The organism is Achromobacter sp. 1014246743 (genome assembly GCF_059760725.1).
Genome location: NZ_JCBANA010000005.1, coordinates 1 through 56,362, shown reverse-complemented (window position 1 = coordinate 56,362; position 56,362 = coordinate 1). Strand labels below are relative to the sequence as shown.

Genomic DNA, 56,362 nt, shown 5'->3' with positions numbered 1-56,362 from the left:
ATCAGCCTGCTGCTGGACGAAGCGGGCTTTTTCGAATGGGCCGCGCTGCACGTGGCCCGCTGGGGCCGGGGCCGGGGACACGCGCTGTTCGCCTTGATCGTGCTGCTGGGCGCGGCGGTGGCGGCGCTGTTCGCCAACGATGGCGCGGCGCTGATCCTGACGCCCATCGTCATGGCGATGCTGGTGGCGCTGGGCTTCAGCCCCGCGGCCACGCTGGCTTTCGTGATGGCCGCCGGCTTCATTGCCGATACGGCCAGCCTGCCGCTGATCGTGTCGAACCTGGTCAACATCGTGTCGGCCGATTTCTTCGGCATCGGTTTTGGCCGCTATGCGGCGGTGATGGTGCCGGTGAACGTCGTGGCGGTCGCGGCCACGTTGGCGGTGTTGTGGCTGTATTTCCGCCGGGACATCCCGGCGCGGTATGACGCCGCCTCGCTCAAGGCGCCGGCCGCCGCCATTCGCGACGCCGCCACGTTCCGCGCAGGTTGGGTCGTGCTGGCGCTGCTGCTGGTGGGGTTTTTCGGGCTGGAGCCGCTGGGCGTGCCGGTCAGCGCGGTGGCGGCCGCAGGCGCGGCCATTTTGCTGGCGGTGGCGGGCCGCGGGCACGTCATCAGCACCCGCAAGGTGCTGCGCGAGGCGCCCTGGCAGATCGTGGTGTTTTCGCTGGGGATGTACCTGGTCGTGTACGGCCTGCGCAATGCCGGGCTGACGCAGCTGTTGGCCGACGTGCTGAACGCGCTGGCGGGGCAGGGCCTGTGGGCGGCCACGTTCGGCACCGGCCTGATATCGGCTTTCCTGTCGTCGGTGATGAACAATATGCCGACGGTGCTGGTGGGCGCGCTGTCGATCGATGCCAGCCAGGCCAGCGGCGTGGTCAAGGAAGCCATGGTCTACGCCAACGTCATCGGCAGCGACCTGGGCCCGAAGATCACGCCCATCGGCAGCCTGGCCACGCTGCTGTGGCTGCACGTGCTGGCCCGCAAGGGCACGACGATTTCCTGGGGGTATTACTTCAAGGTGGGCATCGTGCTGACGCTGCCGGTGCTGGCGGCGACGCTGGCGGCGCTGGCGCTGCGGCTGGGGTAGGCGGCTGCCGCACGCGCATCGCTCGGCGCGCAGGATCGGTATCATCGGGGTTGGATCATCCGACGGGCTTCCCGATTGAAGACCAGAAACTACCTCTTCGGCATCATCGTTTCCTTTGCATTGGCGGGCTTCCTGGCCTTCCTGGGCATCGTGGCCGTCACCGCCGACAACCTGGGCTGGGGCGTGGTGGCCCTGTTGAGCTACGCGGTGATGTTCGGCGGGCCGGCGGCCATCGTGCTGGTCGTGACCTGGGTCGTGTACCTGGTGCGGGATCGGGGCAATGTGCCGGCACGCGTCCATGGCCTGATGTTCTTGCCGACGCTGTTGGCCGTGTTGATCGTGCCCGTTGATGATTCCATCCGCCAGGGGCGGGCGGACCGCTTCCGCCAAGGCAATCCGGCCATCGCCGAGACGCACGTCAATCTTGCCGGCCACCCGTTGGGGCTGGATTTCCGCCAGGCCTCGTCGTCATCGGGCGGCTCGCAATGGCTGGAACCGGCTTCAGGCGCCCAGACCGGCTTTACCAGCCTGCGGCGCTATCCCGGCCCGGACGTCGTGGCCGCCGGCACGTTTCCGTACGACGGCGATCGCCTGAAGGCCGGCGCCACCCGCTACGCGTACTTCAACTTCGACGGCACCCCCACCGGGGTCGATCTGCCGTTGCAGCGCCTGCCGTACCCGGACCTGTCCAGGCTGGTTGCCGCGTTCGCCTATGGCGAGGCGGCGCTGCTGATGCACCAGTATTTTCACTATGCCGACCACGTCGAGGTGGCGCCCGGCCTGGCGCGATTTGCCGGCACGACCGAAGACGCGATGATGTCGGCCGCCATCCCCGGGCTGACGCTCTTCAGCCTGGAAAACTACACGCCGCAGACGCTGATGCGCGTGGAAATCAATGGCCAGACGCTGGATCTTCAGGGGCCGGCCCGCAGCCTGGCCGGCATGCGTTGCGATCCGCCCCGCGGGAGCAGCCCCGCGGTGGCGGACCTGGACGCGCCGCTGACGGTGCGGTGGCAGACGCGCGAGGACGCCCCGGCCTGGCACGAGGCGAAGGTGGCGGTGCCGCCGTTCGGCGCGGCCAGCAAGGCGGACGGCGGCAGGCCGTCGTTGCCGCAGGTGCGTCTGTATGTGCTGCCGGACGGTTCCGTTGCCGCCGAGCGCTACCGGGAAATCCGCGCGCGCGGCGGCGATCTGGCGCTGCGCACCACCGGCGTGCCGCAGGCGGCCAAGGCGCATACGATGTGCGGCGGCGCGTACGCCAACTACAACCCGCAGACGGTGAAGCTGCTGGCGGATTAGGCGGGGCCGTGGCGGTCCATGCATACGCCTGAAGGCGGCGGGTGCAAGCCTTGACGACCAACCTTGGCGCATCGGCGTGGCGGCCAAATAGGTGGCCAACCCTAGCGCACCGGCGTGGCGGCCAGATACGCGGCCAGCGTGTCGCGCGTATCCGGCAGGCCCACCGTCATCCGGGCCAGTCCGGCATTGCCGTCGCGGGGATTCCAGAGATCCGGGTTCGCATGCAGGGCCAGCAAGACGGCATGCTGCGCGGGCGACAACTGCGCCGGCAACGGCGGGCGCTGGCCCGGCCGAAAGGCGGCTGCCTGGTCGGGAAAGGCCAAGGTCAGGATGCGGCCCCATTCGCTGTTGGCGAGCAGGCCGCCCTGTGTCCGGGCGATCAGGGCCAGCGCCGCGGGCAGCAGTTGCGCAAGGGGCACCTGGCGTTCGATCAGCGCGCCCAGCAAGGTCAAGCGGGTATGCATGGGAAAGTATGGCGGCCGCTGCGTGAACCAGGCGTCGACCTGGTCCGGGCGGGTCAGGGCCGTGACCAGGATCGCCGTGCCGCGCGCATCGGGCACGAACAAGGCGGCGCAGGCGCGGATGGCGTCGTCGGCATCGTCCAGCCAGCGGGATACGTCGCGACCCAGCTGGCCCAAGGCCAGGACCAGGCCGGCGCGGTCGTCCCGTGCATCACGCGCGGCGCCATCGTCCAACCGTGCCTGCAGGCGCGCGGCGACAGCTTGGGCCGCGGCGCTGTCCCGGGCCATCACGCCCCATTGCGCGGCGGCGTTGACGGCTTCGCGGCGAGTCTCGTTGTCGTCGTCCGACAGACATGGCGCCAGCGCAGACAGCACATCGCCTGTCATCGCATGCAACGCCAGGAAGGCGTGGCACATCAAGGTCGAGATCAGCGGCGAGCCCCAACCTTGTTCGTCTTCGCCGTCTTCATCGTCGCGCAGATGCAGAATCAGCGTGTCGAGATCCGCGTCGCTGGGGTAGGGGTCGGCCTGCGGCGGTTCGATCGCGTTCAGGCTGCTGCCGACCTGGCCCAGGAAGGCGGCCAGCGCGGCCATCGTGTCCGCGTCTAGGGCGGCGCGCGCGGTGGCATCGCGCAGCAGCGTCGTGATGACACCGACCGCGGCGGGCGTGGCGGAATAGATCGTGCCCTGGTGCAGGATCGCGCTGTACAGATGCGTCAGCGCCGCCTGGCGCTGGGCGAGTTGCGGGCTGGCCAGGTTGCGCAGGTGGCCGGGCGTGTCGTCGGCCACGCCATAGGCGTGAAACAGGCGACCCCAATCGGTGTCGTGCAGCACCGTCTTCCAATCTGACAAAACTGTTCTCCCGGGTCTTGCGTCAGCGCAGCATCATAGCCGCCCCGCGTCGTGCCGATGGGGCACGCGGGGACCCCATGCGCGGGGCAAGGCAAGTCCCGCATCCGGCATAGTTGCAGCAGCCCGGCGCCCGCGGCCATGGCCGGGCGCGTGCCGTGCACACGGAAGGCGCGGCCCGCCCAGGGTGCGGCCAGGCCCATCGCCACATACATGACCGAGGTGCCCAGGAAGACCGACGCCGCCGAGGCGTCCAGATCCGCCGCGACCGGCGCGGCAATCACGGGCAGCACGCCCACCACGCCCCAGCCGTTGACCTGTGTCACGGCCAGCAGGATCAAGACCGTCAGGTGGCGTGGCATGGTCGGGATTCAGGCCGAGGCGGGCGCCGTGGGAGAGGCGTCGGCCACCCGCGTTTCGCGCAGCGCCAGCAACGCGGCGCAGGCCAGGCCGGCGATGCCCGCCAGCGCCATGAACGCCGCGCGGTAGCCGGCGTGTTGCACGATCAGGCCCGCCAGCCCGTTGCTGAGCGAGGCGCCGATGCCGAACACGGTGGTCACGGCGCCCAGGCTGGCATTGAAGCGGCCGGTGCCCTGGGTCAGGTCCAGCACCATCAAGGGCAGCACGGCGCCGAAGATGCCAGCGCCGATACCGTCGAGCAGTTGCACGGCGACCAGCCAGGCCATGTCGTCCGACAGCGTGTACAGCAGGCCGCGCACGGGCAGGATCGCGAACCCGATCAGCAAGAGCGGCTTGCGGCCCACGTGGTCGGCATAACGGCCCACGGCCATGGCGGCGGGAATCATCACGAACTGCGCTGCCACGATGCAGGCAGACGTCAGGGGCGTGGCCAGCGCCGGATTGGCCAGCGCCAGTTTCTGGCTGACCAGCGGCAGCATGGCGGCATTGGCCAGGTGGAACAGCGCGCAGCTGACGGCCAGCAGCACCAGCGGGCGATTATCAAGCAGCTGGCGCAGCGGGACGGGTTGCGGCGCGGCCGCCGGGTCGTCGTGCGCGAGGCCGCGCGCCCGGTCCAGGTCGATGTCTGCGGGAATGCGCAAGGCGGCGGCGACGCTGGCCAGGGCCATCGCGGCCATCAGGTAGAACACGGCCACCGGGCCCCAGAAATACGCCAGCACGCCCGCCAGAATCGCGGCCACGGCGTTGCCGGCGTGGTTATAGGACTCGTTGCGCGCGATGCGCGCGGTGAAGGCGCCGCGGGCGCTGAGCCCCAGCGTGATGGCGGCGATCAGCGGCGCAAAGACCGATGACGCTACGCCGGCCAGTGACTGCGTGAACGTGACCCAGGCAAAGCTGGCATTGACCAGCACGGCCATGCAGGCCAGCGTCACCAGGATGGCGGCGGCCATCAGCAAGGCGCGCTTGTTCGGCGTGCGGTCGACCAGCGCGCCGGCCGGGGTCTGCGCGGCCAGCGCCGCCAGGCCGGACAGGGTCATGACCAGGCCGATGCTGTCCGGCCGCCAATGGTGCACGGCCAGCAGATAGATGGCCAGGTAGGGGCCCAGGCCGTCGCGCACGTCGGCGACGAAGAAATTCAACCAGTCCAGCGGACGCGAAGCAGGCGAGGGGGCAGACACGGGAGGGGCCGTCAGGACGGAGCAGGGCGATGCGTGATTGTCACTCATCTGGCGGGCGGGGCGGTGGCAAAAGGGTAAGCATCCGCATATTCATAGTTGGAATCCTTCGTTGGCGGCACCGGCGGCCGCGCGTAGTCTGCCCTCTGTATAAATAGAGGGCGCTCGACACTTCCGTGGGGTCGGGCCGGCGCATACCGGCGCCGGGCGCCCGCGGCTTCGTGGAGTGTGCGGTGTGAAGGTCTCTCGTTTCTGGACCCGGGTGCAAGGCCTGGTTGTCGTTTTCCTGCTGGGCGCGATGGCGCCGGCCAGCGCGGCGTTTCCCGACAAGCCGGTGCGCCTGATCCTGCCGCTGGCGCCGGGCGGCGCCATGGATGTGCTGGGGCGCGGCCTGGCCGAACGCCTTGGGGCCCTGTGGAATGTGCCGATCATCGTCGAGAACCGGGCAGGGGCAGGCGGCAACATCGCCGCCGACCAGGTGGCCCGCGCAGCGCCCGACGGCTACACGCTGCTGTTGACGGGCGACATGCTGGTGGCCAACCAGACCCTGTTCCAGGGCACTCTCAACTACGACCCGGTCAAGAGCTTTGCGCCGATCAGCATCGTGGCGGCCACCCCGCCGGTGATCGTGGTGCGTGCGCAGTCGCCCATCCAGGACCTGGCCGGCCTGCGCCGCGCGGCCAGCCAGCACGTCCTCAATATCGGCACGCCGGGCTACGGCAACAGCAACCACCGGGCGCTGACGCGGCTGCAGCAACAGGTGCCGGGCACCGTGCAGCACGTGCCGTACAAGGGCGCCGGGCCGGCCGTGGTGGCGCTGCTGGGCGGCGAGATCGACGCCGCCGTCGTGGCCTTGCCGGCGGTGTCCAGCCTGATCGCCAATGGCCAGGTCCGCGCGTTGGCGGTGTTGCAGGACAACCGCAGCGATACCGTGCCGCAGGTGCCGACGGCGGCGCAGGTCGGCCTGAAAATGGAGGGCGACACGGGCTGGTTCGGGCTGCTGGCGCCCGCCGGCACCTCGCCGGAGGTGGTCCACGACGTCTGGCGCGCGGTGCACCAGGCGGTCACCGAGCCGGACTTCCGCGCCCGGCTGCTGGCCATCGGCTTCGAACCCATCGCGGACTCGCCGCAGTCCTTTGCCGACCGCATTGCCAGCGATGCCGACAAGTTTCCGGCCCTGCTGCGCGCAAGCGGCGTGGCCCTGCAATAAGCCAAGCGAAGCCGCCATGCCCATCCTGCACATCGGCAATGCCGAACTTCACGTCGACATCCAGGGCCACGGCGATGCCGTGCTGGCGCTGGCCCCGGGCGGCATGCTGTCGCATCGCGAACTGTGGCGCGTCACCCGTGACGGCCGGCCGCGCGAGTATCCGGACCCGGTCGCGGCGCTGGCCAGCCAGTACCGGGTCATCGCCCCGGACCAGCGCAATGCCGGGCGCTCGCGCGCGCCGGTGCTGGCCAGCGACGGCTGGACGACCTACGCATTGGATCACCTGGGCCTGCTGGATGCGCTGGGCGTGCAGCGCTTTCATGTGCTGGGCTCGTGCATCGGCTCATCGTTCGCGTTGAAACTGTGCGAACTGGCGCCGGATCGGGTCGTATCCGCCATCCTGCAACAGCCCATCGGCATTGCCGGGGCGCAGGGCAAGCGCGGCGAGTCCTTCGACCAATGGGCCGATGCCCTGCGGGCGCGCGACCCCGCGGTCGACGATCGCGCGCTGGAAGGCTTGCGCCACAACCTGTTCGGCGGCGAATTCGTCTTCAGCGTCAGCCGCGACTTCGTGCGGCGCAATCCGATTCCGCTGTTGATCCTGGGCGGCAACGACGCGCTGCATCCGCGCGCCGTCTCGCTGGAATTGGCGCAACTGGCACCGTCCGCCACGCTGGTCGAAGACTGGAAGGGCCAGCCGCAGCGCTACCTGGACGCCATCCAGGGCTTTCTCGCACGCCATCCGGCCTGACGTCGGCAGCCGCTACGACGCCGTCAAGGCGTGGCGCGCCTGGCGGACATGGCGTTCGAGCAGGCCGCTGGCCAGGCATCCGGCCAAGGCAAATGCCACCGCCGCCCACAGGGCCCAGGTGGCGCCGGCCTTGGCGTCGAACACAAAGCACGCCGCCACGAACGCCGCGCCCGTCGTCTGCCCCAGCAGGCGGGCCAGGCCCGACAGGCCGCTGGCCACGCTGGCCCGATGCGCGGGCACGCTGAACATGATGCCGCGCTGGTTGGGCGACAGGAACAGGCCGAAGCCCGTGCCGCACAGCGCCATCGGCAGCATCACCGCCCACATCGGCGCGCCGGCCGGCAGTTCGCTCGCCGCCAGCAGGCCGGTGGCGAGCAGCGCCAGGCCGATCACCCCCAGCAGACCCGCGGAAATCCGGTCCGACCACTTGCCCGAGAACGGCGCCAGGCAGGCGCCCATCACCGGCCACGGTGCGATCAGCATGCCGATCTCGGCAATATCGCGTCCCAGCGTCTGGCTGAGCAGGAACGGCAGCGCCACCATCGCCGCGCCTTGGGCGGCGAACGCCAGCACGCACACCCACACCGCCAGAGAGAAGGAGGGCAGGCGCAGCAGGTCCAGCGGCACGATGGCGTGCGCGCTGCGGCGTTCGCGGCGCAACAGCAGCGCCCAGCACACGACGCCCAGCAGCCAGATCAGGGCCGTGCCCCAGTCCGGCTGCGCCACGCGTTCCAGGCCCATCACCGCCAGCCCGAAGGCCAGCGCGCACAACACCGCCGCGCCCGCATCCAGCGCCTTGCCGTCGCCGGGCGCCCGGGGCAGATAGCCGCCGGCCAGGGCCAGCGCCACCAGGCAAAATGGCACGTTCACATAGAACAGCCAATGCCAGCTCAGCACCGTCAGCATGGCGGACGCCAGCACCGGTCCGCCCGCCAGCGAGGCCGCCGCGATCATGGCGTTCAGGCCCATGCCGCGACCGAGCTGTTCCTTGGGATAGATGGCGCTGACCAGCGCCATGTTGCAGCCCATCAGCGCCGCGGCGGCCAGGCCCTGCAAGGCCCGCGCCGCTTCCAGCGCCCACAGCGACGGCGCCGCGCCACACCACACCGACGCCAGCAGGAACAGCCACAGCGCCGGCAGGAACACCCGCCGATGGCCGATCTTGCCGGCCAGCGCCGCCAGCGGCAGCATCGTCGCCACCATCACCAACTGGTAGATCGTGACCACGCCAATGACGTTCGCCGCGCCGACGTCCAATTGCGTGGCGATCGACGGCAGCGCCGTGTTCGTCATGGATGTATCCAGCGTCGCCATCGAGATCGACAGCGACACCGCCAGCATCGCGTAGCGGCGTTTGGCAGGCGTCAACGGGGTGGGGAAGGGGGCAGGGAAGGCAGACATCACTCACACGCAGGCAGAAAAAGATGGGCCCAAGTATGAAAGTGGCCACCCTTGCAGGGAATAGCAAAATCTGTAAAGCAGCCTTGCAGATATGAAATACTGAGCGCCTGTGACAGGGCGGCGGACCGCGGCAGCGGCTAGCGGTTGCAGATGGCCGCGGCAGATATCGGCGAAGGTGCAGGCATGGTGAACCGAACAGAAGGCATGGCATTGCTGGTGGCGGCCGTCGACCAGGGCAGTCTCAGCGGCGCCGCGCGCGTCAGCGGGATTTCGCTGGCGTCTGTCAGCCGGCATCTCAGCGCCCTGGAAGAACGCCTGGGCACGCGGCTGCTGGTGCGCTCGACCCGCATCCTGCGCCTGACCGAGGCGGGCCAGCGCTACTACGCCGAAGCCAAGCGATTGCTGGCCGAGATGGACGAACTGGAAAGCAGCATGCAGATCGAAGCGGCCGAACCGTCCGGCCGCCTGCGCGTCACGGCGCCCACGCTGTACGGCCGCGTGCATCTGCAACCCTTGCTGGCCAGGTTCCTGGTGCAGCACCCCAACGTCACGCTGGACCTGCATTTGCTCGACCGGCCGGTGAATCTGCTGGAAGAAGGCATCGACCTGGCCGTGCTGGTGGGCGACCAGCCCAGTTCCAGCCTGGTCGCCCGGCGCCTGGGATCCATCCGCTGGGTCCTGAGCGCATCGCCCGACTACCTGGCGCGTCGCGGCACGCCCGCCAGCCTGCAGGATCTGGCGCAGCACCACGACGGCCTGGTCTACAGCCACCTGGCCACGGAAGAAATGTGGACGCTGATGGACGCCGGCAAGCCGGTGACCGTCCGGATGCGCACGCGCATGCGGTCCAACACGGTAGACGGCGTCGTCACCGCGGCGGCGGCCGGGGCCGGCATCGTCTACGCCCCGGCCTGGGCCATCGCCGACCACGTCGCGGCCGGCCGGCTGGTGCCATTGCTGCCGCAATCGGAAACGCCGCCCAGGCCGGTGTTCGCGTTGATGACGCACCAACGGTTGATGGCGGGCAAGGTGCGGTCGCTGCTGGAGTTCCTGGCCAGGCACCTGCGTGAGAAATCGCTGAACGCGCTGTGAGGGGCGGGGTGCGGCTCGACCCGCGTCAAGGCAGGTCGCGGCGGAGAAGGGCCGATGATCGATGCGCCATCCGCGGCGTGCATACGATACAATAGGAATGTTATTACATTCCAACAATAGGTTCGGCCGGCTGGGCATCGCCCCGGGGCCGGTGCTGCTTCTCAGCCTTTATCGATGTCTTCCGCGTTTGACCTTCCCTCTCCGGCCAGCAGTACGCGCTTGCGTTCCATCGACGCCTTGCGCGGCCTGGTCATCGTCATCATGTTGCTGGACCACGTGCGCGAAACCTTCTTCCTGCACCATCAGGTCAGCGATCCCATGGACGTGGCCGCCACGACGCCAGACCTGTTTTTCTCGCGCCTGCTGGCGCACTTGTGTGCGCCGGTGTTCGTGTTCCTGACGGGGTTGTCGGCCTGGCTGTACGGTGCCAAGGCCGGCAGCCGCGGCGCGGCAGCGGCGTTCCTGGCCAAGCGGGGCGCCTTCCTGGTTGCGCTTGAGATCACCGTCGTGAACTTCGCGTGGACGTTTCAGTTTCCTCCCTCGGTGGTGTATCTGCAGGTGATCTGGGTGATCGGCCTGTCGATGCTGGCGTTGGCCGCGTTGCTGTGGCTGCCCCGCGCCGCGCTGACCGTCGTCGGGGTTGTGCTGATCGCCGGCCACAACGCGCTGGACGGGCTGCATTTTGCGGTGGGCGAGGCCATGCACGTGCCGTGGGCGGTGCTGCATGACCGTGGCTGGATCGGGCTGGGCGACAGCTTGCGCCTGCGCACGTCGTATCCCTTGCTGCCGTGGATCGGCGTGATCGCCCTGGGCTTCGCGGCGGGGCCCTGGTTCCAGGCGGACGTGCCGGCGCTCAAGCGGCAGCGGCGCCTGTTGGGCGTGGGACTTGCCGCCGTGCTGGGCTTTCTGGTGTTGCGGGCCTTCAATGGCTACGGGCAGGCCCAGCCCTGGGTCGCGCAGGATGACGCACTGCATACCGCGATGAGCTTTCTCAACATCACCAAGTACCCGCCTTCATTGATGTTCCTGTTGCTGACGCTTGGCCTGGGCGCGTGCCTGCTGGCGCTGGTCGAACGGGCTGCGTCCGCCGCGTGGGTACGCGTCTTGTGCGTGTTTGGCGCCGCGCCGATGTTCTTCTATCTGTTGCACCTGTATGTGCTGAAAGGCTTGTATCTGGCAGGGGAGAGCCTCTGGGGGCTGAATCAGGGCAAGTATTTCGGCGTGCCGGACATGGCCGGCGTGTGGTTGATCGCGGCGTTGCTGGCGCTGGCGCTGTACTGGCCGGTGCGCGGGTTCGGTCGCCTGAAGGCGCGGCGCCGCGACATCGCCTGGCTCAAGTATCTGTGAGGCGGTGATGGCATTACGTCGCGTTGCCTTGGGCCTGTGCGCCCTGACGACATCGTGGGGCGCCGACGCGCAGCAAGGGCCTGTCACCTTGTATGGCGTGATGGACCTGAGCTTGGCGGGATTTTCCACGCAAGAGCGCGGGACGGCGTTGAACATGCAATCGGGCGTGCAGTCCGGATCGCGCTGGGGCCTGCGCGGCAGCGAGGATCTGGGCGGCGGCCTGCACGCCAATTTCCAATTGGAAAGCGGCATCCTCGCCAACAATGGCAGGTCCGCGCAGGGCGGCCGCCTGTTTGGCCGCGCGGCATGGGTGGGCGTGTCGGGAGGCTTCGGCGAGCTTCGCCTGGGCCGTCAGACCTCGGTATCGTCCGCCACGCTGGCCAACTACGATGCGTTTCAGGCGTCGTACCTGATCACGGGCGCGCAAACGACGCTGTTGCCCTACAACGCCAATCGCGCCGACCATACCGTCGCCTACTGGAGCCCGTCCTGGTCCGGTCTGCGGGCGGGCGTGGACGTCAGCCTGGACTACGACGGCGCGGGCGGATTCCGGACATCGGCCACCAATAAGCTGTACAGCGCAGCGCTCATCTACGAACAAGCGGACTTTGCGGTGACCGCCACCTACGAAGGCGTGCGCTGGGCCGATGGCACCGCGCCATTCGCCGCCATGGCGCGGGCAGGGGGCACACGGCAACCTGACGCCTATACCTTGGCGGGGCGTGCCTCGCTGCAGGCCTTTACGTTCTATGCCGGGTGGTCCGTGATGCGCAACGGGTCGACCATTCCCGCCGTGCCGTCGCCGGGTCAGCGCGTCTATTTTCCGGGTAGCACCGTGCATGGCCTGATGGTGGGTACGGCCTGGCAGGCAGGCGTGGGTACCGTGATGGCTTCCTGGCAGGCCAGCCTGCCGACTGGCGGCGTGCTCAAGAATGAGGGCGCCACGCATGCCCAGCAGGTGTATTCGCTGGGCTACGTGCATGATCTTTCCAAGCGGACCAATCTGTACGTTGTCTATGGCCACATGCGGGGGGCCTGGAACAGCGCCTCCTGGCAGCAATCGCAGTATGCGGTGGGGATGCGGCATCGGTATTGAGGGCGGGCGCGTCCTCTTTCGACACTATTCTTACTTTACATAATATACATTATGCGAATTACGGAGCGCTTTGCGGGGGGCTACAACCGGCATCCAAGTCCCTCGATCCCATCGGGTCAAAAACTGACCGCCAACCCCACCGAAAACCCCGACACCCCCGTGCCGAACACATACCGGCCCACCAGCCGGGTCCGCGTCACGATGACGTTGTAGGCGCTGGAATCCAGTTCCAGCCCGGCGCCCACCGACGTCAGGCGGTCAAAGCCCAGCACGCCCCGCTGGTCACCCAGGAACTCGGAGTGCGTCAGTTCCAGCACGTAGCGCAGCGGCCGCTGAAGCATCGTCAGCCCTGTGGGCGCCCGGTAGCGCGCCCACAGGTTGGCCGACTGGGCGATGGCGTTGCCCTGCACGGCGGCCGAACTGGCGAAGCTCTTCAAGCGGATGTCCGAATAGCGCAGTTCCACATCCACTTCGTAGCCCGGCCGGTAATGCTCGTAGTCCAGCATCAGCGAGCCACCCAGGCCGTAGGCGTTCAGCGACCCCTTGTCCAGGAAGTTGACGTCCTGTCCGGTCTTTTGCCCCACGTACCAGCTGGCCGCGCGCAGGTCGCTGGTGACGTTGCCCAGGGCAACGTTGAAAATCGGCCGCAGCTTCAGTTCGTCGGCCAGCTTGAAATCCCAGCCGATGCCGCCCGTGGCCGATACGCTGTTCCATTTGGTCGGTATCTTGCGGGTTTCGGCGCCCTGCGACGCAATGAAGGTCGGGTCGTAGCGGCTGGCGGCCAGCACGCCTTCCAGGTAGATGGGCACCGTCTTCGAAATCGTGTCGCCGCCGCCCAGCTGGGTCATGAAGAATTCGGTCGACCCGGACGTGCTGCCGCCGCCCGCCCCGATCGACAGCGAACTGGTGGTGATGTCCGGCACGATGGACAGCGACATGATCGCCAGCACGCCGTTGGCGCGCTTTTGCAGATCGTCGTGGTTCAACCTGACGGTGGGTTGCGCGGCGGCGTCCGCGCCCAGGGCGAAAACGTGCGCCGCAATCAGCCAGGCCTGCAAACGTCTGATCATGATGGCCTCGGGCGGAGTCACGGCGTGGCGGGCATGGCGCCGCCCATCGCCTGGCGCTGAGCCAGCAGCAAGGCATCGCTCTGGTCGATGCGGATGGCGCCGATCCGCGGAAACTCGAAGTCGATGATGATGTACAGCGCAACGGTCATCACCAGTGCATAGATCATCTGGTGAAACAAGGTGGCGCGCCTGGCCTGCGCCAGATTCAGGCCGATCAGGCAGGCGCAGATCAGGGCCAGGAAACCCAGGAACAGATACGTCATGATCGGCGGATGGACCTTCTGGGCGACGGTCTGGGCGGTCGATACGTCGAACATGTCGTTCACGGCGGCAATGTAGGACGCGGCAAACGGCGGCGCGGTGTTGCGGGTGGCGGCAATGGAACGGGCCCAGATGTCCTGTTGCAGCGCGCCCGCCCGGGCGGCAATCTGCTCGCGGCGTTCCAGGTCGGCCACATGCCGGTAGTAGTTGACGCGTTCGTCGACGTAGCGCCGGAATTGATCGCGCAACTGGGGCTGGTCCACGGTGTCGAGCAGGTCGATGCGCAACCAGGCGGTGCCGATGGCGTTGACCTCGGTCACCAGCAGGTTGCGCCGGTCCGCCATGCGCTGCGCGGCGCCGGAAAAGGTGAACGCGATCAACAGGCCCAGCAAGGCAAACACCGAGGCCTCGATGGCGGCGGATCCCGCCTTGCCGTGGTCATCCGGATCGCCGTGGCGGCCCAGGGCCTGCCCCAGGCGGATGGCGGCGAGCAGCAGAAAGAAAAAGACGACGGCGCCGGCCGCGAGCACAAGGGAATAGTTCAAGATGCCACTCCTACGCGGGGTCGATGTTGAGGGATGCGTCTGCCTGCCATAGCGTGACCCGGTCACGCCCGGCCCGCTTGGATTGATACAGCGCCTGGTCGGCGCGCTGGATGATGGCCTGGGGCGATGCGCCCTGCTGCGGCCACAGCGCCACGCCGACCGACACGGTGACCGGGCCGACACCCTCTGGCATCGCCCTGCCCGCCACGTTCCTGCGCAGGCGCTCGGCCGCCTGCCGCGCCGCCTGCGCCGACGCCACGGGAACGAGCGCCACGAATTCCTCGCCGCCCACCCGGAACGGGCTGTCCGGCTGCCGCACGCTGTCTGCCAAGGCCTTGGCCACTGCGATCAGCACCTGGTCGCCGGCCGGATGCCCGTGGGTGTCGTTGATCTGCTTGAAATGGTCCAGGTCCAGCGCGATGACTGCAAAGGGCTCGCCGGCCGCGACCAGCGCGTCGATCCGCTCGCGCATGGCGCGGCGGTTCAAGAGCCCGGTCATGGGGTCGGTCATCGATTGGGTGTTCAGCCGGCCGACCTCGTGCCGATGCTGGGCAACGGTGGCCGCCAAGGCCTGGCGCAGGCGGTCGGCCTCGAAGTACCAGGTCTTCATGGACAAGGCGCGGGCGCCGTCTTCGCCCACGGCGCCCGCGCTGTCCAGGGCGCGCGCCAGGCGGGACAGCGGTCGGGCAATGGCGTAGGCCAGGACGCACACCAGCAGCAGGGTCAGCGCCACGGCAGGAATGGCGAACCGCAGGGATTCGCCGAGCAGGGTCTTGACGGGAGACAGCGCCAGGTCGAGCGGCCGTTGCACCACCACGGCCCATTTGCCGCGGGTCATGGCCGCATAGCCCACCAGCATCCGGCCGTCCGACGCCGTCTGAACGTCGACGGCGCCCGACGGTGCGTTGGGCGCCAACCGCGCCCGCAGCGAAGCGATCAGGCGGGTGTCGGGGCCGCTGTCGCCATGGTGATACAACACCTGGCCCGCGACGTTGACCAGGTACACCGACGTGCCGTCGGCATACGCATGGCGGCCGATCAATCCGTCCAATCGGCTGCCGCGGTCCAGGATCACCACCGCCGCCAAGAATCCTTTCGGGGTGCCGGCGGGCCCGATGATCGGCTCCACCAAGGTCAGCGCGCCGAACCCGGTGTCCGCCAAGCAGCAAGGCATCACCCAATCCCCTGCCCGCAGTTGGCTCACGCCTAGCGCGGCCAGGGTGTCGACGCCGGCCAGGGGCTTGGGGGTCGGCTCGGACCGGGCCGTGATGGCGCCGGCGGCGTCCGCCAGCAACACGGCGGAAACGCCTTGGGCGGACCCGGCCAACTGCGACAGGTCGACCGCGGACGGCGCCGCCGCAGTGGCCGCCAGCCTCGGCACGCCGGCCTGAAGCTGCCGGTGCAGCGCGTCCACGTACAGGTCAATGACCTCGGCCAGCTTTTCGGCGTAGGCCCGGTTCGAATCCAGCGCATTCTTGATGACCTGCGCCTTCTGCACCTGGTAGCCGGCAAAGAGCGCGTTGGAAAACCCGATGACCACGCTGGCGACGGCCAGCGCGATCAGGACGGTCAGCAAGCTTGTTTTGCGTCGTGTGGCCATCGGGTCCCCTGCCCTCACCGTCCGTGATTGCCTTACCGGGCCGCCCCGCCCATGAACCAGCGCAGATAGGAGTTGTCGCGGCTGGCGGCCGCCAGCCGGCCTGCAGTGCGCGCCCAGGCCTCGCGGTTGCCGTCGTAGGCAGCCAGGGCGCTTTGGTAGAACAGGTCCAGCGTGTCGCGCTCGCGCTCGATGCCCTGCGCCAGGGCGGGGTCTGCACCCGCCAGCGGGGCCGGACCCCGCAGCGCCAGCAGCGCCGGCAGCGTGCGTGAAATCTCGCGCGGACGCACCCAGCTTGCGTATTCGATGGCCGGCCTGTCGTCGGTCACGGCGGGCGTCGCGCCGGCGAAGCGGGCCAAGCCGTCACGGTCGGTGACCCAGGTGGCCAACAGGGCCGCGGGCGAGGCCACGCCCACCTCGGCAAGCGCCGCGGCCACGGGCGGCGCGGCAAAACGGCTGGCGATACGCGCCGCATCCAGGGGCAGCGGATCCATCGACCCTACCAGCAGCATTTCATGCAGTTCGGTCGTCCACAAAGACGCATGCGGGAACACGTTGATGAAACTGGCCACCAGCGCGCGGGTGTCGTCCAGGTTCTGCGTGGGCAGCGGCAGCCACTGCGCGACGATGCCCTGCGGTTGCAGGCGCGAGGCCGCCAGCGCATAGAAATCCTGCGAGTACAGGTTGACCACGCCGGCCGCCGATGGCGGCGGCGGTTCGAGCGTGATGAGGTCGTAACGTTGCGCGTTGCCCAGCAATTCACGGCGACCATCGCTGATACGCCGTTCCAGGCCCGGATCTTGCACGGCGTCATAGCTGCCCTGGAACACGGGCGCCGCATGCAGCACCGCGGGCAGCAATTCCGCCACGACGCGATGCTCCAGCCCCGGATAGCGCGACAAGGCGCCCGCCGTGATGCCGGTACCGTAGCCGATCACGAGGGCCGAGCGCGGTTCGCCCGCATGCACGATCAGCGGCAGCAGCGCCTGCAAGCGCATATAGCGCAGCGACGGCATGGCGTCGCCGGAATTGGAGACGCCCTGTATGTAAAGGCGGCGAAAGCGCTGTTCGCCCTGCCCTTGTTCCACCACGGCCACGGTGCCGCCATGGTTTTCTTCGTAGAACACCAGATCGGCGTCCTGCGCGCCCGGCAGCAGGCGAGCCAGGTGGTTGACCGGCAGCGATACGCCCAGGATCACGGCCGCGCCGGCCAGGGCGACGCCCAGGCCCTGGGCCATCGACGACGCCGGGCGCGCCTGCCAGATCGCGACCGCGCCCACGATGCAGGCGGTGACCGTCAGCAGCGCCAGGCTGCGCACCGTGCCCAGCTGGGGCAGCAGGACAAACCCGGTCAATGCGGTGCCGGCAATGCCGCCTAGCGTGTTGCAGGCCAGCACCGCGCCTGCGCCCTGCCCGCGGCGCTGCGGCGGCACGGCAATGCGCAGCACGGCGGGGAACGCCGCGCCCAGCAGCAGCGTGGGTAGCAGCACCACGGCGCCTGCGGCCACCGCAAAGCGGGCGCTCATGCCGGCCAGGGGGCTGCCCGTCCAGCCCAGGATGGCCGCTTCGGCCAGCCCCTGGGCACCGATCAGCCAGCGCCCCAACAACGCGGTTTCGACCAGCGCCAGCAGGCCGGCGCCGGCAACCAGGAACCCAAAGACGCGCCACGGGTCGCCCAGCGCGCGTTCCCGGCGGACGTACAGCGCGGCGCCGAGTGTCAGCCCGGCCAGGTACACCGCCAGCACGATCGAAAACGCGAAGGCGCGGGTGCTCATGAACGGCACCACCATTTGCGACCAGAGCACCTCGTACCCCATCGCCACGGCGCCGGCGACGGCGTACAGGCCCAGCGCCAGCCTGGCCTGGCCAGACATCGCTTCCCGCGGGTCGTGCACGCGGGGTGGCGCCGGCTCGTGGACCGCGTCGGCATGGCGTCGGTCCAACGCCCAGGCTCCCGCGGCCGCCGCCAGATTCAGGCAGGCCGCCGCCCAGGCGCTGCCGCGCACGCCCAGGGCCGGAATCAGGAAAAAGGCCGGCAACAGCGCGCCGATGATCGCGCCACCGGTGTTGGCGGCATAGAGCGTGGCGCCCGCTCGGCCGATGCGCGCGGCACCCGTGGCGCGCAACAGCACGGGCAAGGTGCCGCCCATGAAAAACGGTGCGATGCCCACGATCACGACAATGGCCAGCCACGCCAGGGCGGGGCTGACCGCCTCGCCTTGGGCAAAGGCAGCGGCGCCCTGCCCCAGCGCCAGCGTGACGCCGATGCCCAGCACGGCGATCGTCACTTCAATGGCCGCGTACAACCGGAACGGACGCGCACTGGCATCCGCGCGGCGGCCCAGCACCCAGCTGCCCGCAGCCAGGCCCAGGAAAAAAGCCCCGACCGCTACCGCGATGGCATGCACTTCCACGCCGACAATCAGCGACAGCTGCTTGATCCACAGAATCTGGAAGACCAGCGCCGCGACGCCCGACAGGGCCAGCAAGGCGACGGCCGGCCACAAGGCCGTGCCGGCGTGCGACGTCTCGCCCACGTTGTGTAGCGCCGCCATCGGGCGCACGGATGTTGTCATCGTCGGGTCCTTGTCCTTAAAGGGGGGGCAATGCGCGGATGCGGCCGCAAGCCGCATCCGCCGGTCACACCCTACTTGCCTTGCTTCTTGGCCTGCTCTTCGAAGTACGCGTCGATCTGCTTGTCCACCGCCTTCTGCACCTGGTCGGTGCTGAAGCTGGGCGGATTCTGGCTGGGCGGCCATTCAATGAAGGTCTGCAGGAATTCGCCCGCCTTGGCCGAGCCGACGAAGGCCAGATAGGCGTTCTTGGTCAGCCAGTCGTTGTACTGATCGGACACGATATCGGCGCGTTCATAGGGGTCCATGCGCAGGTTGAACACCTTGGGCACCCGCAAACACACGAACGGTTCCTTCCATACCGCGAACCCGCCCGGCGCTTTCTGCTCGCAGAACACCACCTTCCAGTTCTCGTAGCGCATCGCGACCAGCAAGCCGTCGTCGTTGAAGTAGTAGAAGTCTTCACGGGCGCTCTTGGGGTCCTTGCCGGTCAGGTACGCCAGCTGGTTGTAGCCGTCCAGGTGCACCTTGTAGTCGCGATTGGCGCCGTTGGGCCGCCAGCCCTTGAGCAGCCGTTCCTTTACGCCGTCGTCCCCCGCCGCGGCCAGCAGGGTCGGAAACCAGTCCATGCCGGAGACGATGTCGTTCTTGACCGTGCCAGGTTCGATGTGGCCCGGCCAGCGGATCATCGCCGGCACGCGGAAGGCGCCTTCCCAGTTGGTGTCCTTTTCGCTGCGGAACGGGGTGGTGGCGGCGTCCGGCCAACTGAACTGGTTGGGGCCGTTGTCCGTCGTGTAGATCACGATGGTGTCCTTGGCGATGCCCAGGTCGTCCAGCTTTTTCAACAGCTTGCCGACGTCCTGGTCATGCTCCCACATGCCGTCGGCGTAGTCGTTGCCGGGCATGCCGCTCTTGCCCTGGTGTTCCGGCCGGATGTGGGTGAACAGGTGCATACGGGTGGTGTTCATCCACACGAAGAACGGCTTGTCTTCCTTGCCGTGCTTGTCCAGGTAGTCCAGCGCGGCGCCGACGGTTTCGTCGTCGATGGTCTCCATGCGCTTGGTGGTCAGTGCGCCGGTGTCCTCGACCTTGCCGTCGGCCGACGCCTTGATCACGCCACGGGGCTTGTAGGCCTGGACCACGGGGTCTTTCGAGTTCTTCGGGAAATAAGGGCGCTCGGGTTCTTCCTCGGCATTCAGGTGGTACAGATTGCCGAAGAACACGTCAAAGCCATGCTTGGTGGGCAGGTACTCGTCGCGGTCTCCCAGGTGGTTCTTGCCGAATTGTGCGGTGTTGTAGCCCTGCGCCTTCAAGGCGGTGGCAATGGTGATGTCGCGGTCCTGCAAGCCGACCGGAGCACCCGGTACGCCGACCTTGGACAGGCCGGTGCGGCGGGCGGACTGCCCGGTGATGAAGGTGGACCGCCCCGCCGTGCAGCTGTTCTCGGCGTAGTAGTCGGTGAAGATCGCGCCCTCGTTGGCGATGCGGTCGATGTTCGGCGTGCGGTAGCCGACCACGCCGCGTGTGTAGGCACTGATATTGGCCTGGCCCACGTCATCGCCGAAGATGACGAGAATGTTTGGTTTCTTTCCAGACGTCTGCCCTGATGCGCCGGACTGCGCACTCTGGGCCTGCGCGTACGCACCGCCCATTGCCGCAAGCCCGCTGGCGGCCACCAGCGCCGCTCCCAACCATCGTCTTGCATTCATGACTGCTCTCCTCGCCCACAGGGGCCGTATGTACTCCCGGGTCATGCTCCTTCAAGGCTTTTCGAACGCGTATACCCGACGCCATTCCGTTTTCATGTCCACGACCGTCCAGCCGCTGCGGCGCGCTTCGTCCAGCGCGCGGTCCAGCCGGCCGATGTCGGAATCGCGGTCGTAGGCCCATTCACGCTCGGCATCGGTGTGGTGGACGATGCCGGCAAAGCGCTTGCCGGGGCCAGCGGCGGTCCACTGCAGCATCTGCAGGTCGCCGTCGGAATTGCCGAACGCCAGCAGCGGGCGCCGGCCGATGTAGCGCTGGATAGCCACCGGCTTGCCGGGGCCGTCGTCGTTGAATTCCAGCTTGCCCTGGCGCCACAGCACGGGCTGGCCGCCGCGCTGCTCGAACGTGGTGACGAAGCTGCTGCCGATGACCTGTTCGGGCGGTATGCCGTAGGCGGCCTGGGCCCAGGGGCGCATGAATTCCGTTTCGCCGCCGGACACGATGTAGGTCTTGAAACCCTTCGCGCGCAGGTAATCCAGCAATTCACGCATCGGCGCATAGGTCATCGCGGTGTAGGGCTGGTTGAAGCGCGGGTGCCGGGCGGTGGCCGTCCATTGGGTGACGCTTTGGGTGAAGTCGTCCACGCTCATCTGCGTGTGGGTGGCGCCGATGATCTTGAACAGGCCCGCCTGGCCCGACTTGGCCAGGGCGGCCTTGTCGTCATTGAGGGCCGCCTTGAATGGCTGGCGCGTCGTCCATTCGGGATGCCGCGGCGCCATGGCCTTGATGCGGTCCAGGGCGAACAGCACCTGGAAGTACAAGGGCTGTTCGGACCACAGCGTGCCGTCGTTGTCGAACACGGCAATGCGCGCGTCGGTCGCCACGAAGTCCGGGCTGCCCGGTTGCGTCACGGCCTGCACGAAGTCGAGGATGGCGGTGCGCGATGGCCCCTCGTTCCAGGAAGGCAATGTCGCCGCGGGCGTAACCGCCTTCTGGGGCGAGGCACAGGCGGCCAGCAGCAACATCGCCGCGATGCCGGCCCATCGTGCCGCCCAGCGCCGAGCCCGCCGTTCAAGGGTCGCTTGCATCATGCACTCCCATGCGCCTCGGGGCGCGGTTGCGGTTCGCCGGGCGTTTGCGGATTCAACGCGTCGGGCAAGGAATAAGGGGCAATCGGCCTGCGCCGCGTTCGCCAGGTGTGCCGCCAGGCCCGCGACGCGCGGGACAGCGCGTGGCGCCATGCTGCGTTCCTGGACGGTTCGGCATAGGCGCCCCGCAACGCATCTGCCGCCGTGCGGCGGGCGTCAGCCCCCAAGGGCGCCACGCCCGAGCGCACGTCGTGCGCGCCGGCCGCCAGGCGCAGCCAGCGATAGAAGGCGCTCAACGAGGCGGTCTGGCCGCGGGCCTCGCGCTGCCAGGCGCGCCAATGCCAGGCTTCGCTCGCGCGTCTTGCCGCCCGCGCGTGTTCGGCACGCTGGCGCAATCGGCTGCCCAGCCGCCGCCAGCGCGGCCAGATCAGCCACACCAGGGCAATGGCCGCCAGCAGCGCCGCGCCCCATTGCACCCAGGCCGCCGGAATCACCCAACGCAAGCCGTGGCGCAACCGGGCCAGATCGTCGGCCAGCGAAAATGGCGGCGTCGCCTTCGGCGCGGCGGCCACCAACACGTCGCGCCCGGGCAGTTGCGCCTGCGCCGGCAGGCCGGTGGCGTCATCGCGCCATCGCACCGTGATGGGCGGCAGGCCGAAGGAACCTGCCGCTTGCGCCACGTAATCGGCGCGGTCGATGCGCTGCCCACCCACGAATTGGCCCCGGCCGTCGTCCAGCGGCGTCACCTCGGGTTCTCGCGGGTAGCGCTTGAAGCCGGGCACGTCCGGCAGGCTGACGGCAGGCAGCATCAGCGCCTGCACGCCGGGCGCCCGTTGGGTGATGGCCCGTGTGATGCTGCCGCCGACCACGAGCGGATCGGGCGCCAGGGAGAAATCCTGCGATACCGTCAGCTTGCCCGATACCAGGCCCGGCTCGTCTGTCGCGGCCGGCGCGGCCACCGGCAATGACAAGGGCTGGCTCGATCCGGATGCGATGTCGTTGTGCGGTCCAACCTGCGCGGTCACCGCCAGCGCCGGCACCTGCACGGTGCCGGCCGCCGTCGGGCTGAGCAGGTAGGTGTATCGCAGCCCGCTGTAGGCCACGCCATCGATGGTGTCGCGCCGCAGTTCGCCCTGCCCCGTCGGCGGCGTGACCGCGATGCCAGGCAGGTTCAGCGCGGGCAGCTGCGGCGGCTGCGTGAACCAGGTGGGCGTCATGACGTCCAGGTGCAGCTGCAACGTCGTGCCGATGCGCACCTGGGCCGGCGCTTGCAGGCTGGCGGTCACGCGCAAGGCAGGCGCGGGCTGGGGTTGGGGTTGCGCGAACGCGGTTTGGGCGAACGCCACGCCGGATAGCGTCAGCGCCAGCAAGCACGCCAGGTTGCGCCATGGCGAGGGTCTGCGCCAGGTCGTCACGGGCGCACCCCTGCTGCGTTTGTCGGGGCCTTGGTGGCCGAATTCGCGGCGGAATGCGTTGCGGCCTCTTCCACCGCGAACCGGCCGCGCAGGAACCGGGCCGGCGACAGCGTCAGGTTGCTCAGCCATTGTTCTTCCGACGCCGCCTGCGCCACGGGTGCAGCGGTCTTCTGGCCCTGCTTGGCAGACTTGTCGGCGATGGTCTGGTCGGGCCGCTCGGCCTGGTCACCCTGAGCCTCCTGAGTCATCGACGCCAGCATTCGCTCGACGATGCCGCGGTTGACCAGGGCGGCGTCCCAGCCTGGCGCCAGCGCCAATGCCCGGTCGTAAGCGGCCAACGCCGCATCGTATTGCCGCAGACGCGTCTGCGTGTTGCCGACGTAGAACTGGCCTTCGGCGGTGTCCAGCTTGGAAAACGCGGCGAGCGCGGCGGTGTAGTCCCCCGCCTGGTACGCCGCCCGGCCCTTCCAATACGGGTCCTGGAAGCGTTGCGCGGCCGCGTCGTAATGGCCTTGATCAAATGCCAGGCGGCCTTGCTGGTCCGCGGTCAGGAAGGCATCGGCCAGCGGATTGGCGCGCGTGTCCGTGGGCGCGGCCAACGAGACGGCCAGCACAACGGCGGCCGTCCAGCCGACATTCCAGCCGCGCCGCACGGCCAGCAACGCCAGCAAGGCCAGCGGCCAGCACAGCCAATAGCCCGCGTCGCGCCAGTGAATGGCGCCCGACCGGGCATCCTGCACTGCCTGGAAATGCTGTTGGGCGTGCAGCGTAATCCAGTCCAGGTCGTCCGGCCCGAGCGTCAGGCTGCCCAGCGGCGCGCCCGCGGCGTTGGCCAGGCCCCGCAGCGCTGCCTGGTTCAGGCCGGTCTGCCCCACGGCCATCACCAGCACCTGCAGATCCTCCGCTTTCTGCGCGCCCTGGCGCACGGCGTCGAACTGGCTGGCATCTGCCCCATCGGTGAGCAGCAGCAAGGTACCGCCGGCACGTTCGGCGACCAGCACTTGCGCCGCCAGCGCGATGGCACCGGCCGCATCCCTGCCCTGCGGCCCGATCAGGTCGGATGCCAGCGCCTGGGCAAACAGGTCCAGCAATGCGGCGTCGTCGGTGGGCGGCAAGACCAGGTGGCTGCTGCCGGCATAGGCGATCAGGCCGGTCTTGGCGCCCGCGCGCCGGGCGGCCAGGTCGCGCACCAGGTGCTTGGCGGCTTCCAGCCGCGACGGCGGCACGTCGGGGGCGTCCATGGACGCCCCCAGGGCCACGGCGACGATCAGCGGCGCCACGTTGTCCAGGAAATCGGGCTGGTCGCGCTGCCACGTCGGGCCGGCCGCGGCCAGCGAACCGAAGGCCAGGATGGCGGCCAGCGCATCGATCGGACGCGGCCCGCGGCTGCCCGGCGTGCGCACGAGCAGGTACGGCAGGAGCGCGGGCGCGATCCGGCTGCCCCGGCCGGCGGCGTCCCGGTCGCCTCGGCAGGACCCCCATGCCAGGGCGGTCGCCAGCAGGCCCAGCAGCCACCACGGGCGCAGGAAATGAAAGGCGCTCAGGTCGACGTCCATGAGGCCTCCTCGTTGCGTACGTGGCGGTCGGCGCGCAGGCGTCGGCCCGCCAGCGCGGCAATGCCGTGCCAGGCGATCAACAGGGCCAGCGCCAGGCCGAGCGGCAACCAGAAATAGTCGCGCTTGGGCTGGTGCCGCAGCGTGTTCACTTCCTGAGGGGTGATGCGGTCCAGCGTGGCGTACACCGCTTGCAGGCTGGCCAGGTCCTGTGCCTTGAAGAATTGCCCGCCGGTCGTCCGGGCAATGCCTTGCAGCACGTTGAAATCCACCCGGTCTTCGCCGGTGGCGGCCGGGTCGCCGATGCCGATGGTGTGCACCGTGATGTGGTGCGTCTTGGCCAGGGCGGCGGCGCGCGCGGGCGGCACGGCGCTGCCCGTGTCGTTGCCGTCGGTCAGCAGGATCAGCACCTTGTCCCGTTCCTTGGCCGCGTCCAGCATGCGGATGCCCAGCCCGATGGCATCGCCCAGCGCCGTGTTGGGCCCGGCCATGCCGACCTCGGTGCGGTCCAGCAGCAGGCGCAGCGCAACGTGGTCTTCGGTCAGGGGCGCTTGCGGATAGGCGCCCGTGCCGAACACGATCAGCCCCAGCCGGTCGTTCGCCCGCTTGTCGATGAAGTCGGCCACCACCGCCTTTACGGCCTGCCAACGGCTTTGCGCCCGTCCCTGCGGGTCGCGGAAATCGGCGGTGTCCATCGACTGCGAGATATCGACGGCCAACAGCACGTCGCGCACCGCCTGCGTATGCGTCAGCGGCGGCTCGACCCACTGCGGCCGCGCCAGCGCCAGCACCAGCAGCAGCCACACCGCCACATTGAGCCAGAGCTGGCCGCGCCGGGTGCGCACGCCGGGGCGGGACGGCGTCTGCCCCGTGAGCGCGGCGACGGTATCGAAGAACGGCACGCGCAGCGCGCTGCGGGGCTGCACGTACGCCGGCAGCCAGCGATAAGCGGCCAGCGCCAGGGGCGCCGCGGCGAGCAGCCAGGGATACTCAAGGCGCCACATGGTGATTCACCATCCAGGTGCGACAGGACTGGATCAACTGCGCCAGCGAGGCGCTGTCCAGCTGGCGCACGGCGTCGTCCGACGCATAGGCCAGTTGGGTCAGCAACTGCGGTGCATCGCCTGGAAAGCCCTGCCCCGCGCCGCGTTCCAGGTACGCAAGCCAGGCGTCGCCGCTCAGCGGCGCCACCTGGGCGCGCGCCGAGGCAGGTTGCGCCGCCAGCGCCGTCCGCTTGAGCAAGGCCGGCAGGCCACGCGCCGCCAACGGGTCGCTGGCCGCAATCCGCGCCAACTGGTTCAATGCCGCCAGGCCTTGGCGTCGATAGCGGTTGCGACGATGGCGGCGCCAGCCGACCCATGCCGCCCAGGCGCTGCCGGCCAACAGCAGCAGCGCCGCCACGGCCCACCCCCACGTTTGCGGCCAATAGGACACGGCGGCCGGCAACGGCAGCTCGCGCAACTGATCCAGGCCGGGCAATGCGTCGCTCATGCGTGCGCTCCGGTGGTCGGCGTCACGGCCTGCCTGCCGAGTTCGCGGCGCAATTGCAGGCTTTCATCGTCCGCCGTGTCGATGGACAGCAGCGGCACGCGGCTGCGGCGCAGCAGTTGCGCCACCTGCCGCAGGCGGCCACTGAAGAAGTCGGCCAGCGGCTGCCTTTCCCGCCGGCGGCCCACGGCAATTTCCAGCTGCACTTCCCCCTGCGTGACCACCATGCGGCCGGCGCTGGGCAGCTGCTGCGCCATGGGATCGAACACCAGCATCGCCAGCACGTCATTGTGGGCCGCCAACAGGCGCAGCGCGCGCAGCGTGGCCTCGTCGGCGCCCGCGAAGTCGCTGATGACGCAGACCAGGCAATCATGCGGCGCGGTGGCCAGCGCACCGCGCAGCGCGGCATTCAAGCCCTGCGCGGCGGGCACGTCGGGGCCGTCGGCCGACAACGCCGCGTTGGCGCGCGCCACCTCGGCCAGCAGCGCCCGTACCCGGTCGCGGCTGCGCAGCGGCTTGAAAGCCCTGATGCCACGGTCGTCGAACACCAGTCCGCCGACGCGGTCCCCGCCCCGATAGGCGATCCAGGCGGCCAGCGCCGCCAGCCGGGCCGCGACGGCGCACTTGAAGGCGCGCACGGAGCCGAAGTACATGCTCATGCGCTGGTCCACGACGATCAGGGCCGGCCGGTCCCGTTCTTCGGTATAGGCGCGCACCAGCGGCTTGCCATAGCGCAAGGACGCGCGCAAATCCAGGCGCCGCAGGTCGTCGCCCGCCACATAGCGGCGCAGTTCCGCGAAATCCAGCCCCCGGCCGCGCAGGCGCGATCCGTGCGGCCCGGCCAACACGCTGCTCAAGGGCTGCCGGGCGGTGAACGACAGGCCGACCGCCGCCGCTTCCAGGGCGATCAGTTCGGCCAGCGGCGGATGGACGGGATGCGGCGCGGGGCTCATGGCGCTTCCTAGGCCGGGACGGCCACGACGTCCAGCATCCGGTCGATGACCTGTTCGGCGGTGACGCCATCGGCCACGGCGTCATAGGACAGGTGCAGGCGATGCCGCAACACCGCATGGGCCACGGCGCGCACATCGTCCGGCGTACTGAAGTCCGCGTCCGCCAGCCAGGCATGGGCCCGGGCGGCCCGATCCAGCGCAATCGCGCCGCGCGGGCTGGCCCCCACCTGTATCCAGCGCGCCAGGTCGGCGTCGTAGTCGCCCGGCCGCCGCGTGGCGTTGACCAGATCCACGGTGTAGCGGTCCACGGCCGGCGCCACGTGTACCGCGGCGGCGGCCTGGCGACAGGCCAGCAGGGCGTCCTGGGTCAGCGGCGCGTCGTCGTCACCGCCCTGCTCCGGCATGCTTCGCAGCAATGCCAGCATGGCCATTTCGTCCTCGGCGCTGGGATAGTCCAGCCGGATCTTCATCAGGAAGCGGTCCATCTGCGCTTCGGGCAGCGGATACGTGCCCTCTTGCTCGATCGGGTTCTGCGTGGCCAGCACCATGAACAGCGCGGGCATCTTGCGGGTGTGGCCGCCCACGGTGATCTGCCGTTCTTCCATGGCCTCGAGCAGCGCGGACTGCACCTTGGCGGGTGCGCGATTGATCTCGTCGGCCAGGATCAGGTTGCCGAACAGCGGGCCAGGCTCGAACGCAATCTGGTTGCGCCCCTGCGCGTCCTGGCGCAGCACGTCGGCGCCGGTGATGTCCGACGGCAGCAGGTCGGGGGTGAACTGAATGCGGCTCATGTCCGCCGCCAGGTGTGCGGCCATGGCCTTGACCATGCGGGTCTTGGCCAGCCCGGGCAGGCTTTCGAGCAGCACGTGCCCGTCGGCCACCAAGGCGATCAGCAGGTGGCGCACCACCTGCGCCTGGCCCAGCACGTCTCGGGAAATTGCCGCTTCCAACGCCAGAATGCCATTGCGCAACGCCATGGGTATCCCTTCGTCAAACGCACACCTGTACGGGTCGCCCGGGCTGCGGGCGAGGCATCAACGGCTGGCCACGTGCCCTGGACGGGTCTGGGCCTGCTTCCATTGGTCGGGCGTCATCACCGTGCGAAAGCCCAGGTGCGACATGCCGTTCAACGGATCCGTGCCGCGCCGGGCGCTGGCCCGGTAGCTGATGCAGTACGTGTCGCTGCACAGGAACGAACCGCCGCGCGTCACCCGTTTGGGGGCCGACACGGGGACGTTGGCGTCGTCGGGATCAAAGCTGTCGGCCGGGCCGGCGGGGTCCTGCGGCGGCTGACGGTATTGCGCCTGGATGCGGAACGCATCCGCGCGATACCAGTCGGCGGTCCATTGCCACACATTGCCGGCCATGTCGTACAGGCCATACGCGTTGGGCGGAAAACTGCCGACGGGCGTCGTGCCCACCTGGATCTTCTCGTCCTTGACCACCGGGAACGGCTGCTGCTGTTGCGTGTCCCAGATATTGGCCATGGGCTTGCCTTGCGGGCTCAGTTCATTGCCCCAGGCATAGGTGGCCTGTTCCAGCCCGCCGCGCGCGGCGAATTCCCATTCCGCCTCGGTCGGCAGGCGCTTGCCGGCCCATTTGGCGTAGGCCTGCGCGTCTTCGTACGACACCTGCACGACCGGGTGGTCGTCCTTGCCGTCGATGGAACTGCCCGGGCCTTGCGGATGGCGCCAGCTGGCGCCCGGAATGAAGCGCCACCAGCGGCTGTAGTCGCGCAGCGAGACCTCGGACGCCGTACCGACGAAAACCATGGCGCCAGGCACGAGCAGCCGGTCGTCGGGGCGCGGGGTGCCCGGCGGCAGCTGGACCTTCAGGTCTTCCCAGCGGGGTTTCTGTTCGGCCGTCGTGACATACCCGGTGGCGTCGACGAAACGGCGGAATTCCGCGTTCGTCACATCGTGGGTGTCCATCCAGAAGCCGCTGACCCGCACGCGATGCGGCGGCAATTCATTGGGCTGCGACAGTTTATGGTCGTTGCCCATGCGGAATTCGGCGCCCGGAATCCAGGCCATGCCCGCCGGCCCCTGCTTGCCGTCACCGAGCGTGACGGTCGGCGCACCGGGCTTCGAGGGGGTGCCGGTGCTGGCCACGTAAGCGCCCAGGGCGCTTGCGCCAAGCAGTATGCCAACCACCGTTAAACCGACTTTCAGTTGTTGCTTCACGTGCCCCTCCGTACTTCCGTGGAAACGAAACGGTGCGCTCTGGCCGAGCGCTTTTGGGTATCACGAATGGCTTATCGCTTTGAAGCTGAAACAGGACTGCGTCTGGCGGGTCTGGGTTGCGTCGCATTAATGCCGAAATGGCTGCCCACATTATCTGAACGGCAAATGGCGAGGCTGACTTTTGTTAGCGCTCGCAACGCAGGACATTGTCGGGAATACCCGAATTTTCATAGGGAACGCATCGAAAAACAGGCTTGGGCCTGAATATTATTGTTACGCAAATATTGCGAATATCGCACGAATCCTCGCATTCCGTTCGCGGCGAGAAATGGCAACGACAAACTGGAAAATCGTTTGGGAGTCGATTATTGCGTAGCGCCCGAGATAATCGGCGCCAGCCGCCGGACGATTATCTCGGACCGCACGAGCGGCCCGGCAAGATTGCCGCGCCGTCCTCACCCGCAGGCTTGCGCCCGCCTGCCCGATCAGTAGTCGTCGCTTTCGCCGCGGCGATTGCCGCCGGTGATCGGCCCGGTGCCCAGGATGTGCAAGGCCACGGCCTCGGCGACCTTCATGCCGTCGATGGCGGCCGACATGATGCCGCCCGCGTAGCCGGCGCCTTCACCGGCCGGGAACAGGCCATTGGTGTTCATGCTCTGGAAGTCGTCGCGGCGCGTGATGCGCAGCGGCGACGAGGTGCGCGTTTCCACGCCGGTCAGCACGGCGTCGCGCATGGCGAAGCCCTTGATCTGGCGTTCGAACGCGGGCAAGGCTTCGCGGATGGCGGCAATGGCGTAGTCCGGCAGGCTGGTCGACAGGTCGGTCAGCTTGATGCCGGGTTTGTACGACGGCGTCACGCTGCCCAGCGCGGTCGACGGGCGGCCGTCCAGGAAGTCGCCCACCAGTTGCGCCGGGGCGCAGTAGTCGCGGCCGCCCAGTTCATAGGCACGGGCTTCCCAGTGGCGCTGGAAGTCGATGCCGGCCAGGGGCGACGCATCGATGCCGGGATAGTCCTTGGGCTGGATGCCCACCACGATGCCGGCGTTGGCGTTGCGTTCGTTGCGCGAATACTGGCTCATGCCGTTGGTGACCACGCCGCCGGGTTCGGATGCCGCCGCCACCACGGTGCCGCCCGGGCACATGCAGAAGCTGTACACCGACCGGCCGTTGGCCGCGTGGTGCACCAGCTTGTAGTCGGCCGCGCCCAGCACCGGGTGGCCAGCGCTGGGGCCGAAGCGCGCGCGGTCGATGAGCGACTGCGGATGCTCGATGCGGAACCCCAGCGAAAACGGCTTGGGCTCGATGAACACGCCGCGCGCATGCAGCATGCGGAAGGTGTCGCGGGCACTGTGGCCCACGGCCAGCACCACATGGCGGGCCGCGATGAACTCGCCATCGGCCAGGCGCACGCCGCGCACCTGGCCGTCCTCGATCTCGATGTCGTCGACGCGGCTTTCAAAGCGGAACTCGCCGCCCAGCGATTCGATCTGGGCGCGCATCTGCTCGATCATCTTGACCAGGCGGAAGGTGCCGATGTGCGGCTTGCTGACGTACAGGATTTCGGGCGGCGCGTCGGCCGCCACGAATTCCTGCAACACCTTGCGGCCGTAGTGCTTCGGGTCCTTGACCTGGGTCGACAGCTTGCCGTCGGAAAACGTGCCCGCCCCGCCCTCGCCGAACTGCACGTTCGATTCGGGCTGCAGTTCATGCTTGCGCCACAGGCCCCAGGTGTCCTTGGTGCGCTCGCGCACCACGCGGCCGCGTTCCAGGATCAGCGGCTTGAAGCCCATCTGCGCCAGGATCAGCGCCACGAACAGGCCGCAGGGGCCAAAGCCGATGACCACCGGCCGGCTGCCTTGCGGCAGGTCCGCCGGGGCGTGGCCCACGTATTGGTATTCCAGCGGCGGCGTCGGCATCACGGTACGCACGCCGGCCATGCGTTTGAGCACGGCGGCCTCGTCGGCCACGTCGATGTCGATGGAATACGTCAGCGTGATCGCGCTGCGCTTGCGCGCGTCGTAGCTGCGGCGAAAGATGGTGAGCGACCGCAGGGCCTCGGGGGCGATGCCCAGGCGGGCACAGGCGGCGGTACGCAGGGTGTCGTCGATGTCGTCTTGCGAGGTCGACAGGGGCAGGATGATTTCGGTCAGGCGCAACATGAGGCAAGGGAACCGTGTCAGGGTTCAAGGGCTCGGCAAAGGCGTATTAGACCATGGCCGCCGTGGGGTGTTACATCTTTTACGCCGAAGAAACCGCCGTCATTTTGGCCGGGAATAGAATGCGGCCTTTCGGACTAGCCTCAAAGAAGCGCCACAATGTTCCGCCACCTCCCCCGCCCCACTTCAGTCTCGGCTTTCCGCTCGGTTTCCCGCCCCGCTTTGCACCCCATCTCCCTCGGTTCCGCCGCCCTGGGCCTGGCCTTGCTGGGCGGTTGCGTCTACCACCCGCCCGCCAACCAGCTGGATCGCTACGCCCGCAGCATGATCGGCCAGAACCTGGAGTCGGTCACTGCCCAGTTCGGTCCCGAAGACGCGCAAGGCGGCTCGGCCGCCTACCCCAATATCGGCACCCCTCAGAACCCGCGCTACGTGCACACGTGGAGCCGCTTCGGGTCCACCCAGCACCGCCGCTTCGTGCAGACCGGGACCGCCTCGGCCGGTAGCACGCTGGTCACGGTGCTGCCGGCTGGCGGCGGCCAGGGCGCCATTCCGATCTACCAGCAGAACACCGCGCCCACCGGCTACTACACCGAGGAAGGCGAGTCCTGCTACATGTCGTTCACCACCGATGCCAACAAGCGCATCCTCAGCTACGACCTGCTGGGCGGTTATTGCGACAACCTGTTCCTGGGCGGTCGCTGACGACGGCGGATCGGGCCGCGTCACCGCGCACGAATCACGCCACGGCGTCGTCCCTCGGCGCCGTGCATGGCGCCGCTACACCGCCGGCTGCTGGTGCGTGACGCAGTGAATCCCGCCGCCGCCCGAGGCGATCGCATCGATGTCCAGCTGCACCACGGTGCGGTCCGGATACAGCGCCTGCAACACCTCGCGCGCCTTGGCGTCGGCCTCGCGGTCGCCGAATTCCGGGGCAATCACCGCGCCGTTGATGACGAAGTAGTTGATGTAGCCGGCGGCGAAGTCCGGGTTGTCGTCCTGGAACACGCTGGGCCGCGGGTTCAGCGGCGGCGATACGGTGTGCAATTGCAGCCGGTTGCCGTCGGCATCGGTGGCGGTTTTCAGAATGTCCAGGTGCCGGCGCGTCAGGTCGTAGTCGTACGAATCCGGGTCCATGTCCAGGTTGGCCAGCACCACGCCGGGCCGCACGAAGCGGGCGTAGAAATCCACGTGGGCATCGGTGATGTCGCGGCCCTTGATGCCCGGCAACCAGATGATCTTGCGCAGGCCCAGGCATAGCTTCAGTTCGGCCTCCACGTCGGCGCGCGACCAGTCCGGGTTGCGGTTGCGGTTGATCCAGCTGCTTTCGGTCATGATGCCGGTGCCGCGGCCGTCGACTTCGATGCCGCCGCCCTCGCCCACCAGTTCGCTGCGCACGTGGCGGGCCCGCGCTTCCTTGGCCATGCGCGCGGCCACCAGCGCGTCGGCGTCGTGGTCCTGCTTTTCGCCCCAGCCGTTGAAGTTGAAATCCATGCCGGTCAGGCCGCCCTGCCCGTCCACCAGGAAGTTGGCGCCGATGTCGCGCATCCAGATGTCGTCCAGCTCGGCCGCGAGGAAGGTGGTGTTGTCGGTGCCGCAATGGCGGCGGGCCAGCGCCATTTCATGGGCGCGGCAGAACACGGTGACCGGCTGGTAGGCGGCGATGGCGCGGGTGATGCGGCCCAGCGCGGCCTGCACGGCGGGGGTGAAGTCCTTCCAGATGGCCGGCTGCGCGCCGAACGCAATGAACGCCCGCACCTGCTTGTCGCCTTCGTCGGGCATGCGCCAATGCACCCCGGCACCGGCTTGGGCGCGCGTGGCCAACAGGCCGGCTCCCGAGGCGGCGACTATCCGGGTGGCGGCCAGTGCAGACAGTTGTTTGACGAAATGGCGACGCGTAAACATAAGTAAATCCAATCAGTGGTGAAAATCGCTGAAATCCGGCTCTACGGCCTGGAAAGCATCGTAGAGCCACCCATGTCGCCCGAACAAGCGATATATTTAGCGGACTTCTGATTAGATTTTCTTATCGATCATGCTCAAACAATGGCCGCCGCTGAATGTGCTGCGAGGCTTCGAAGCCGCCGCCCGGCTGGGCAGTTTCCACAAAGCTGCCGACGAACTGCACCTGACCCAGTCCGCCATCAGCCAGCAGATCCGCAGCCTGGAAACCTATCTGGAACAACCGCTGTTCCATCGCCAGGGCCGCAGCGTCGTGCTGACCGATGCCGGCGTCGATCTGCTGGGCACCACCCAGGCCATGCTGCTGCAACTGGCCACCGGCATCCGCCGGCTGGACCAATACCGCAAGCCCAACCAGCTGATCGTCAACACCAGCCCGTCGTTTGCGCGCCACTGGCTGGTGCCGCGCCTGGCGGTGTTCCACGAACGGCATCCCGAGGTCGACCTGTGGCTCTACACCAGCGATGCCGCGCCGGACATGACGACCGAGACCATCGACATTGCGGTGCGCGATGACCTGGTGCCGCAGGCCGATTGCGAATTCCGCGTGCTGCGTGAAGACCGCCTGTACCCGGCCTGCCACCCTGACCTGCTGGCCCGTGATGCCGCGCAACGCACCACGCTGCACGGCGAACGCGAAATGGACTGGAGCTACTGGCGCATGCAGGGCGGCGCCGACGTCGGCGAGCGCGCCAGCGGCCTGAATTTCTCGGACCCGGGCCAGGTGCTGGATGCCGCGCGCCAGGGCCTGGGCATCGCCCTGGTGGCCGAGCTGCTGGCGCAGGATGCCTGCGCCGATGGCGCGCTGATCGCGATGACGCCCCAGACCGTGCGAGGCCCCAAGTGGAGCTGGCTGGTGCATCGCGACAGCCGCAACGACCTGGCCGCAGGGTTTTGTGCCTGGCTATGCGAGGCGTTGGGAGTGGACTGGAAACGCTGGGATTGAAGGCGGCGGGGCCCAGCCGGCGCGCGGAATGCTGGGCCCGGCCCGACTTGCCTGTCAATGCAGGATCCGCTCCAGGAACGCCCGCGTCCGCTCGTGCCGGGGGTGATCGAAGAATTCCCCCGGCGCGCCCGTCTCGATGATGCGCCCGCCGTCCATGAACACCACGCGGTCCGCGACGTTGCGTGCAAAGCCCATTTCATGGGTCACGCACAGCATGGTCATGCCGTCGTCGGCCAGCGACGTCATCACATCCAGCACCTCTTTGACCATTTCCGGGTCCAGCGCCGACGTGGGCTCGTCGAACAGCATGATGCGCGGCTGCATGCACAGCGACCGTGCGATCGCCACGCGCTGCTGTTGGCCGCCCGACAGTTGGCCGGGATACTTGCCGGCCTGGTCGGGAATGCGCACCCGTTCCAGGTAGCGCATCGCCAGGTCCACGGCCTGGGCACGCGGCATGCGCCGCACCTGGGTCGGCGCCAGGATGCAGTTTTCCAGCACCGTCAGGTGCGGGAACAGATTGAAGTGCTGGAACACCATGCCGGCATCCGTGCGCACGCCGTCCACGGCGCGCAGGTCGTCGGTCAGTTCCACGCCGTTGACGACGATGGCACCCTGCTGGTGCCGTTCCAGCCGGTTGATGCAGCGGATCAGGGTCGACTTGCCCGAGCCCGACGGCCCGCAGATCACCAGGCGTTCGCCCGGTTGCACTTGCAGGTCGATGTCCTGCAGCACATGAAAGTCGCCATACCACTTGTTCATGCCCGCGATGGTGATCGCGGGCGGCGCCGCGCCATTGGCGTGCGGTTTGGTCATCGGAGTTCCCCTTTTTTGTAGCGGTGTTCCAGCCACATCGAATAGCGCGACAGGCCGAAGCAAATGCAGAAATAGATCGATGCGATGAAGAGATAGGTCTCGACGTACGGCGTGGGCCAGGCCGGATCGGTCAAGGCGGCGCGGCCGGCGCTGAGCAGGTCGAACAGGCCCACGATCAGCACCAGGCTGGTGTTCTTGATCATCACGATGGCGGTGTTGGTCAGGGGCGCGATGACCTTGCGCAACGCCTGCGGCAGCACCACCAGCCGCGTCATCTGCCACCACGACAGGCCCAGCGCCCGCGACGCCTCGGCCTGGCCCGGCGGTATCGCCTGCAAGCCGCCGCGGATCACTTCGGCCAGGTAGGCCGCCGAAAACACCGTCAAGGCGATGCCGGCGCGCAGCAGGCTGTCGATCGTCATGCCGGCGGGCAGCATGATGGGCAGCACGATGGACGCCATGAACAGCAGGCTCACCAGCGGCAGGCCCCGGATCAATTCGATGATGCCCACGCTGATGAGACGCGCGGTGGGCAGGCTGCCGCGGCGCCCCAGCGCCAGCAGCACGCCCAGCGGCAGGCCGGCGCCCAGCGAGCACACCGCCAGCAGCAGCGTCACCGGCAGGCCGCCCCACGAGGCCGTCGGCACCCGCGCCAGGCCGAACACGCCGCCCTGCATCAGCGCCAGGCCCGCGGCCATGCCGACGATCCACCACACCGCCGTGCGCAGGCGCCAGTGCCGCGGGCTCAGCGAGTACACCGTCATGGCCAGGATGAAGCCGCACACGACCGTGGGCCGCCACTGCTCGCCCGGCGGATAGATGCCGAACAGGATCTGGCGCATCTTCTCGCCCAGGAAGGCCCAGCAGGCGCCGCTGGCCTGGCGGCAGACATCGCCGGTGGCGCCGGGCCAGACGGCGTCGATCACGGCCCAGTCGATCAGGCGGCCGGCCGCGGCCAGCACCAGCGCCAGGGTGGCCACGGTGGCCAGCGCGCTGAACAGGCTGCCGAACAGCCGGTGCCACACGGTATCGCGGCGGTCGCGCGGCGCCTGGCGCGCCGGCTGCGGCGCGGCGGTGGAAAGGGTCAGGCTCATGCGCGTTGCGTCCTCAGAAGGCGGCGGTTGTACAGGTTCATGAACAGCGACACGGACAGGCTGATGCTCAGGTACACCGCCATCAGCACCGCCACGCCCTCGATGGCCTGGCCGGTCTGGTTGATGGTGGTGGTGATGACGAACGACAGGTCGGGGTAACCCACCGCCAGCGCCAGCGTGGTGTTCTTGATGATGGACAGGTACTGGCTGGTCATCGGCGGGATGATCACCCGCAGCGCCTGCGGCACCACGATCCAGCGCAGCGCGGCCCCGGGTTTCAGGCCCAGCGAATGCGCCGCTTCCCATTGGCCGGCCGGCACCGCATCGATGCCGCCGCGGATGATCTCGCCCGAAAAGGCGGCCGAGTAGATCGTCAGGCCCACCAGCAAGGCGGTGAATTCCGGCGTGAAGGCCGTGCCGCCGATGAAGTTCAGGCCGCGCAGCGTGGGGCTGTCGACCTGCAAGGTGGCGCCGCCCCACCCCGCCGCCCCGGCCGCCACGGCCAGCGCCGCGACCAGGCCCAGCGACCGCCACGGCACCGCCCGGGCCGTGCCGCGGCGAGCCAGGCGCCATGCCCCCCACAGCAGCAGCGCCGCCACGAGCAGCCCGCCGATCAAGGCCTGGCTATTTCCCTGCACCGACACGCTGGGAAAGAACAGCCCGCGCACCGACAGGAAGACGCCCGGCAGCGGCTGCAGCGCCTGCCGTACCGGCGGCAGGTTGAGCGTCACCAGGCTGTACCAGAACAGCAGCTGCACCACCAAGGGCGTGTTGCGCACGGCTTCCAGATACACCGTGGCGATGCCGTGGACCAGCGGATGGCGGCTGCGGCGGGCCAGCGCCAGCCCAAAGCCCAGCACGGTCGAGGCCACGATCACCAGCGCCGAGATATACAGCGTGTTGACCAGCCCCACCACGAAGGCGCGGCCATAGCTATCGGTGGGCTGGTAGGCCAGCAGGCTTTCCGCCATGGGAAAGCGCGCCGCCTCGCCGAGGTAGCCGAAGCCCATGGCGATGCCGCGCTGGGTCAGGTTGGCGTGCGCGTTCCAGGCCAGCCACCCCACCGCCCCGAGAAAACCGCAGGCGATCAGCGCCTGCATCAGGACGGCCCGGGCGCGGCCGTCGAACCAAAGTCGCTTGAACATGATGTGCCTCTACGCAATGCGCGTCGTCGTGAGCCGCGCCGCGGCTCAGTTGAAGACGTAGGGGTACATCAGGCCGCCGTCGCGGTACAGGCGGTTCATGCCGCGTTCGAGCTTCATCGGGCTGTTCTTGCCGACGTTGCGCTCGAAGATCTCGCCGTAATTGCCCAGCTGCTTGACGATGTTGTAGGCCCAGCGCTCGTCCAGCCCCAGCGCCTTGCCGTTGCCGGGTTCCACGCCCAGGAAACGGGCGATGCGCGGGTCGGTGGATTTGAGCATCTCGTCCACGTTGGCCTGGGTGATGCCCATGTCTTCGGCCGCGATCGGCACCTGGATCACCCACTTCACGATGTCGAACCAGCGGTCGTCGCCGTGGCGCACCGACGGCGTCAGGGCCTCGCTGTGGCCGCTGGCCGGGAAGATCACGTAATCGTCCGGGTTCTGCGCCTGGGTGGCACGCACCGCCGCCAAGGCCGACGCGTCGGTGATCAGGCCATCGCAGCGGCCCGAAAAGAAGGCCTGGCGCGAGGCCGCCACGTTGTCGAACAGCACGGTTTTCAGACCCAGCTTGAACTTGCGCGACAGGTCGGCCACCGTCACTTCATTGGTGGACCCCGTCTGCACGCAGATGGTGGCGCCCACCATGTCCTTGGTCTGCGTGATGCCCAGGTCCTTGCGCACCATGAAGGCGTCGAACTCGTAGTAGTTCGGGTAGGTGAAGTTGATGCCGTTGGCATCGCGCCGCAGCGTCCAGGACGTGGTGCGCGGCAGCACGTCGATCTGGCCGGTCTGCAAGGCGGTCAGGCGTTGCTGGCCCGTCAGCGGCACGAAACGCGCCTTGGACGCATCGCCCAGCACCGCAATGGCGATGGCGCGGCAGGTGTCCACGTCCAGCCCCTTCCAGTTGCCGTCCTTGTCCGGCGCCGAAAAACCGGTGGTGCCGTGGCCGGACCCGCAGATGACGTAGCCGCGGGCGCGGATCTGGTCCACGGTGGGGCTGTTGGTCTGGGTGACGGCCCCCGCCACGGGCGATGCGCCCGCCGCGGGGGCCTCGGGCACCGCGGCAGGCGCGGCGGACTGGGCGAATGCGGCCGACGGCGCCAGGACGGCCGTCGTGGAGACCACCGCGGCGACCAGGACCCGGCCGCCAAAACGCGAAGTGAAACGAGACAACATGGCAATTCCCCTTGCTATATATAGAGCGCCTTCTGGCGCTTCGAGTCCGCCGCCGGCAGGGTGTGCCGGTAGCGGGCGTTCAAACCGTTGGATGGGCATCGCGCTGCCGGGCCACGGCACGCCAGCGTCTGGCCGCCGCGCCGCGTGGCCCGGCCCTCAACGCAGCGCCTGATACGCCGCCAGTCCGGCGCGCAGGTCATCCTTGAGCACGTCCACGTCTTCCAGCCCGATGGACAGGCGCACGATGGGTCGGTCCGTGGCGGCAAAGGCGCGCCCGGCCTGCAACCCCGCCGGGTAGTACGCGGCCAGGCTGTGCACCCCGCCCCAGCTCGCGCCGATGACGAAATGCCGCAGCGAATCGAAAAAGCCGTTGAAAGCGGATTCGGGTGCGGGCGCCAGCACCATCGAAAACAGGCAGCCATTGGTGGAAAAATCGCGGCGCCACAGCGCATGGCCGGGGTCGCCAGGCAGCGGCGGATACAGCAGGCGTTCCACCTGCGGCTGCGCCGCCAGCCACTCGGCCACCTGCAGCGTCGCGTCGCTTTGCGCCCGCACCCGCAGGCCCAGGGTTTCCAGGCCGCGCAGCACCAGGAAGCAATCGTCGGGGCTGACCTGCTGGCCCAGGATGCTCTGGGTTTCGCGCAGCACGGCGTAGTGGCCGGCGTCGTTCATGCTGATGGCGCCCATCAGCACGTCGGAATGGCCGCTGAAGAATTTCGTGGCCGCCTCGACGCTGAAATCCACGCCGTGCGCCAGCGGCTTGAACCCCAGGGGGCTGGCCCAGGTGTTGTCCATCATCGTCAGCACGCCATGGCGGCGCGCGGCGGCGGCAATGGCCGGCACGTCGGCCATTTCCATGGTGACGGTGCCCGGCGCCTCGATGCAGATCAGCCGCGTGGTCGGGCGGATCAGCGCTTCGATGTCGGCGCCGATGGAGGGGTTGTACAGCTCGACGTCCACGCCCATGTGGGCCAGCCATTTCTCGCCGAACGTCTTCAACGCGCCGTAGCAGGCCGCCGACATCAGCAGGTGGTCGCCGCCGCGCACGAAGCCCATCACCACCGTCATCAGCGCCGCGGCGCCCGACGGCGTGATGACGCAGTGGCGCCCGCCTTCCAGTTCGGCGATGCGGTCTTCCAGCAGCCGCGCCGTGGGCGTGCCGGTGACGCCGTAGCTGAAGCCGTCGGGCTGGCGGTGCTTGCGGTTGACGAAGGCTTCCAGCGACCCGAACACCACGGTCGAGGCGCGCTGCACCGACGGCGACAGGCTGGCAAAATCTCTATTAGTCTGGTTGATAGCTTTCATCTACTCTATTCGCTGGGCTTAGAAGGTGATCGGGAATAGCGCCAGTGTCTGCCTTTCGCCCCATTGCCTCAACAATTGAAAATACTCAGTCGATAAGCGGAACTTATAGATGGACATGCGCGAAATCCAGGTCTTCCGGGCCGTGATGCAGGCCGGCACGACCAGCAAGGCCGCCACCCTGCTGGGCATTTCCCAGCCGGCCGTCAGCCAGGCCATCCGCAAGCTGGAAACCTCGTCGGAACTGCGCCTGTTCGAGCGCGTGCGCGGACGCCTGGTCGCCACGCAAGAGGCCGAGGCGCTGATGGAGGAAGTGGACCGCTGCTTTGCCGGCTTCGAACTCATCGAACACCGCATCCGCAGCCTGAAATCGTTTGGCGTGGGCCGCCTGGCCGTGGGCTCGCTGCCGGCGCTGGGCACCGGCTTCATGCCGCGCGCCATCGCCGCCTTCGGCCTGCAGGACCGCCGCATCCAGATGTCGTTCCAGATCATGAGCTCGCGCGAGGTGCTGCAACAGGTGGCCGCCGGCCAGCTGGATTTCGGCCTGATGGCCGACGAGCTGTCGGTGGCCGGGCTGGAGCACTCGGAATTCGTGCGCATTCCGGGCGTCATCGCGATGCACAACCGCCACCCGCTGGCGGCCAAGCCGCGCATCGCGCTGCAAGACCTGATCGACCACCCCTTCATCGCGCTGAACCCCGAAGACGCCAGCCGGCGGCGCCTGGAAACCGCGCTGAACGACCAGGGCCTGGCGCTGCGCCCGATCCTGGAAACGCCCTATTCCAATTCGGTCTGCGAATTCGCCCTGCACGGCCTGGGCATCGGCATGGTGCACCCGGTGATGGCGCTGGACTACCTGGCGCGCGGCCTGACCATCAAGCCGCTGGACCTGGACATCAGCTTCACCTGCCTGTTGGTCTTTCGGCCCGGCACCCCGCTTTCGGAAAACGCGCGGGCCTTGCTCAAAGCCATGCGGATCGAGCTGGACCGGGACCTCAAGCGGATACGCGCCGCGCTGGCCCGCTGACGAACGCCCCACGCCCATCCCCGCGGGCATGCCACTTGCTGTCTGGAAGCTCCTACCGCCTTCCGGACGCGCATCATGTCCCTGCCCCTGCGCAGCCTTTCCTTCCCGCCCGCCGACCTGGGCGAGGTGCTCGCCCGCGCGCACTGGCCGGGTGACCCCGCGCCCGTGCTGCGCGCCCTGGTGCAGGCCGGCTGCGATCGCCTGCCCTTGCCAGGATCGGGCCAGACCCTGGCCCGGTGGCGCGCGCTGGCCCAGGTGGCCGCCGCCGACCTGCCGCTGGCCAAGCTGTTCGAAGGCCACACCGACGCCCTGGCCATCCAGGCGGAATTGGGGGCCCGGGCCGAGCCTGGCCTGTGGGGCGTCTGGTGCGCCGAACCCGCCAGCCACCGGGTGGCCATCACCCCGGCCGCGGACGGGCGCCTGGACGTGACCGGCATGAAAGCCTGGTGCTCGGGCGCGGCGGATCTTGATCACGCGCTGGTCAGCGGCTGGAACGCGGCCGGTGAGCCATGCCTGGCCGCGGTCGCGCTGGACCAGCCCGGCGTGACGCGGCAAGCCTCTGACTGGTGCGCGCCCGGCATGCGCGGCAGCGGCACCGTCAACGTGCGCTTTCTGCATGCCCGGGCCACACCGGTCGGCGCGCCGGGCCAGTACGTGCGCCGCCCGGGCTTTCTGCATGGCGGCGCCGGCATTGCCGCCTGCTGGTACGGCGGGCTGATGCGCATCGCCGAGCGGTTGCGGGACGAGGCCAGGCGGCCCGCGCCCGATCCGTTTCGCCTGGCGCATCTGGGCGCCGTCGATGTCGCGGTCAGCCAGGCGCGCGCCGTGTTGCGCGAAGCCGCTGCCGCGATCGATGCCCGACCCGACGACGCCTGCGCGCTGGCCACGGCCCGGGCGCGGCTGGCGGTGGAAGCGGCGGCCGACACCGTTCTGCGCCACGCGACCCGGGCGCTGGGCGCCGGCCCCTTGTGCAAAGACGCCGCCTACGCCCAGGCGATGGCGGACCTGCCGGTATTCATGCGCCAGAGCCACGCCGAACGCGACCAGGCCGCTCAAGGCGCGGCCGTGGCCGCCCTGAAGGATTTCCCATGGACGCTCTAGCCCACCATTTCGAGCAGCTTTACCGCACGCGCGGCGACCCCTGGCAGGTCAGCGTCGCCTGGTACGAACGGCGCAAGCGGGCGCTGCTGCTGGCCGCGCTGAGCCGGGCCCGTTACGGCCATGCCTTCGAGGCCGGCTGCGGCGCCGGCGACATGACCGTGCTGCTGGCGCAGCGCTGCGACCGCGTCTGCGCCGTCGACGTGTCGACCACGGCGGCATTCAAATGCCGGGAACGGGCCGACGCGCAGCAGGCCGCCGGCGTGGCGGTGCGCGCCCTGCGCCTGCCCGAGCAATGGCCCGCCGTGCCGCGCGAGGGCTTCGATCTGGCCGTCGTGTCCGAGGTCGCCTATTACTTCGACGATGACCGGCTGGCGCGCTTCCTGGCCCGCCTGCTGCACAGCCTGAAGCCCGGCGCCGAACTCATCGCCTGCCATTGGCGCCCCGATTTCGCAGACCGCCTGCAGCCCACCGATGCGCTGCACCAGCGCATCGCCGCCCAACCCGGCCTGTCGCCCCTGCTGCACCATCTGGAAGACGACTTCCGGCTGGACGCCTGGCACTACCAGCCCTTGCAGGAGCCTGCCGATGATCGGCGTCTGCATCCCCGCGCATGACGAAGAGCGGCACATCGCCGCCTGCCTGCGCGCGGTCACCCTGGCCGCGCGCCACCCGTTGCTGGGTGCGGAACCGGTCCGCATCGTCGTGGTGCTGGATCATTGCCGCGACCTGACCGCCAGGCTGGCCGGCGCCTGGCCCGTGTGTTGCCTGACCATCGGTGCACGCAACGTGGGCGTGGCCCGCGATGTCGGCTCGCGCCACCTGCTGGCCGCCGGTGCGCGCTGGCTTGCCTACACCGATGCCGATACGGTGGTCTCGCCGCGCTGGCTGGTCGATCAATTGTCGTTGCAGGCCGACGTGGTCTGCGGCACGGTGGCCGTATCGGGCTGGGCGGCGCATGGCGCCAAGGCCGGCGCGGCGCGCGCCCATTTCAATGCCCACTACCAGGACCGCGACGGACATCGCCACGTGCACGGCGCCAACCTGGGCATCGACGCCGGGGCGTACCGGCGCATCGGCGGTTTTTCCGCCCTGGCCTGCAGCGAAGACCAGGCGCTGGTGGACCGCCTGGCGCAGGACGGCTGCCGCATTGCCTGGACCGCCCTGCCCCGCGTCACCACCAGCGCGCGGCCCTGCTCGCGCGTGGACGGTGGCTTCGCTACCGCCCTGCGCAGCTTTGACGCGGCGCCTGCGGCGGGGTCGCCAGCGCCCATTGCAGCAGGACTTCCAGCCGCGCCAGGCCCGCTTGCAGCGGACCGCTGATGTGCACGTGCAGGCAGCGCCGGCCGCGGCTCGCCAGTTCCGCGCGGTCGCCCTGCGCCTGGGCGGCCAGCAAGGCCGCCAGGTCCGTCATCCCCGACGCCGCCGTCGTCTCGCCGGCCGCATCCGCGGTAATGAACAGAAAGTGTCCGCCGTCGGGGCCGCCTTTGTGCAGCTGGCCGCTGGCATGGAGATAGCGCGGTCCGAAGCCGCCCAGCGTGGCGTGCCCTCCGGCCTGGTGCAGCACCTGCCGCAGACTGGCCAAGTGGGCGTCATGCGCCGCGTGGCGGGCGATATAGGCCAGCACGGCCACATAGGCGCCCGGCGGCAAGGGCGCGGCGAACGCCGCCAGGCGCCGCACCGCGTCGGCCTGCGCGCTCGCCGCGGCCGGGCCGGCTTGGGCGGCGTCGATGCGCAGCGTCGGCTCGGCCTCGGGCACCGGCTCGGCGGGCGATTGCAGCGCATCGCGCGCCCGGGATTTGCTGGTCTCGACATCCGGTTGATCAAAGGGGTTCACCCCCAAGATCGCGGCCGCCACCGCCGTCGCCACCTGCCAGCGGAAGAACTCCTGGCCCAGCGACCGTGGCCCGGCCACCTCGCAACGCAGTACCGGAAAGCCGGCGTCGGCCAGGCGCTGCGCCTGCGCCCGGGCTGCGGCGCCGGGGGCATCGGCCCGGGCCAGGTGCACGAACAGCCGGTCGTCCGCGTAGTGGCCGACGTCATTGCTGATCGGCTCACCCACCACGGGCACGATGCCGCGTCCTTGCTTGCCCGTGGATTCAGCCAGCAGTTGTTCCAGCCAACCGGCCAACAGCGCCAGGCCCGGATCGCAGATGAAAGTCAGTTTGTCGCGACCCGCCAGGGCGGCGTCCCCGAGCAAGGCGCCCAGCACCAGCCCGGGGTTGTCGGCGGCCGGCGTGCCCGGGCCGCAGGCGCGCACCATGGCGCGGGTGTCGCGCAGGAACTCGGCGGGATCGTGTCCGGACAAGGCCAGCGGGGCCAGGCCGAACGCCGACAGCACCGCGTAGCGTCCGCCCGTCTCGAGCGATCCGTCAAAGACCGCCGCGTAGCCGTCGCGCCTTGCCTGGTCGCGCAACGGGCTGCCGGGGTCGGTGATGGCGATGAAGCGTCGCCCGGCCTCGCGCCGCCCCAATTGCTGGGTCAATACGCGATGGAAGTGGTCGGCCAGCAAGCGGGTTTCCAGCGTGGCCCCCGATTTGCTGGCCACGATGAACAGGCATCGCGCCAACGGCAGGCTTGCCTGCAGGGCCTGCACCTGCGCGGGGCACGTCGAGTCCAGCACGTGCAGCCGCAGGCCGCCGGCGGCCACGCCCAACCCATGCGCCAGCACTTCGGCGCCCAGGCTGGCGCCGCCCATGCCCAGCAGCACGGCATCGGTATGGCCGGCCACGCACAGGCGCCGGCAGGCCGCTACCATGCGGCCCAGCCGGGCCCGTTCCATGCCCGGCTGCAGCCAGCCCAGCCAGGCGGCTTCGCCCGTGTCGGTCCAGAGCGTGGCATCGCGCTGCCACAGGCGGTCCATCCAGGCCTCGTTCGTGGCGGTATCGAGCCGCCGCGCCACCTGGGCGGCCAACGACGCGGGCACCCACCACGAGAAGTCATTGAGCGGCAACGCCGGGCGGGCGGCCGATGGCCGGCCACGTTGGCGCAGCCAGCCGTAGCGCACGGCGCGGGCGGGCGCGGGAAGGGTCAGGGACGGAGAGAGCATGGGGCAGATGGGCCTTGCGGCCAGGGAACCAGGGTGGACGGTTCCAGCAAGTGGCGTACCCGGCCGGCCGGCGCGGCGCGGCGGGCGCCCCAAAAAAGCCTGTTCCGGCCCGCTTCAGCCCCCCGGCGTCACAGACGCAGACGGGCGCAAGCGCCGCCGCCCCGGATCCGGCCGCGGCACCGCCGCGATCAGCTTGCGGGTGTAGTCCTGTACCGGCGCCTCGAAGATCCGGTCGCACTCGCCCTCTTCGACCAGTTCGCCCGCCGCCATGATCGCCACGCGGTCGGCGAAGTGCCGCACCACGCCCAGGTCGTGGGAAATGAACAGGTAGGTCAGGCCGTGTTCGGCCTGCAGGTCGGCCAGCAGGTCCAGCACCTGCGCCTTGACGGACACGTCCAGCGCCGACACGGCTTCGTCCGCGATGATGAAGCGCGGCTCCAGCGCCAAGGCGCGTGCAATCGCGATGCGCTGGCGCTGGCCGCCCGAAAACTGGTGCGGAAAGCGCCGCGCGTGATCCGGTTGCAGGCCCACCCGCGACAGCAGCGCCAGCATGCGGGCGCGGCGTTCGTCGGGCGTGTACAGCTTGTGGATCACCATGCCGTCCATGATTGCGTCGCCCACCGTGCGGCGCGGATTCAGGCTGGAATACGGGTCCTGGAAGATGGTCTGCACCTGGCGGCGAAACGACATCAGCGCGGCGCCGGTCAGGTGCCGCACGTCGTGGCCGGCCAGCTGGATGCGGCCCGCGGTGGGTTGCAGCAGCCCGGCCAGGCAGCGGCCCAGGGTGCTCTTGCCCGAGCCGGATTCGCCCACCAGCGCCAGCGTGGTGCCCGGCGCCACCGTCAGGCTGACGCCCTTGACGGCCTGCACCCGCCTGGTCGGCCGGCCCAGGAAATCGCGCGCGGCCACGTAGTCCTTGGCGACGCCCTCGGCTTGCAGGATGAATTCGGTCATGGCGCCCCTCCTTCGGCGGCAACGACGCTCCGCGGCGCCAGGCGGCGCGACGGGTCGCGCGGGGCGTCCACGTCGGGCACGGCCGCCAGCAAGGCCTGCGTATACGGATGCCGCGGCTGGCGGAAGATCTGCGTCACCTCGCCTTCTTCCACCACCCTGCCCGCCTGCATCACCACTACGCGGTCGGCGATCTCGGCCACCACGCCCAGGTCGTGCGTGATGAACAGCACGGCCGCGCCGGTTTCCGCCTGAATGGAAAACAGCAGTTGCAGCACCTGCGCCTGCACCGTCACGTCCAGCGCCGTGGTGGGTTCATCGGCAATGATGAGCTTGGGCGTCAGCGCGCAGGCAATCGCGATCATCACGCGCTGGCGCATGCCGCCGGACAGTTCATGCGGATAGGCGCGGGCGCGCTGCGCCGGCTCGCGAATGCCCACCCTTTCCAGCAGCGCCACCGCGCGTTCCCACGCCGCGCGGCGGCCCAGCACGCCGTGGATGCGCAGCACTTCGGCGATCTGGCTGCCCACCATGCGGCCCGGGTTGAGCGCGGTCATGGGTTCCTGGAACACCATGGCGATGTCCTTGCCGCGCAGCGCGTCTTTCTCGCGGTCCGACGCCCGCAGCAGGTCGTGGCCGTCAAACTGCATGGCATCGGCCGCGACGCGCCCGGGCGGGTCCACCAGGCCCATCAAGGAAAAGCCCGTGACCGATTTGCCCGAGCCGGACTCCCCAACCAGGCACACGACTTCGCCGCGCGCCAGCGTCAGGTCCACGCCCTTCACGGCGGCGACGGCGCCGTGGGCGGTGTCGAAATCCACGGTCAGGTTCCTGACCGCCAGCAGTACGTCGGATGCGCGCGTCATCGTTGCAGCTCCGGATTCAGCGCGTCCTGCAGCCAATCGCCCAGGACGTTGACGGCCAGCACCGTGAAGAACAGGGCCAGCGCCGGCACCAGCACGGGCCACGGATTGGTGAACAGATAGTCTTTCAGCGACCCCACCATCTGCCCCCACGACGGCACCGGCGGCCGCACGCCCAGCCCCAGGAAGCTCAAGCCCGCCTCCAGCAGCATGGCGAACGAGAACGTGAAGGACGCCTGCACCGCAATGATGGACCGCATGTTGGGCAGCACCTCGTGCCAGATGATCCAGCCCGTGCCCGCGCCCAGCGAACTGGCCGCCAGCACGTGTTCGCGCGCCCGGATGCCGCGCGCCACGCCCCAGGCCACGCGGGCGAACTGGGGCGCATACAGCACGCCGATGGTCGCCACCAGCGTCGGCAGGTTGCCGCCGATGAAGGCCAGCACCACCAGCGCCACGAAAATCTCGGGCAGCGACACGAACACGTCCACCACGCGGATGGCGGCAGACTCAAGGCGCCGGCCCAGGAAAGCCACGCCCACGCCGATCGCCACGCCCAGCACGCCGGCCAGCACCACCGCGGCGGCGGCCACGGTGAGCGACACGCGGGCGCCGTAGACGGCCCGCGCCAAGAGGTCGCGGCCCAGTTCGTCGGTGCCCAGCCAGTGTGCCCGGGTTGGCCCCGACAACAGGTTGGCGGCATCGATCTGGTAGGGGTCGGCCAGCCCCAGCGCCGGGCCCAGCACGGCGGCCAGCACCACCACGGCCAGGAATCCCAGGGCCAGCCGCACGGACAGGCCGCCGGTTGAAGTTCGAAGGAATGCGATCATGCGGACGGCCTGCGGATGCGGGGATCGACAAGGGCCTGGGCCAGGTCGATGACCAGGCTGATCAGGATGAAAAGCGCGAAGATGGCCAGCAGCGCGCCCTGGATCACCGGGTAGTCGCGCGAGAACGCCGCGCTGACCAGCAGCGAGCTCAGGCCCGGCCAGTCGAACAGCGCCTCGATGATGACGGTGCCGCCCAAGAGGTTGCCCGCGCGGATGCCGATGATGGCAATCACCGGCACCAGCGCATTGGGCAGCGCATGGCGCAGGATCGCCTTGCCGCGCGGCAGCCCCTTGGCGCGGGCCAGCTTCACGTAGTCGCGGCTCATCACGTCCGACAGGCTGGCGCGCGTCATGCGCGCCACCACGCCCATGAAGTTCAGGCCGATGGTCAGCGACGGCAGGATCAGCGACAGCACGTGCTGCACCGGGTCATCGGCAAACGACACGAAGCCGGACGACGGCAGCCAGCCCAGCGCCAGGCTGAACACGAGCACCAGCAGGATGCCCAGCACAAATACCGGCGCCGAAAACCCCGCCACCGCCAGCACGGACGCCGCCATGCCGGCCAGCCGGCCGCGCGAACGCGCCGCCACCACGCCCAGCGGTACTCCCAGCACCACCGCCACCAGCAGCCCGGCGCCGATCAGTTCCAGGCTGCGCGGAATGCGCCGCGCCAGTTCGTCGGCCACCGGTTCGCCCGTGCGCAGCGACACGCCCAGGTCGCCGTGCGCCACCGCGCCGGCCCAATGGGCGAATTGCGTGCCCAGCGGCAGGTCCAGCCCCAGCTGGCTGCGCACGCGCGCCACCGCCACCGGATCGCTGCCGGCCTGGTCGCCCAGCATGATGGCCACGGGGTCACCGGGCAGCAGATGAATCGCGATGAACACCACCCCGGCGGCCAGCGCCAGGGTGACCAGCGCCGACGTCAGGCGCCTCAGCAGGAAAGGCAGCATGCCGGCGCGCTCAGTTCAGCCACATGGTGGGCAGCGAAATGCCCGGACTGCTTTCGCTCAACGCCCCGCCCAGCTGCGTGTAGCCATGCACCTTGCGCAGATAGCCCTGGCCCTGCTCGCGCCAGCTTACGAAGACCCACGGGCTGGCTTCCAGAATGCGCTTTTCCGCCTGCTGGTAGATCGGCTGGCGGGCCTTGGGGTCCGTCAGCGCGCGGCCATCGGCCAGCAGCTTTTCCAGTTGGGGGTCGCGATAGCCCACCGGCTTGGCCCAGTAGCTGGAATCGCCGCCCAGGTAGTAGGCATAGGCGTCCGGATCGGGCAGCTTGACCGACACGCCGTAGATCATCGATTCATAGTCGCCGCGGTTCTTGCGTTCGACCAGCGTGGCCCATTCCACGGGTTCCAGCTTCAGGTTGATGCCGACCTCTTTCAGGTTGGCCTGCACCACCTGCGCCATCGTGGTGTAGATGCCCAGCCCCTGGAACACCACCATCGATGCCTCCACGCCATTGGCATAGCCGGCTTCGGCCAGCAAGGCGCGCGCCTTGGCCGGGTCGCGCTTGTAAGTGCCGTCCAGCGCCTTGTCGTAGTACGGCGAATCGTCGGGCGTGGGCGCGCCGTAGATGGGCTTGCCGTAGCCGAAGAACGCGGCCTTGGACACGGCTTCGCGGTCGATCGCGTACGACACCGCGCGGCGCACGCGGTCGTCGTCGAACGGCTTCTTGCTGGTGTTGAACCACACGCTCATGAATGCGCCGCCGGCGGTGTCGATCTTGATGCCGGCGTTGCGGCGCAGTACGTCGATGTCTTTCCAGGGCACGAAGTCGATCATGTCCAGCGACTGGCTGCGCAGCGCGTTCACGCGCGCGTCATCGCTCTTGATCATGCGGAAATCCACCCCATCCAGGTACGGTTGGCCCGAGACGAAATAATGCGGATTGCGCACCAGGTTGGCGCGCACGGCGGGCTCGTAGCTTTTCAGCTGGAACGGGCCGGTGCCGTTGGCGGACAGCTTCAGGTTGGCGCCGCCCTGTACCCACTTGCGCGACACGATCGCCGCCTCGGGCAAGGCCAGCACGCTCAGCATGGTGGCGTCCGGCGAAGGCTTTTCGACCTTGACGGTGGCCGCGTCCACCACGGTGACGGTGGCGCCTTGCAGGTTCGAACGCAGCGTGGCGCCCGTGGCCGGGTCCAGGATGCGGTCCAGCGAGAACTTCACGTCGTCGGCCGTGACCGGCGTGCCGTCCTGGAACGTCACGTCCGGCCGCAGATGAAACACCAGCGTGCGGGCGTCGGGCTGGTCCCAGCTTTTTGCCAGCCGCGGCACGATCGCGCCGTTCTTGTCGTAGCCCGCCAGCGGGCTGTACAGCGCCTCGATCAGCACCTTCCAGGCGCTGCCGCCATACACATGCGGATCGAGCGACACGATTTCGGACACGGTGCCGTAGCGCAGCGTGCCGCCGGGCTTGGGCGTGTCGGCGGCGACGGCGCTGGAAGCCCAGGCCGTCAGGGCGCAGGCGCCCAGGGCCAGCGCCAGCCGGCGCCAGGGTTGCAGGATTGCCATGGTGTTCCCCTTGTTCATGATGTTCAGCCGGAGCGCGGCGCGCCGTCAGGACGGCAGCGCCTCGACCAGGCGGTCGATGTCATCGGTATCGTTGTAGTAGCTGGGCGAAATGCGCAGGTTGCCCCCGCGCACCGCCAGGTCCACGCCCGCCTCGCGCAGGCGTTCGGCAAGATCCTGGGCATCGTGGCCGGCATGCTTGAACGACAGGTTGCCCGAGGCCTCGCCGGGCGTACGCGAACTGACGATCTGAAAGCCCTTGCGCTGCAGCGCGACGGCCGCGTAGTCGGTCAGTTCCAGGATGTGCGTCTCGATGCGGGCCGGCGTCAGCGCCAGCTGGATGCGCACCGCGGCGTCCAGGCCCCAGATGCCGGTGAAGTTGGCCAGCGCTTCCTCGAAACGGCCGGCGTTGGGCCGGTATTCCAGCAGGTAGTGCATGTGGTCTTCGGTGCTGTCGACGCTGTGATAGCCCACGCTGGGCGGGTCCAGCAGGCCCAGCACGCTTTTGCGGCAATAGAAATAGCCGGTGCCGATGGGCGCCAGCATCCACTTGTGTCCGCCTACCGACAGAAAGTGGATGCCGAGCCGTTCCACATCCAGCTCCAGCGCGCCGGCCCACTGGATCGCGTCCAGGTTCAGGTACACGCCACGCTCGTGGCACAGGTTCGAGGTGGCCTCCAGGTCCTGCCGGAAGCCGTTCGAAAATTGCACCGCGCTCAGCGACACCAGGCGGGTGCGGTCGTCCATCAGCTTGCGGATATCGTCCACCAGGATGCGGCCGTTGCGGTTCTTCACCCAACGGATCGTAACGCCGCGCGCCGCCAGCTTCATCCAGCAATACACGTTGGAGGGGTACTCGATGTCGGGCAGGATCAGGTTGTCGCCATCGCGCCACGGAAAGCCGTTGGCCACGTTGACCAATCCCTCGGTAGTGTTCTTGACGTACGCGATCTCGTCGCGCCCCGCCCCGATCAGCCGGCCGATGCGGGCCTTGATGACGTCTTCGGCGTAGCGGCACCACTCGGGATAGGCGTTGCGGCCGTTGTCGCGCACGTCTTCCATGAAGCGATTCACCGCCGCCACGACCGGCAGGCTCAGCGCGCCGATCGACGCGTTGTTCAGGTACGCCCGCCGCTGCTTGATCGGGAACGCTTGCCCGATGTTGCTCCAGTCGAGCTGTTCGATGCCATTGCGGTCATCGGGAAACAGTGCCGCGGGTCCGCCCACGGAAACCGGTTTGTCCAGGATATTCACGCCGCGCCTCTTTCATTGAAGGTGGGATGATCCTAAGATTGCGTGAATCCATGCGTCAATTTCGTTTGGAGTATCGATTCATGCACTTTTGTAATGTGTCGCCGCGGCCTGCCCGCTTTCTCCTATGGCGTGGCGAGACTCGCCCGGGTCCCGTCCTGCCCGCCCTTTCGGGTTTGTCCCTATGCGCCTGAACCGCCTGCAAGCCCTGCGCGCCGTCATGGAAACCGGCAGCGTGACCGAAGCCTCGCGCCGCATCCACCGCACCCAGCCCCAGATCAGCCGCCTGATCTCGGCGCTGGAAGAAGAAGTCGGCTTTTCGCTGTTTTCGCGCCAGGGGCGCGGGCTGATACCCACCCAGGAATGCCTGCGCTTCTACGAAGGCACGCGGCACATCCTGGCCGGCTTCGAAGAGGTCGATCGCATCGCCGGCAACATCCGCAATCAGCAGGACGCCTGGCTGCGCATCCTGACCCAGCCCTACTTCGCCTACAGCGCCATGCCCGGCGCCATCGCCGAATTCGGCCGCAGCCATCCGCAGGTGCGCATGTCGCTGGAAGTGCGTTCGCGGGTGGACGTGGGGCTGTGGATGTCCGGCCAGCAGTTCGACCTGGGCGTGGCCGCGCTGCCGATCGATTTTCCGGGCATCACCTCGCGCACCTTCGCCCAGGTGCGGCTGGTGATCGCCATGCCCGAAGGCCACCGCCTGGCGGCAAAGCGTGTGGTCACGGCCACCGACATCCAGGACGAACCCTTCATCGCCCTGCGCCCCTATACCTTGCTGCGCCAGCACATCGACGACCTGATGGAAAAACGCCGGCTGCCGCTGCGGCTGGTGATGGAAACGTCGTCCGGCCAGTCCGCCTGCCAACTGGCGGCGCTGGGCATGGGCATCGCCCTGGCCGACCCGATCCTGGCGGCCAACGTGCCCGGCATCGTGCTGCGCGACTTCGAACCGCGCCTGACCATGCCGTATGGCTTCTTGCTGCCCAGTTCGTATGCGCCGTCGGAGCAGGCGCGGGAATTCGCGCGGCTGCTGATCCGCCGGGTGAAAGAGATGGCGCCGGATCGGGTGGACCTGGTGGCGCTGGATGCGGCCGAGGGCGATGGAGGCATGGCGTTTCCGTAGGCGAACCAGGGCCCGTCCACACGACAAGGCGCCTCGCACAGGCCCTAGCCGCCCGGCGTCGGCCGGGCCACCCAGCAGAACCATTTCAGGCGCGGCACCGAGCCGGCCAACGCGGGATCGTCGTGTTCGAAGCCGACCTCTATCCCGCCTGCCGTGGTGACCAGAAAGGCATAAGGCGGCGCGTGCGGCCGTACGTCGCCGACCGCGATACCGCGGCGCGCCGCGTTGTCCAGAAAGCGCGCCAGGGGCGTGCCGGCCCGCAGGATGCCGGTGTCCGTCAATGCCAATGGGCCGCCTCGGGCATACCCGCCCCGCCCGCTGAAAGCGTCCACGAACACCGTGGTCAAGGCCGTCTCGGATTCGAAATGGCATTCGATGTCGCCGTAGCTGGCGATCAGCGGAAAACAACGCGCATCGCCGCGCCGATAGGGGCGGTTCAGGTCCGTGGGGGTGTAGACCTCGTCGGGCGGCCCCAGGGCGGCGAAGACCGCTTGCGGCGTGCTGTCGGCGCCGGGGCGCCACGACCCGATCCGGCCATGCTGGAGGAAGGCGATCAGCGAAATCATCGCAGCATTATCGCGCAGCCCGGTGGATGCGCCAGCCCTTGCCCCTGCCCGGTGCCTACGCCAGCCGTTCGAACTTCTGCACCAGGAAATCCACGAACACCCGTACCCGCGCGGGCACCAGCCGCGACGCGGTCATGACGTACAGCGGAATCGGGTCCAGCTGCCAATCCGGCAGCACCCGCACGATCTGCCCGGCTTGCAGCAGCGCCGAGGCCTGCGTGCGGCTCAATTGGCCAATGCCCATGTCCTGCCGGATCAGCTGGCGGATCAGCGACTGGCTGTTGGTGACCAGCAGCGGCGTGGGGCGCACCACCACGGCATCGTCGCCGTTGTGCAGCGTCCAGCCGGCGCCGGCCTCGGTTTCTGACGTGAACAGGCACTGGTGATGTTCCAGCTGGGCCGGCGCCAGCGGCGTGCCGTGCGCGGCCAGGTAGGCCTTGGTGGCATACAGGTGGCGCCGCACCAGGCCGACCCGCCGCGCCACCAGCCGCGAGGCCGCGGGCGGGTCGCCGGTGAGGATGCTGACGTCGTGCCGCTGCGTCATCAGGTCGGGCAGCAGCGACGTCAGGAAGATGTCGAAGCTGATCTGCGGATAGGCGGCATGGAACTCGGCGAAATGCGCGTCGGCGAAATAGGTGGCGAAGTCGTTCGACATGCTGACCCGCAGCACGCCCGCCGGGTCGGATATTTCGCTGTTCAACTCGTCGTTGACGCTCTTGGCCTGCTGCACGATGTCGTCGATCTGCTGCAGGTAGCGCGCCCCGGTCTCGGTCAGCGTCACGCGCCGGGTCGAACGGTTGAACAGCTTGATCTTGATATCGGCTTCGAATTCGGTGATGCGGCGCGACAGCGTGGACGTGGGTACGCCCAGTGCCTGCGACGCCTTGGTGAAGCTGCCCTCTCGCGCAACCGCGGCGAAGAACGCCATGTCTCGCAGGCGGTCTATGTCTCTGCTCATCGTCTACCTCTTGCTGCGTGGGTCTTGAAACTAGATGACACCTCATCTATATTGGATGATATATCAACTAATTGAAATTCCGCCATGTCCACGCAAGCCGTCCCGCCGCAAGGCCGCCTCAGCACCAAGATCGGCGTGGTCGCGCGCCAGTGGCGCCGCGCCGTCGATCAACGCCTGCAACCGTTCGATCTCACGCAGGCCACCTGGCTGCCGCTGGTGCAGCTGGCCCGCGCGCCCGGCCCCATGCGCCAGAAAGACCTGGCGGCCGCCCTGTCGCTGGACAATTCCGCCGTGGTGCGGGTGTTGCAGAACCTGGAGGCCAACGGCTTCATCGAGCGCCTGGAAGACCCCGACGACCGCCGCGCCAAGGCGCTGGCCATCACGGCCCGGGGGCGCCAGCTGGTGCGCCGGGTCAACACCGTGTCGGCCGCGCTGGAACGTGAGCTGCTGCAAGGCATGGCGCCGGCAGACGTCGATGCCGCGCATCGCGTGCTGGAACGCCTGGGCGAATTGCTGCTGGACTTGAACGGCGCGCCTCATGCGCGGTCCTGACACCGCCGCCTTGCGCTGACGCCCCGCTGACATCGCCCCAGGATTCCCCCATGACCGCCGCCGCCTCCCCTTCCCTGCCGGACACCCCGTCCGCCAGCGGCGTGCGTGCCCTGCTGTTTCCGCTGGCGATCGCCCTGGCCGTGGGGCTGGACTATTTCGACAATTCCGCCTTCTCGTTCTTCATCAGCGACATCGCCGGCGGCATCGGCGCCCCGCCCGATGAACTGATCTGGTCGTCCAGCGCCTACGCCGTGGCCGGCGTGCTGGGCATCCTGCAACACCAATGGTGGGTCGAACGCCTGGGCCACCGCCACTACATCGGCGCCTGCCTGCTGCTGTTCGCCGCCGCGGGGGGGCTGGCGGCGCTGAGCCAATCGTCGACCGAACTGGCCGTGGCGCGCGCCTTGCAGGGCTACCTGATGGGCCCGATGATGGGCGCCACGCGCATCCTCATCCAGCAAAGCTTTGCGCCGCGCGAACGCGGGCGCGCCACGCGGCTGTTCCTGTGCAGCATTTTGCTATGCAGCGCGCTGGCGCCGCTGGCGGGCGGCTACCTGGTGGCCGACTTCGGCTGGCGCGCGGTGTTCGTCTGCACCATACCCGTCGCGCTGATCACGGGCGGGCTGGTCATGCTGGCGGTGCCCGCCACCGGCCGCCTGCCGCCCGAACAGCGCGGCGAGCCCCACCTGTGGCCCTACGTGATCGCGGCGCTGGCGCTGGGCGCCTTGCAGATCGTGGCGCAGCAATTGCGCACGTCGCCGTTCAGCGAATCGCCCGGCCTGGAAGGCATGACGCTGGCCGGCGTGCTGCTGCTGGGCGCCTTCCTCTGGCATCAATGGCATCATCCGCGCCCGCTGCTGCATCTGCACGGCCTGAAGGAAGCCACCTTTCGCACCGGCCTGATGCTGTATGCGCTGTACTACTTCATCAGCAACGCGTTCGGCTACCTGGTGTCGCGCTTTCTGCAGGCCGGGCTGGGCTATCCCGTGGAAAACGCCGGGCACCTGGTCGGGATGACCTCGCTCGCGGCCCTGGCCGGCGCGCTGCTCTATTTCCGCTTTGCGGGCCGGCTGACACGCAAGAAAGGGCTGATCGCCACCGGTTTTGCGCTGGCCGCGCTGATCGGCGCCTGGCTGGCGCATCTGCCGCCGGACGTCAGCCAGTCGTCCCTGTGGGGGCCGCTGATGCTGCGCGGCCTGCTGCTGTTGTTCATTGCCTTGCCGGTGGCCAACCTGGCCTTCCAGCCGTTTGCGATGGAACTGTATCCGCACAGCTACCGCGTCAAGAACATCGTCAAGCAGATGGCGTATTCGTTTTCCACGGCCACCATCATCGTGCTGGAACAGCACCGCCTGGCCCTGCACCAGACCCAGCTGGCCGCCAACGCCAGCCTGTCCAATCCGGTGTTCGCCCGCGCCCTTGAGCAGCTGACGCAGCGTTTCGCGCAGGCCGGTGCGGCGCTTTCGGCCGCGCATGGCCTGGCGCTGGCCGAAATCCAGCGCATGGTCACGCAGCAGGCCAATTTCATGAGCGTGCTGGACGGCTTCGTGTTCCTGGGTGTCGTGTCGGCGGTGGCGGCCGGGTATGCGCTGTGGCAGCGGCGGATTCACTGAAAAGATTGTGGGTCCACCCCCAACTCGGCCTGCAATCCGTCCCACCCCGCCGGCGTGACCTGAACGGCCCGCGACCCCTTGGTGCGCCGCAGCCAGCCCTTGTCGCACAGCAGGCGCATCAGCCGTACCCCCAACGGGCCGGACAGATGGTGTTCACGCTCGGTCCAGTCCAGGCACTGCCGGGCCTGCCCTTGGCAGCCGGGTTTCAGCCCCGATGTGTCCATTCCCAGCCCTGCCAGCCAGGACTGGCCCGCGGCGGTGACGATGAACTGCTTGTCGTCGGCCGCGACCATCAGCCCGCGCGCCTGCATGCCTCGCGCCACCGCCACGCCCAACTGCCCCGCCAGGTGGTCGTAGCAGCAACGCGCAAACCGCAGGTCTTGCGCCTGTTTGCCGCGTGGCCGCTGGCGCACCGGTTCGGCCGGCGTCAGCGCCGCCAGGCTTTCCAGCGCGGCGGCCACCTGTGGACCGGCCAGGCGGTAATAGCGATGCCGCCCTTGCGCCTCGACTTGCAGCAGGCCGCCATCCCGCAGTTTGGCCAGGTGCGTGCTGGCGGTCTGCGCCGTCACGCCCGAGGCGTAGGCCAGCTCGCCGGCCGGGCGCGCGGCGCCATCCAGCAACGCCATCAGCATGGCGGCGCGGGCCGGGTCGGCCATCAGGAAGGCAGTCGAAGCAAGGGCGGGATTGGCGTACATGGCGGGTCTCCAGTGTGGCCATGATAGATCGCTGCGGCCGCGGATGCTTCGA

At 68.8% G+C, this 56,362-nt stretch carries 49 protein-coding genes (1 of these 49 cut by a window edge); 16 read left to right on the top strand and 33 right to left on the bottom strand.

Annotation, left to right across the window (positions count from 1 at the left end; genetic code table 11):
* On the top strand, nt 1–1,086 hold the 3' portion of the coding sequence (locus AC6LJ2_RS03605; RefSeq protein WP_263914557.1) for an arsenic transporter. The gene continues 195 nt to the left of window position 1, outside the view; 1,086 of the gene's 1,281 nt are visible here — the last part of the coding sequence; the start codon falls outside the window, past its left edge; the stop codon is at nt 1,084–1,086.
* 75 nt (nt 1,087–1,161) lie between these two features.
* Nucleotides 1,162–2,385 carry a hypothetical protein gene (locus tag AC6LJ2_RS03600; protein ID WP_498150800.1) on the top strand — a complete coding sequence of 408 codons (1,224 nt, stop codon included), beginning with the start codon at nt 1,162–1,164 and terminating at the stop codon, nt 2,383–2,385.
* A 101-nt stretch (nt 2,386–2,486) separates the two neighbouring features.
* Here AC6LJ2_RS03600 and AC6LJ2_RS03595 read toward each other — a convergent pair whose 3' ends face one another.
* Both AC6LJ2_RS03595 and AC6LJ2_RS03590 read right to left on the bottom strand, forming a co-directional pair.
* Nucleotides 2,487–3,698, bottom strand: coding sequence for a hypothetical protein (locus AC6LJ2_RS03595; RefSeq protein ID WP_498150799.1), 1,212 nt, complete (start codon nt 3,696–3,698; stop codon nt 2,487–2,489).
* A gap of 368 nt (nt 3,699–4,066) precedes the next feature.
* Entirely contained in the window at nt 4,067–5,293 is a 1,227-nt protein-coding gene (locus tag AC6LJ2_RS03590) for an MFS transporter (RefSeq protein ID WP_498150798.1), read from the bottom strand.
* 232 nt (nt 5,294–5,525) lie between these two features.
* Between AC6LJ2_RS03590 and AC6LJ2_RS03585 the strand changes: the two genes are divergently transcribed.
* Together AC6LJ2_RS03585 and AC6LJ2_RS03580 are read left to right on the top strand one after the other, a co-directional pair.
* Nucleotides 5,526–6,500 (top strand): Bug family tripartite tricarboxylate transporter substrate binding protein, encoded by a 975-nt coding sequence (locus AC6LJ2_RS03585; RefSeq protein WP_498150797.1) that lies wholly within the window; start codon nt 5,526–5,528, stop codon nt 6,498–6,500.
* A 16-nt stretch (nt 6,501–6,516) separates the two neighbouring features.
* Complete coding sequence (locus AC6LJ2_RS03580; RefSeq protein ID WP_445659043.1) at nt 6,517–7,251, top strand: alpha/beta fold hydrolase; 735 nt, start codon at nt 6,517–6,519, stop codon at nt 7,249–7,251.
* 12 nt (nt 7,252–7,263) lie between these two features.
* Here the strand turns inward: AC6LJ2_RS03580 and AC6LJ2_RS03575 are convergent, their stop codons facing one another.
* Nucleotides 7,264–8,652, bottom strand: a complete 1,389-nt coding sequence (locus AC6LJ2_RS03575; RefSeq protein ID WP_498150796.1) for an MFS transporter — start codon at nt 8,650–8,652, stop codon at nt 7,264–7,266.
* 183 nt (nt 8,653–8,835) lie between these two features.
* Here AC6LJ2_RS03575 and AC6LJ2_RS03570 point away from each other — a divergent pair, with 183 nt between their 5' ends.
* From AC6LJ2_RS03570 to AC6LJ2_RS03560, 3 genes are all read left to right on the top strand, one after another.
* Nucleotides 8,836–9,744 (top strand): LysR family transcriptional regulator, encoded by a 909-nt coding sequence (locus AC6LJ2_RS03570; RefSeq protein WP_445659045.1) that lies wholly within the window; start codon nt 8,836–8,838, stop codon nt 9,742–9,744.
* A 174-nt stretch (nt 9,745–9,918) separates the two neighbouring features.
* On the top strand, nt 9,919–11,091 hold the full coding sequence (locus AC6LJ2_RS03565; RefSeq protein WP_445659046.1) for an acetyltransferase domain-containing protein: 1,173 nt from the start codon (nt 9,919–9,921) through the stop codon (nt 11,089–11,091).
* Nucleotides 11,092–11,098: 7 nt separating this feature from the next.
* On the top strand, nt 11,099–12,187 hold the full coding sequence (locus AC6LJ2_RS03560; RefSeq protein ID WP_498150795.1) for a porin: 1,089 nt from the start codon (nt 11,099–11,101) through the stop codon (nt 12,185–12,187).
* A gap of 116 nt (nt 12,188–12,303) precedes the next feature.
* Here AC6LJ2_RS03560 and AC6LJ2_RS03555 read toward each other — a convergent pair whose 3' ends face one another.
* The 14 genes from AC6LJ2_RS03555 to AC6LJ2_RS03490 all read right to left on the bottom strand — a co-directional run bounded on the left by AC6LJ2_RS03555 (nt 12,304) and on the right by AC6LJ2_RS03490 (nt 30,779).
* Nucleotides 12,304–13,257 (bottom strand): hypothetical protein, encoded by a 954-nt coding sequence (locus AC6LJ2_RS03555; protein ID WP_498150794.1) that lies wholly within the window; start codon nt 13,255–13,257, stop codon nt 12,304–12,306.
* Nucleotides 13,258–13,274: 17 nt separating this feature from the next.
* A complete protein-coding gene (locus AC6LJ2_RS03550; RefSeq protein ID WP_498150793.1) occupies nt 13,275–14,063 on the bottom strand; it encodes a bestrophin-like domain in 789 nt (262 codons plus the stop codon).
* A 10-nt stretch (nt 14,064–14,073) separates the two neighbouring features.
* The gene (locus AC6LJ2_RS03545; RefSeq protein WP_498150792.1) at nt 14,074–15,639 is read right to left on the bottom strand and encodes a sensor domain-containing diguanylate cyclase; all 1,566 of its coding nucleotides are present in this window, start codon (nt 15,637–15,639) and stop codon (nt 14,074–14,076) included.
* Nucleotides 15,640–15,695: 56 nt separating this feature from the next.
* Entirely contained in the window at nt 15,696–18,215 is a 2,520-nt protein-coding gene (locus AC6LJ2_RS03540) for a spermidine synthase (protein WP_498150848.1), read from the bottom strand.
* Between the two features lie 92 nt (nt 18,216–18,307).
* A complete protein-coding gene (locus tag AC6LJ2_RS03535; RefSeq protein ID WP_498150791.1) occupies nt 18,308–19,942 on the bottom strand; it encodes an arylsulfatase in 1,635 nt (544 codons plus the stop codon).
* 51 nt (nt 19,943–19,993) lie between these two features.
* On the bottom strand, nt 19,994–21,028 hold the full coding sequence (locus AC6LJ2_RS03530) for an HAD family hydrolase (RefSeq protein ID WP_498150847.1): 1,035 nt from the start codon (nt 21,026–21,028) through the stop codon (nt 19,994–19,996).
* The gene (locus tag AC6LJ2_RS03525) at nt 21,028–22,443 is read right to left on the bottom strand and encodes a BatD family protein (RefSeq protein ID WP_498150790.1); all 1,416 of its coding nucleotides are present in this window, start codon (nt 22,441–22,443) and stop codon (nt 21,028–21,030) included. Before AC6LJ2_RS03525 ends, AC6LJ2_RS03530 begins: the two co-directional genes overlap by 1 nt.
* A complete protein-coding gene (locus AC6LJ2_RS03520; protein WP_498150789.1) occupies nt 22,440–23,999 on the bottom strand; it encodes a VWA domain-containing protein in 1,560 nt (519 codons plus the stop codon). Before AC6LJ2_RS03520 ends, AC6LJ2_RS03525 begins: the two co-directional genes overlap by 4 nt.
* Nucleotides 23,984–25,000, bottom strand: a complete 1,017-nt coding sequence (locus tag AC6LJ2_RS03515; RefSeq protein WP_498150788.1) for a vWA domain-containing protein — start codon at nt 24,998–25,000, stop codon at nt 23,984–23,986. Before AC6LJ2_RS03515 ends, AC6LJ2_RS03520 begins: the two co-directional genes overlap by 16 nt.
* Complete coding sequence (locus AC6LJ2_RS03510; protein ID WP_498150787.1) at nt 24,987–25,487, bottom strand: DUF4381 domain-containing protein; 501 nt, start codon at nt 25,485–25,487, stop codon at nt 24,987–24,989. Before AC6LJ2_RS03510 ends, AC6LJ2_RS03515 begins: the two co-directional genes overlap by 14 nt.
* Nucleotides 25,484–26,437: a DUF58 domain-containing protein gene (locus AC6LJ2_RS03505; RefSeq protein ID WP_498150786.1), complete on the bottom strand. Its 954-nt coding sequence runs from the start codon at nt 26,435–26,437 to the stop codon at nt 25,484–25,486. Before AC6LJ2_RS03505 ends, AC6LJ2_RS03510 begins: the two co-directional genes overlap by 4 nt.
* A gap of 8 nt (nt 26,438–26,445) precedes the next feature.
* Nucleotides 26,446–27,414, bottom strand: a complete 969-nt coding sequence (locus AC6LJ2_RS03500) for an AAA family ATPase (protein ID WP_498150785.1) — start codon at nt 27,412–27,414, stop codon at nt 26,446–26,448.
* A gap of 57 nt (nt 27,415–27,471) precedes the next feature.
* Nucleotides 27,472–28,620, bottom strand: a complete 1,149-nt coding sequence (locus AC6LJ2_RS03495; RefSeq protein WP_498150784.1) for a formylglycine-generating enzyme family protein — start codon at nt 28,618–28,620, stop codon at nt 27,472–27,474.
* Nucleotides 28,621–29,105: 485 nt separating this feature from the next.
* Complete coding sequence (locus tag AC6LJ2_RS03490) at nt 29,106–30,779, bottom strand: NAD(P)/FAD-dependent oxidoreductase (RefSeq protein ID WP_498150783.1); 1,674 nt, start codon at nt 30,777–30,779, stop codon at nt 29,106–29,108.
* Nucleotides 30,780–30,998: 219 nt separating this feature from the next.
* On the opposite strand from AC6LJ2_RS03490, the gene AC6LJ2_RS03485 reads away from it, so the two are divergent.
* Nucleotides 30,999–31,481: a hypothetical protein gene (locus tag AC6LJ2_RS03485; protein ID WP_498150782.1), complete on the top strand. Its 483-nt coding sequence runs from the start codon at nt 30,999–31,001 to the stop codon at nt 31,479–31,481.
* 75 nt (nt 31,482–31,556) lie between these two features.
* Here the strand turns inward: AC6LJ2_RS03485 and AC6LJ2_RS03480 are convergent, their stop codons facing one another.
* Nucleotides 31,557–32,681: an agmatine deiminase family protein gene (locus tag AC6LJ2_RS03480; protein ID WP_498150781.1), complete on the bottom strand. Its 1,125-nt coding sequence runs from the start codon at nt 32,679–32,681 to the stop codon at nt 31,557–31,559.
* Nucleotides 32,682–32,811: 130 nt separating this feature from the next.
* On the opposite strand from AC6LJ2_RS03480, the gene AC6LJ2_RS03475 reads away from it, so the two are divergent.
* Nucleotides 32,812–33,684 carry a LysR substrate-binding domain-containing protein gene (locus tag AC6LJ2_RS03475; protein WP_498150780.1) on the top strand — a complete coding sequence of 291 codons (873 nt, stop codon included), beginning with the start codon at nt 32,812–32,814 and terminating at the stop codon, nt 33,682–33,684.
* A 54-nt stretch (nt 33,685–33,738) separates the two neighbouring features.
* On the opposite strand, the gene AC6LJ2_RS03470 is transcribed toward AC6LJ2_RS03475, so the two are convergent.
* From AC6LJ2_RS03470 to metC, 5 genes are all read right to left on the bottom strand, one after another.
* Nucleotides 33,739–34,500 carry an amino acid ABC transporter ATP-binding protein gene (locus AC6LJ2_RS03470; protein ID WP_498150779.1) on the bottom strand — a complete coding sequence of 254 codons (762 nt, stop codon included), beginning with the start codon at nt 34,498–34,500 and terminating at the stop codon, nt 33,739–33,741.
* Nucleotides 34,497–35,594 carry an amino acid ABC transporter permease gene (locus AC6LJ2_RS03465; RefSeq protein WP_498150778.1) on the bottom strand — a complete coding sequence of 366 codons (1,098 nt, stop codon included), beginning with the start codon at nt 35,592–35,594 and terminating at the stop codon, nt 34,497–34,499. Before AC6LJ2_RS03465 ends, AC6LJ2_RS03470 begins: the two co-directional genes overlap by 4 nt.
* Nucleotides 35,591–36,739: an amino acid ABC transporter permease gene (locus AC6LJ2_RS03460; RefSeq protein WP_263914575.1), complete on the bottom strand. Its 1,149-nt coding sequence runs from the start codon at nt 36,737–36,739 to the stop codon at nt 35,591–35,593. Before AC6LJ2_RS03460 ends, AC6LJ2_RS03465 begins: the two co-directional genes overlap by 4 nt.
* A 45-nt stretch (nt 36,740–36,784) precedes the next feature.
* Nucleotides 36,785–37,912 (bottom strand): amino acid ABC transporter substrate-binding protein, encoded by a 1,128-nt coding sequence (locus tag AC6LJ2_RS03455; RefSeq protein ID WP_498150777.1) that lies wholly within the window; start codon nt 37,910–37,912, stop codon nt 36,785–36,787.
* A 156-nt stretch (nt 37,913–38,068) separates the two neighbouring features.
* Nucleotides 38,069–39,217 (bottom strand): cystathionine beta-lyase, encoded by a 1,149-nt coding sequence (gene metC / locus AC6LJ2_RS03450; protein WP_498150776.1) that lies wholly within the window; start codon nt 39,215–39,217, stop codon nt 38,069–38,071.
* A gap of 109 nt (nt 39,218–39,326) precedes the next feature.
* Here metC and AC6LJ2_RS03445 point away from each other — a divergent pair, with 109 nt between their 5' ends.
* The 4 genes from AC6LJ2_RS03445 to AC6LJ2_RS03430 all read left to right on the top strand — a co-directional run bounded on the left by AC6LJ2_RS03445 (nt 39,327) and on the right by AC6LJ2_RS03430 (nt 42,662).
* Nucleotides 39,327–40,241, top strand: a complete 915-nt coding sequence (locus tag AC6LJ2_RS03445; protein WP_263914578.1) for a LysR substrate-binding domain-containing protein — start codon at nt 39,327–39,329, stop codon at nt 40,239–40,241.
* Between the two features lie 75 nt (nt 40,242–40,316).
* Nucleotides 40,317–41,342 carry an acyl-CoA dehydrogenase family protein gene (locus AC6LJ2_RS03440; protein WP_263914579.1) on the top strand — a complete coding sequence of 342 codons (1,026 nt, stop codon included), beginning with the start codon at nt 40,317–40,319 and terminating at the stop codon, nt 41,340–41,342.
* On the top strand, nt 41,330–41,956 hold the full coding sequence (locus tag AC6LJ2_RS03435; protein WP_263914580.1) for a class I SAM-dependent methyltransferase: 627 nt from the start codon (nt 41,330–41,332) through the stop codon (nt 41,954–41,956). Before AC6LJ2_RS03440 ends, AC6LJ2_RS03435 begins: the two co-directional genes overlap by 13 nt.
* Nucleotides 41,928–42,662, top strand: coding sequence for a glycosyltransferase family 2 protein (locus tag AC6LJ2_RS03430; protein ID WP_498150775.1), 735 nt, complete (start codon nt 41,928–41,930; stop codon nt 42,660–42,662). The genes AC6LJ2_RS03435 and AC6LJ2_RS03430 overlap by 29 nt, the downstream gene beginning before the upstream one ends.
* On the opposite strand, the gene AC6LJ2_RS03425 is transcribed toward AC6LJ2_RS03430, so the two are convergent.
* From AC6LJ2_RS03425 to AC6LJ2_RS03395, 7 genes are all read right to left on the bottom strand, one after another.
* Nucleotides 42,559–44,388, bottom strand: coding sequence for a phosphoglucose isomerase-related protein (locus AC6LJ2_RS03425; RefSeq protein ID WP_498150774.1), 1,830 nt, complete (start codon nt 44,386–44,388; stop codon nt 42,559–42,561). The two genes, AC6LJ2_RS03430 and AC6LJ2_RS03425, sit on opposite strands and share 104 nt — an antisense overlap.
* Before the next feature lie 114 nt (nt 44,389–44,502).
* Nucleotides 44,503–45,342: an ABC transporter ATP-binding protein gene (locus tag AC6LJ2_RS03420; protein WP_498150773.1), complete on the bottom strand. Its 840-nt coding sequence runs from the start codon at nt 45,340–45,342 to the stop codon at nt 44,503–44,505.
* Complete coding sequence (locus AC6LJ2_RS03415) at nt 45,339–46,205, bottom strand: ABC transporter ATP-binding protein (RefSeq protein ID WP_498150772.1); 867 nt, start codon at nt 46,203–46,205, stop codon at nt 45,339–45,341. The genes AC6LJ2_RS03420 and AC6LJ2_RS03415 overlap by 4 nt, the downstream gene beginning before the upstream one ends.
* On the bottom strand, nt 46,202–47,032 hold the full coding sequence (locus tag AC6LJ2_RS03410) for an ABC transporter permease (protein ID WP_263914585.1): 831 nt from the start codon (nt 47,030–47,032) through the stop codon (nt 46,202–46,204). Before AC6LJ2_RS03410 ends, AC6LJ2_RS03415 begins: the two co-directional genes overlap by 4 nt.
* Nucleotides 47,029–47,985 (bottom strand): ABC transporter permease, encoded by a 957-nt coding sequence (locus AC6LJ2_RS03405; RefSeq protein ID WP_445659053.1) that lies wholly within the window; start codon nt 47,983–47,985, stop codon nt 47,029–47,031. Before AC6LJ2_RS03405 ends, AC6LJ2_RS03410 begins: the two co-directional genes overlap by 4 nt.
* A gap of 10 nt (nt 47,986–47,995) precedes the next feature.
* The gene (locus AC6LJ2_RS03400) at nt 47,996–49,549 is read right to left on the bottom strand and encodes an ABC transporter substrate-binding protein (RefSeq protein ID WP_498150771.1); all 1,554 of its coding nucleotides are present in this window, start codon (nt 49,547–49,549) and stop codon (nt 47,996–47,998) included.
* A gap of 45 nt (nt 49,550–49,594) precedes the next feature.
* Complete coding sequence (locus AC6LJ2_RS03395) at nt 49,595–50,800, bottom strand: aminotransferase class V-fold PLP-dependent enzyme (RefSeq protein ID WP_263914588.1); 1,206 nt, start codon at nt 50,798–50,800, stop codon at nt 49,595–49,597.
* Between the two features lie 181 nt (nt 50,801–50,981).
* On the opposite strand from AC6LJ2_RS03395, the gene AC6LJ2_RS03390 reads away from it, so the two are divergent.
* The gene (locus AC6LJ2_RS03390; protein WP_498150770.1) at nt 50,982–51,926 is read left to right on the top strand and encodes a LysR family transcriptional regulator; all 945 of its coding nucleotides are present in this window, start codon (nt 50,982–50,984) and stop codon (nt 51,924–51,926) included.
* Between the two features lie 44 nt (nt 51,927–51,970).
* Here the strand turns inward: AC6LJ2_RS03390 and AC6LJ2_RS03385 are convergent, their stop codons facing one another.
* A complete protein-coding gene (locus AC6LJ2_RS03385) occupies nt 51,971–52,492 on the bottom strand; it encodes a hypothetical protein (RefSeq protein WP_498150769.1) in 522 nt (173 codons plus the stop codon).
* Between the two features lie 55 nt (nt 52,493–52,547).
* Complete coding sequence (locus AC6LJ2_RS03380) at nt 52,548–53,450, bottom strand: LysR family transcriptional regulator (protein WP_498150768.1); 903 nt, start codon at nt 53,448–53,450, stop codon at nt 52,548–52,550.
* A gap of 84 nt (nt 53,451–53,534) precedes the next feature.
* On the opposite strand from AC6LJ2_RS03380, the gene AC6LJ2_RS03375 reads away from it, so the two are divergent.
* Both AC6LJ2_RS03375 and AC6LJ2_RS03370 read left to right on the top strand, forming a co-directional pair.
* Complete coding sequence (locus AC6LJ2_RS03375; protein WP_263914592.1) at nt 53,535–54,002, top strand: MarR family winged helix-turn-helix transcriptional regulator; 468 nt, start codon at nt 53,535–53,537, stop codon at nt 54,000–54,002.
* A 50-nt stretch (nt 54,003–54,052) separates the two neighbouring features.
* Nucleotides 54,053–55,615, top strand: a complete 1,563-nt coding sequence (locus AC6LJ2_RS03370; protein ID WP_498150767.1) for an MFS transporter — start codon at nt 54,053–54,055, stop codon at nt 55,613–55,615.
* Here AC6LJ2_RS03370 and AC6LJ2_RS03365 read toward each other — a convergent pair.
* The gene (locus tag AC6LJ2_RS03365; RefSeq protein ID WP_498150766.1) at nt 55,609–56,310 is read right to left on the bottom strand and encodes an ArsR/SmtB family transcription factor; all 702 of its coding nucleotides are present in this window, start codon (nt 56,308–56,310) and stop codon (nt 55,609–55,611) included. The two genes, AC6LJ2_RS03370 and AC6LJ2_RS03365, sit on opposite strands and share 7 nt — an antisense overlap.
* Nucleotides 56,311–56,362: the final 52 nt, after the last annotated feature.

What these genes read in the sequence shown, in the direction of transcription:
- AC6LJ2_RS03580 (WP_445659043.1), top strand. Translation starts at nt 6,517, where the DNA reads ATGCCCATCCTGCACATCGGCAATGCCGAACTTCACGTCGACATCCAG.
- AC6LJ2_RS03575 (WP_498150796.1), bottom strand. Translation starts at nt 8,652, where the DNA reads ATGTCTGCCTTCCCTGCCCCCTTCCCCACCCCGTTGACGCCTGCCAAA.
- AC6LJ2_RS03570 (WP_445659045.1), top strand. Translation starts at nt 8,836, where the DNA reads ATGGTGAACCGAACAGAAGGCATGGCATTGCTGGTGGCGGCCGTCGAC.
- AC6LJ2_RS03565 (WP_445659046.1), top strand. Translation starts at nt 9,919, where the DNA reads ATGTCTTCCGCGTTTGACCTTCCCTCTCCGGCCAGCAGTACGCGCTTG.
- AC6LJ2_RS03560 (WP_498150795.1), top strand. Translation starts at nt 11,099, where the DNA reads ATGGCATTACGTCGCGTTGCCTTGGGCCTGTGCGCCCTGACGACATCG.
- AC6LJ2_RS03555 (WP_498150794.1), bottom strand. Translation starts at nt 13,257, where the DNA reads ATGATCAGACGTTTGCAGGCCTGGCTGATTGCGGCGCACGTTTTCGCC.
- AC6LJ2_RS03540 (WP_498150848.1), bottom strand. Translation starts at nt 18,215, where the DNA reads ATGGCGGCGCTACACAACGTGGGCGAGACGTCGCACGCCGGCACGGCC.
- AC6LJ2_RS03535 (WP_498150791.1), bottom strand. Translation starts at nt 19,942, where the DNA reads ATGAATGCAAGACGATGGTTGGGAGCGGCGCTGGTGGCCGCCAGCGGG.
- AC6LJ2_RS03530 (WP_498150847.1), bottom strand. Translation starts at nt 21,028, where the DNA reads ATGCAAGCGACCCTTGAACGGCGGGCTCGGCGCTGGGCGGCACGATGG.
- AC6LJ2_RS03520 (WP_498150789.1), bottom strand. Translation starts at nt 23,999, where the DNA reads ATGGACGTCGACCTGAGCGCCTTTCATTTCCTGCGCCCGTGGTGGCTG.
- AC6LJ2_RS03515 (WP_498150788.1), bottom strand. Translation starts at nt 25,000, where the DNA reads ATGTGGCGCCTTGAGTATCCCTGGCTGCTCGCCGCGGCGCCCCTGGCG.
- AC6LJ2_RS03510 (WP_498150787.1), bottom strand. Translation starts at nt 25,487, where the DNA reads ATGAGCGACGCATTGCCCGGCCTGGATCAGTTGCGCGAGCTGCCGTTG.
- AC6LJ2_RS03505 (WP_498150786.1), bottom strand. Translation starts at nt 26,437, where the DNA reads ATGAGCCCCGCGCCGCATCCCGTCCATCCGCCGCTGGCCGAACTGATC.
- AC6LJ2_RS03500 (WP_498150785.1), bottom strand. Translation starts at nt 27,414, where the DNA reads ATGGCGTTGCGCAATGGCATTCTGGCGTTGGAAGCGGCAATTTCCCGA.
- AC6LJ2_RS03490 (WP_498150783.1), bottom strand. Translation starts at nt 30,779, where the DNA reads ATGTTGCGCCTGACCGAAATCATCCTGCCCCTGTCGACCTCGCAAGAC.
- AC6LJ2_RS03480 (WP_498150781.1), bottom strand. Translation starts at nt 32,681, where the DNA reads ATGTTTACGCGTCGCCATTTCGTCAAACAACTGTCTGCACTGGCCGCC.
- AC6LJ2_RS03475 (WP_498150780.1), top strand. Translation starts at nt 32,812, where the DNA reads ATGCTCAAACAATGGCCGCCGCTGAATGTGCTGCGAGGCTTCGAAGCC.
- AC6LJ2_RS03470 (WP_498150779.1), bottom strand. Translation starts at nt 34,500, where the DNA reads ATGACCAAACCGCACGCCAATGGCGCGGCGCCGCCCGCGATCACCATC.
- AC6LJ2_RS03465 (WP_498150778.1), bottom strand. Translation starts at nt 35,594, where the DNA reads ATGAGCCTGACCCTTTCCACCGCCGCGCCGCAGCCGGCGCGCCAGGCG.
- AC6LJ2_RS03460 (WP_263914575.1), bottom strand. Translation starts at nt 36,739, where the DNA reads ATGTTCAAGCGACTTTGGTTCGACGGCCGCGCCCGGGCCGTCCTGATG.
- AC6LJ2_RS03455 (WP_498150777.1), bottom strand. Translation starts at nt 37,912, where the DNA reads ATGTTGTCTCGTTTCACTTCGCGTTTTGGCGGCCGGGTCCTGGTCGCC.
- metC (WP_498150776.1), bottom strand. Translation starts at nt 39,217, where the DNA reads ATGAAAGCTATCAACCAGACTAATAGAGATTTTGCCAGCCTGTCGCCG.
- AC6LJ2_RS03445 (WP_263914578.1), top strand. Translation starts at nt 39,327, where the DNA reads ATGGACATGCGCGAAATCCAGGTCTTCCGGGCCGTGATGCAGGCCGGC.
- AC6LJ2_RS03440 (WP_263914579.1), top strand. Translation starts at nt 40,317, where the DNA reads ATGTCCCTGCCCCTGCGCAGCCTTTCCTTCCCGCCCGCCGACCTGGGC.
- AC6LJ2_RS03435 (WP_263914580.1), top strand. Translation starts at nt 41,330, where the DNA reads ATGGACGCTCTAGCCCACCATTTCGAGCAGCTTTACCGCACGCGCGGC.
- AC6LJ2_RS03430 (WP_498150775.1), top strand. Translation starts at nt 41,928, where the DNA reads ATGATCGGCGTCTGCATCCCCGCGCATGACGAAGAGCGGCACATCGCC.
- AC6LJ2_RS03425 (WP_498150774.1), bottom strand. Translation starts at nt 44,388, where the DNA reads ATGCTCTCTCCGTCCCTGACCCTTCCCGCGCCCGCCCGCGCCGTGCGC.
- AC6LJ2_RS03420 (WP_498150773.1), bottom strand. Translation starts at nt 45,342, where the DNA reads ATGACCGAATTCATCCTGCAAGCCGAGGGCGTCGCCAAGGACTACGTG.
- AC6LJ2_RS03415 (WP_498150772.1), bottom strand. Translation starts at nt 46,205, where the DNA reads ATGACGCGCGCATCCGACGTACTGCTGGCGGTCAGGAACCTGACCGTG.
- AC6LJ2_RS03410 (WP_263914585.1), bottom strand. Translation starts at nt 47,032, where the DNA reads ATGATCGCATTCCTTCGAACTTCAACCGGCGGCCTGTCCGTGCGGCTG.
- AC6LJ2_RS03405 (WP_445659053.1), bottom strand. Translation starts at nt 47,985, where the DNA reads ATGCTGCCTTTCCTGCTGAGGCGCCTGACGTCGGCGCTGGTCACCCTG.
- AC6LJ2_RS03400 (WP_498150771.1), bottom strand. Translation starts at nt 49,549, where the DNA reads ATGGCAATCCTGCAACCCTGGCGCCGGCTGGCGCTGGCCCTGGGCGCC.
- AC6LJ2_RS03390 (WP_498150770.1), top strand. Translation starts at nt 50,982, where the DNA reads ATGCGCCTGAACCGCCTGCAAGCCCTGCGCGCCGTCATGGAAACCGGC.
- AC6LJ2_RS03385 (WP_498150769.1), bottom strand. Translation starts at nt 52,492, where the DNA reads ATGATTTCGCTGATCGCCTTCCTCCAGCATGGCCGGATCGGGTCGTGG.
- AC6LJ2_RS03380 (WP_498150768.1), bottom strand. Translation starts at nt 53,450, where the DNA reads ATGAGCAGAGACATAGACCGCCTGCGAGACATGGCGTTCTTCGCCGCG.
- AC6LJ2_RS03375 (WP_263914592.1), top strand. Translation starts at nt 53,535, where the DNA reads ATGTCCACGCAAGCCGTCCCGCCGCAAGGCCGCCTCAGCACCAAGATC.
- AC6LJ2_RS03370 (WP_498150767.1), top strand. Translation starts at nt 54,053, where the DNA reads ATGACCGCCGCCGCCTCCCCTTCCCTGCCGGACACCCCGTCCGCCAGC.
- AC6LJ2_RS03365 (WP_498150766.1), bottom strand. Translation starts at nt 56,310, where the DNA reads ATGTACGCCAATCCCGCCCTTGCTTCGACTGCCTTCCTGATGGCCGAC.